Annotated in this window: 70 protein-coding genes, 1 rRNA gene and 1 other annotated feature (1 of these 72 only partly in view); of the genes, 1 reads left to right on the top strand and 70 read right to left on the bottom strand. The window is 47.8% G+C overall.

Annotated elements, in window-relative coordinates:
- From rplQ to AC50X8_RS30930, 60 genes are all read right to left on the bottom strand, one after another.
- Positions 1-8, bottom strand: the 5' end (the start) of a protein-coding gene (rplQ, locus tag AC50X8_RS31225) for a 50S ribosomal protein L17 (protein ID WP_046234252.1). It extends 358 nt beyond the left edge of the window; only the first 8 of its 366 coding nucleotides appear in the window; it begins with the start codon at positions 6-8; its stop codon lies beyond the left edge, outside the window.
- 42 nt (positions 9-50) lie between these two features.
- Positions 51-995 carry a DNA-directed RNA polymerase subunit alpha gene (locus AC50X8_RS31220; RefSeq protein WP_046234251.1) on the bottom strand — a complete coding sequence of 315 codons (945 nt, stop codon included), beginning with the start codon at positions 993-995 and terminating at the stop codon, positions 51-53.
- A 126-nt stretch (positions 996-1121) separates the two neighbouring features.
- Positions 1122-1517, bottom strand: coding sequence for a 30S ribosomal protein S11 (rpsK, locus tag AC50X8_RS31215; protein WP_046234250.1), 396 nt, complete (start codon positions 1515-1517; stop codon positions 1122-1124).
- Positions 1518-1536: 19 nt separating this feature from the next.
- Positions 1537-1905, bottom strand: coding sequence for a 30S ribosomal protein S13 (rpsM, locus tag AC50X8_RS31210; RefSeq protein WP_046234249.1), 369 nt, complete (start codon positions 1903-1905; stop codon positions 1537-1539).
- An 18-nt stretch (positions 1906-1923) separates the two neighbouring features.
- Positions 1924-2037, bottom strand: coding sequence for a 50S ribosomal protein L36 (gene rpmJ / locus AC50X8_RS31205; RefSeq protein WP_003333770.1), 114 nt, complete (start codon positions 2035-2037; stop codon positions 1924-1926).
- Between the two features lie 44 nt (positions 2038-2081).
- Positions 2082-2297 carry a translation initiation factor IF-1 gene (gene infA, locus AC50X8_RS31200; RefSeq protein WP_046234248.1) on the bottom strand — a complete coding sequence of 72 codons (216 nt, stop codon included), beginning with the start codon at positions 2295-2297 and terminating at the stop codon, positions 2082-2084.
- A 3-nt stretch (positions 2298-2300) separates the two neighbouring features.
- A complete protein-coding gene (locus AC50X8_RS31195; RefSeq protein WP_056035813.1) occupies positions 2301-2582 on the bottom strand; it encodes a KOW domain-containing RNA-binding protein in 282 nt (93 codons plus the stop codon).
- A 7-nt stretch (positions 2583-2589) separates the two neighbouring features.
- The gene (map, locus tag AC50X8_RS31190) at positions 2590-3351 is read right to left on the bottom strand and encodes a type I methionyl aminopeptidase (RefSeq protein ID WP_056035809.1); all 762 of its coding nucleotides are present in this window, start codon (positions 3349-3351) and stop codon (positions 2590-2592) included.
- Positions 3351-4001: an adenylate kinase gene (locus tag AC50X8_RS31185; protein ID WP_494883443.1), complete on the bottom strand. Its 651-nt coding sequence runs from the start codon at positions 3999-4001 to the stop codon at positions 3351-3353. Before AC50X8_RS31185 ends, map begins: the two co-directional genes overlap by 1 nt.
- An 86-nt stretch (positions 4002-4087) precedes the next feature.
- Positions 4088-5389, bottom strand: coding sequence for a preprotein translocase subunit SecY (gene secY, locus AC50X8_RS31180; protein WP_056035803.1), 1302 nt, complete (start codon positions 5387-5389; stop codon positions 4088-4090).
- The gene (gene rplO / locus AC50X8_RS31175; protein WP_046234243.1) at positions 5390-5830 is read right to left on the bottom strand and encodes a 50S ribosomal protein L15; all 441 of its coding nucleotides are present in this window, start codon (positions 5828-5830) and stop codon (positions 5390-5392) included.
- A gap of 44 nt (positions 5831-5874) precedes the next feature.
- The gene (rpmD, locus tag AC50X8_RS31170) at positions 5875-6054 is read right to left on the bottom strand and encodes a 50S ribosomal protein L30 (protein WP_046234242.1); all 180 of its coding nucleotides are present in this window, start codon (positions 6052-6054) and stop codon (positions 5875-5877) included.
- A gap of 13 nt (positions 6055-6067) precedes the next feature.
- On the bottom strand, positions 6068-6565 hold the full coding sequence (gene rpsE / locus AC50X8_RS31165; RefSeq protein WP_046234241.1) for a 30S ribosomal protein S5: 498 nt from the start codon (positions 6563-6565) through the stop codon (positions 6068-6070).
- A 30-nt stretch (positions 6566-6595) separates the two neighbouring features.
- Positions 6596-6964 (bottom strand): 50S ribosomal protein L18, encoded by a 369-nt coding sequence (rplR, locus tag AC50X8_RS31160; RefSeq protein WP_046234240.1) that lies wholly within the window; start codon positions 6962-6964, stop codon positions 6596-6598.
- A gap of 60 nt (positions 6965-7024) precedes the next feature.
- Complete coding sequence (gene rplF, locus AC50X8_RS31155; RefSeq protein WP_046234239.1) at positions 7025-7567, bottom strand: 50S ribosomal protein L6; 543 nt, start codon at positions 7565-7567, stop codon at positions 7025-7027.
- A 31-nt stretch (positions 7568-7598) separates the two neighbouring features.
- Positions 7599-7997, bottom strand: coding sequence for a 30S ribosomal protein S8 (gene rpsH / locus AC50X8_RS31150; protein ID WP_046234238.1), 399 nt, complete (start codon positions 7995-7997; stop codon positions 7599-7601).
- Positions 7998-8028: 31 nt separating this feature from the next.
- Positions 8029-8214, bottom strand: a complete 186-nt coding sequence (locus tag AC50X8_RS31145) for a type Z 30S ribosomal protein S14 (RefSeq protein ID WP_013312154.1) — start codon at positions 8212-8214, stop codon at positions 8029-8031.
- Between the two features lie 26 nt (positions 8215-8240).
- Positions 8241-8783 (bottom strand): 50S ribosomal protein L5, encoded by a 543-nt coding sequence (gene rplE, locus AC50X8_RS31140; RefSeq protein WP_046234237.1) that lies wholly within the window; start codon positions 8781-8783, stop codon positions 8241-8243.
- A 29-nt stretch (positions 8784-8812) separates the two neighbouring features.
- A complete protein-coding gene (rplX, locus tag AC50X8_RS31135) occupies positions 8813-9166 on the bottom strand; it encodes a 50S ribosomal protein L24 (RefSeq protein WP_074905002.1) in 354 nt (117 codons plus the stop codon).
- Between the two features lie 58 nt (positions 9167-9224).
- On the bottom strand, positions 9225-9593 hold the full coding sequence (rplN, locus tag AC50X8_RS31130) for a 50S ribosomal protein L14 (RefSeq protein ID WP_046234236.1): 369 nt from the start codon (positions 9591-9593) through the stop codon (positions 9225-9227).
- Positions 9594-9637: 44 nt separating this feature from the next.
- Positions 9638-9901, bottom strand: coding sequence for a 30S ribosomal protein S17 (rpsQ, locus tag AC50X8_RS31125; RefSeq protein WP_056035800.1), 264 nt, complete (start codon positions 9899-9901; stop codon positions 9638-9640).
- A gap of 54 nt (positions 9902-9955) precedes the next feature.
- Positions 9956-10156 (bottom strand): 50S ribosomal protein L29, encoded by a 201-nt coding sequence (rpmC, locus tag AC50X8_RS31120; RefSeq protein WP_046234234.1) that lies wholly within the window; start codon positions 10154-10156, stop codon positions 9956-9958.
- On the bottom strand, positions 10146-10580 hold the full coding sequence (gene rplP, locus AC50X8_RS31115; protein ID WP_046234233.1) for a 50S ribosomal protein L16: 435 nt from the start codon (positions 10578-10580) through the stop codon (positions 10146-10148). The genes rpmC and rplP overlap by 11 nt, the downstream gene beginning before the upstream one ends.
- A gap of 2 nt (positions 10581-10582) precedes the next feature.
- A complete protein-coding gene (gene rpsC, locus AC50X8_RS31110; protein ID WP_046234232.1) occupies positions 10583-11245 on the bottom strand; it encodes a 30S ribosomal protein S3 in 663 nt (220 codons plus the stop codon).
- Between the two features lie 13 nt (positions 11246-11258).
- Entirely contained in the window at positions 11259-11594 is a 336-nt protein-coding gene (gene rplV, locus AC50X8_RS31105; protein WP_046234231.1) for a 50S ribosomal protein L22, read from the bottom strand.
- Between the two features lie 41 nt (positions 11595-11635).
- Entirely contained in the window at positions 11636-11914 is a 279-nt protein-coding gene (gene rpsS / locus AC50X8_RS31100; protein ID WP_046234230.1) for a 30S ribosomal protein S19, read from the bottom strand.
- A 65-nt stretch (positions 11915-11979) separates the two neighbouring features.
- Positions 11980-12810, bottom strand: a complete 831-nt coding sequence (gene rplB / locus AC50X8_RS31095; RefSeq protein ID WP_056035796.1) for a 50S ribosomal protein L2 — start codon at positions 12808-12810, stop codon at positions 11980-11982.
- A 17-nt stretch (positions 12811-12827) separates the two neighbouring features.
- Positions 12828-13121: a 50S ribosomal protein L23 gene (gene rplW, locus AC50X8_RS31090; protein WP_046234228.1), complete on the bottom strand. Its 294-nt coding sequence runs from the start codon at positions 13119-13121 to the stop codon at positions 12828-12830.
- On the bottom strand, positions 13121-13744 hold the full coding sequence (rplD, locus tag AC50X8_RS31085; RefSeq protein WP_056035794.1) for a 50S ribosomal protein L4: 624 nt from the start codon (positions 13742-13744) through the stop codon (positions 13121-13123). The genes rplW and rplD overlap by 1 nt, the downstream gene beginning before the upstream one ends.
- 27 nt (positions 13745-13771) lie before the next feature.
- Positions 13772-14395, bottom strand: a complete 624-nt coding sequence (rplC, locus tag AC50X8_RS31080) for a 50S ribosomal protein L3 (protein ID WP_056035792.1) — start codon at positions 14393-14395, stop codon at positions 13772-13774.
- Positions 14396-14441: 46 nt separating this feature from the next.
- Complete coding sequence (gene rpsJ, locus AC50X8_RS31075) at positions 14442-14750, bottom strand: 30S ribosomal protein S10 (RefSeq protein WP_046234225.1); 309 nt, start codon at positions 14748-14750, stop codon at positions 14442-14444.
- 489 nt (positions 14751-15239) lie between these two features.
- Positions 15240-16034: an ABC transporter ATP-binding protein gene (locus AC50X8_RS31070; protein WP_056035789.1), complete on the bottom strand. Its 795-nt coding sequence runs from the start codon at positions 16032-16034 to the stop codon at positions 15240-15242.
- On the bottom strand, positions 16034-16951 hold the full coding sequence (locus AC50X8_RS31065; protein ID WP_056035785.1) for an ABC transporter permease: 918 nt from the start codon (positions 16949-16951) through the stop codon (positions 16034-16036). The genes AC50X8_RS31070 and AC50X8_RS31065 overlap by 1 nt, the downstream gene beginning before the upstream one ends.
- Before the next feature lie 108 nt (positions 16952-17059).
- Positions 17060-18121, bottom strand: a complete 1062-nt coding sequence (locus AC50X8_RS31060; protein WP_494883440.1) for an ABC transporter substrate-binding protein — start codon at positions 18119-18121, stop codon at positions 17060-17062.
- 198 nt (positions 18122-18319) lie between these two features.
- Complete coding sequence (gene tuf / locus AC50X8_RS31055) at positions 18320-19510, bottom strand: elongation factor Tu (RefSeq protein ID WP_056035781.1); 1191 nt, start codon at positions 19508-19510, stop codon at positions 18320-18322.
- Positions 19511-19626: 116 nt separating this feature from the next.
- A complete protein-coding gene (gene fusA, locus AC50X8_RS31050) occupies positions 19627-21702 on the bottom strand; it encodes an elongation factor G (RefSeq protein WP_056035778.1) in 2076 nt (691 codons plus the stop codon).
- A gap of 56 nt (positions 21703-21758) precedes the next feature.
- Entirely contained in the window at positions 21759-22229 is a 471-nt protein-coding gene (rpsG, locus tag AC50X8_RS31045; RefSeq protein ID WP_046234219.1) for a 30S ribosomal protein S7, read from the bottom strand.
- A 51-nt stretch (positions 22230-22280) separates the two neighbouring features.
- Positions 22281-22700, bottom strand: a complete 420-nt coding sequence (gene rpsL, locus AC50X8_RS31040) for a 30S ribosomal protein S12 (RefSeq protein ID WP_046234218.1) — start codon at positions 22698-22700, stop codon at positions 22281-22283.
- Positions 22701-22857: 157 nt separating this feature from the next.
- The gene (locus tag AC50X8_RS31035) at positions 22858-23088 is read right to left on the bottom strand and encodes a ribosomal L7Ae/L30e/S12e/Gadd45 family protein (RefSeq protein ID WP_056035776.1); all 231 of its coding nucleotides are present in this window, start codon (positions 23086-23088) and stop codon (positions 22858-22860) included.
- A gap of 218 nt (positions 23089-23306) precedes the next feature.
- Positions 23307-26936: a DNA-directed RNA polymerase subunit beta' gene (gene rpoC, locus AC50X8_RS31030; protein WP_046234216.1), complete on the bottom strand. Its 3630-nt coding sequence runs from the start codon at positions 26934-26936 to the stop codon at positions 23307-23309.
- Between the two features lie 90 nt (positions 26937-27026).
- Complete coding sequence (gene rpoB / locus AC50X8_RS31025) at positions 27027-30593, bottom strand: DNA-directed RNA polymerase subunit beta (RefSeq protein WP_056035773.1); 3567 nt, start codon at positions 30591-30593, stop codon at positions 27027-27029.
- Positions 30594-30903: 310 nt separating this feature from the next.
- Positions 30904-31500, bottom strand: coding sequence for a class I SAM-dependent methyltransferase (locus tag AC50X8_RS31020; protein WP_494883438.1), 597 nt, complete (start codon positions 31498-31500; stop codon positions 30904-30906).
- A 215-nt stretch (positions 31501-31715) separates the two neighbouring features.
- The gene (gene rplL, locus AC50X8_RS31015) at positions 31716-32075 is read right to left on the bottom strand and encodes a 50S ribosomal protein L7/L12 (RefSeq protein WP_046234213.1); all 360 of its coding nucleotides are present in this window, start codon (positions 32073-32075) and stop codon (positions 31716-31718) included.
- Positions 32076-32155: 80 nt separating this feature from the next.
- Positions 32156-32659 carry a 50S ribosomal protein L10 gene (rplJ, locus tag AC50X8_RS31010; RefSeq protein ID WP_056035766.1) on the bottom strand — a complete coding sequence of 168 codons (504 nt, stop codon included), beginning with the start codon at positions 32657-32659 and terminating at the stop codon, positions 32156-32158.
- A 60-nt stretch (positions 32660-32719) separates the two neighbouring features.
- Positions 32720-32873 (bottom strand) — a sequence feature (ribosomal protein L10 leader region).
- 16 nt (positions 32874-32889) lie between these two features.
- Positions 32890-33582 (bottom strand): 50S ribosomal protein L1, encoded by a 693-nt coding sequence (gene rplA / locus AC50X8_RS31005; RefSeq protein ID WP_056035763.1) that lies wholly within the window; start codon positions 33580-33582, stop codon positions 32890-32892.
- A gap of 138 nt (positions 33583-33720) precedes the next feature.
- On the bottom strand, positions 33721-34146 hold the full coding sequence (gene rplK / locus AC50X8_RS31000) for a 50S ribosomal protein L11 (protein WP_494883436.1): 426 nt from the start codon (positions 34144-34146) through the stop codon (positions 33721-33723).
- 101 nt (positions 34147-34247) lie between these two features.
- Entirely contained in the window at positions 34248-34781 is a 534-nt protein-coding gene (gene nusG, locus AC50X8_RS30995) for a transcription termination/antitermination protein NusG (RefSeq protein ID WP_046234209.1), read from the bottom strand.
- Between the two features lie 23 nt (positions 34782-34804).
- Positions 34805-35014, bottom strand: a complete 210-nt coding sequence (gene secE / locus AC50X8_RS30990; RefSeq protein ID WP_046234208.1) for a preprotein translocase subunit SecE — start codon at positions 35012-35014, stop codon at positions 34805-34807.
- 18 nt (positions 35015-35032) lie between these two features.
- Positions 35033-35182 carry a 50S ribosomal protein L33 gene (gene rpmG, locus AC50X8_RS30985; RefSeq protein ID WP_015847242.1) on the bottom strand — a complete coding sequence of 50 codons (150 nt, stop codon included), beginning with the start codon at positions 35180-35182 and terminating at the stop codon, positions 35033-35035.
- 328 nt (positions 35183-35510) lie between these two features.
- Entirely contained in the window at positions 35511-36161 is a 651-nt protein-coding gene (sigH, locus tag AC50X8_RS30980; protein ID WP_056035760.1) for an RNA polymerase sporulation sigma factor SigH, read from the bottom strand.
- A gap of 190 nt (positions 36162-36351) precedes the next feature.
- On the bottom strand, positions 36352-36876 hold the full coding sequence (locus AC50X8_RS30975) for an NYN domain-containing protein (protein ID WP_056035757.1): 525 nt from the start codon (positions 36874-36876) through the stop codon (positions 36352-36354).
- Between the two features lie 3 nt (positions 36877-36879).
- Positions 36880-37635 (bottom strand): 23S rRNA (guanosine(2251)-2'-O)-methyltransferase RlmB, encoded by a 756-nt coding sequence (rlmB, locus tag AC50X8_RS30970; protein ID WP_056035755.1) that lies wholly within the window; start codon positions 37633-37635, stop codon positions 36880-36882.
- A complete protein-coding gene (locus AC50X8_RS30965) occupies positions 37635-38141 on the bottom strand; it encodes a Mini-ribonuclease 3 (protein WP_494865576.1) in 507 nt (168 codons plus the stop codon). The genes rlmB and AC50X8_RS30965 overlap by 1 nt, the downstream gene beginning before the upstream one ends.
- Complete coding sequence (gene cysS, locus AC50X8_RS30960; RefSeq protein ID WP_494865578.1) at positions 38138-39553, bottom strand: cysteine--tRNA ligase; 1416 nt, start codon at positions 39551-39553, stop codon at positions 38138-38140. The genes AC50X8_RS30965 and cysS overlap by 4 nt, the downstream gene beginning before the upstream one ends.
- Positions 39550-40212, bottom strand: a complete 663-nt coding sequence (cysE, locus tag AC50X8_RS30955) for a serine O-acetyltransferase (protein ID WP_056035746.1) — start codon at positions 40210-40212, stop codon at positions 39550-39552. Before cysE ends, cysS begins: the two co-directional genes overlap by 4 nt.
- A gap of 86 nt (positions 40213-40298) precedes the next feature.
- A complete protein-coding gene (locus AC50X8_RS30950; RefSeq protein WP_494883434.1) occupies positions 40299-40505 on the bottom strand; it encodes a hypothetical protein in 207 nt (68 codons plus the stop codon).
- Between the two features lie 405 nt (positions 40506-40910).
- On the bottom strand, positions 40911-42377 hold the full coding sequence (gene gltX, locus AC50X8_RS30945; protein WP_494883432.1) for a glutamate--tRNA ligase: 1467 nt from the start codon (positions 42375-42377) through the stop codon (positions 40911-40913).
- Between the two features lie 932 nt (positions 42378-43309).
- Positions 43310-43792: a 2-C-methyl-D-erythritol 2,4-cyclodiphosphate synthase gene (ispF, locus tag AC50X8_RS30940; protein WP_056035738.1), complete on the bottom strand. Its 483-nt coding sequence runs from the start codon at positions 43790-43792 to the stop codon at positions 43310-43312.
- Positions 43793-43794: 2 nt separating this feature from the next.
- On the bottom strand, positions 43795-44499 hold the full coding sequence (gene ispD / locus AC50X8_RS30935) for a 2-C-methyl-D-erythritol 4-phosphate cytidylyltransferase (RefSeq protein ID WP_056035734.1): 705 nt from the start codon (positions 44497-44499) through the stop codon (positions 43795-43797).
- A 56-nt stretch (positions 44500-44555) separates the two neighbouring features.
- On the bottom strand, positions 44556-45653 hold the full coding sequence (locus AC50X8_RS30930; RefSeq protein ID WP_056035730.1) for a PIN/TRAM domain-containing protein: 1098 nt from the start codon (positions 45651-45653) through the stop codon (positions 44556-44558).
- Positions 45654-45802: 149 nt separating this feature from the next.
- On the opposite strand from AC50X8_RS30930, the gene AC50X8_RS30925 reads away from it, so the two are divergent.
- Positions 45803-46198 (top strand): hypothetical protein, encoded by a 396-nt coding sequence (locus AC50X8_RS30925; protein ID WP_056035726.1) that lies wholly within the window; start codon positions 45803-45805, stop codon positions 46196-46198.
- Between the two features lie 288 nt (positions 46199-46486).
- Here AC50X8_RS30925 and pssA read toward each other — a convergent pair whose 3' ends face one another.
- From pssA to rrf, 10 genes are all read right to left on the bottom strand, one after another.
- Positions 46487-47233, bottom strand: a complete 747-nt coding sequence (pssA, locus tag AC50X8_RS30920; protein ID WP_056035722.1) for a CDP-diacylglycerol--serine O-phosphatidyltransferase — start codon at positions 47231-47233, stop codon at positions 46487-46489.
- Between the two features lie 87 nt (positions 47234-47320).
- Complete coding sequence (gene disA, locus AC50X8_RS30915) at positions 47321-48397, bottom strand: DNA integrity scanning diadenylate cyclase DisA (RefSeq protein WP_056035719.1); 1077 nt, start codon at positions 48395-48397, stop codon at positions 47321-47323.
- Between the two features lie 10 nt (positions 48398-48407).
- On the bottom strand, positions 48408-49775 hold the full coding sequence (radA, locus tag AC50X8_RS30910) for a DNA repair protein RadA (RefSeq protein ID WP_046234195.1): 1368 nt from the start codon (positions 49773-49775) through the stop codon (positions 48408-48410).
- 156 nt (positions 49776-49931) lie between these two features.
- On the bottom strand, positions 49932-50282 hold the full coding sequence (locus tag AC50X8_RS30905; RefSeq protein ID WP_056035716.1) for an antibiotic biosynthesis monooxygenase: 351 nt from the start codon (positions 50280-50282) through the stop codon (positions 49932-49934).
- A gap of 16 nt (positions 50283-50298) precedes the next feature.
- Entirely contained in the window at positions 50299-50724 is a 426-nt protein-coding gene (locus AC50X8_RS30900) for a hypothetical protein (RefSeq protein ID WP_099518280.1), read from the bottom strand.
- 280 nt (positions 50725-51004) lie between these two features.
- A complete protein-coding gene (clpC, locus tag AC50X8_RS30895) occupies positions 51005-53476 on the bottom strand; it encodes an ATP-dependent protease ATP-binding subunit ClpC (RefSeq protein WP_056035710.1) in 2472 nt (823 codons plus the stop codon).
- Positions 53477-53478: 2 nt separating this feature from the next.
- Positions 53479-54558: a protein-arginine kinase McsB gene (mcsB, locus tag AC50X8_RS30890; protein ID WP_081418818.1), complete on the bottom strand. Its 1080-nt coding sequence runs from the start codon at positions 54556-54558 to the stop codon at positions 53479-53481.
- Between the two features lie 24 nt (positions 54559-54582).
- Positions 54583-55107: a protein-arginine kinase activator protein McsA gene (gene mcsA, locus AC50X8_RS30885; protein WP_046234191.1), complete on the bottom strand. Its 525-nt coding sequence runs from the start codon at positions 55105-55107 to the stop codon at positions 54583-54585.
- A 39-nt stretch (positions 55108-55146) separates the two neighbouring features.
- Positions 55147-55608 carry a CtsR family transcriptional regulator gene (locus AC50X8_RS30880; RefSeq protein WP_056035708.1) on the bottom strand — a complete coding sequence of 154 codons (462 nt, stop codon included), beginning with the start codon at positions 55606-55608 and terminating at the stop codon, positions 55147-55149.
- A gap of 488 nt (positions 55609-56096) precedes the next feature.
- A 5S ribosomal RNA gene (rrf, locus tag AC50X8_RS30875) occupies positions 56097-56190 on the bottom strand; the annotation flags it as partial.

Raw genomic sequence — 56190 nt, 5'->3', positions numbered from 1 at the left:
TATGCCATCTTGATTTTCCCTCCCTTGCCTGTAGTCTAGACTAATTGATGCTACTCTTCCATGCGCAGGCCAAGACCCAGTTCTTCCAGCTTCTCTTGAACTTCCTCAAGCGACTTGCGGCCCAAGTTGCGAACCTTCATCATGTCCTCTTCGGATTTCGTAATCAGCTCTTGAACAGTGTTGATTCCTGCACGCTTCAAGCAGTTGTATGAACGTACGGAAAGATCCAGTTCTTCGATAGTCATCTCCAGAACTTTCTCTTTTTTGTCTTCTTCCTTCTCCACCATAATCTCGGCATCTTTCGCTTCGTCAGTCAAGCCAACGAACAGATCCAAATGCTCAGTCAAGATTTTAGCGCCGAGGCTTACAGCCTCTTCCGGACGAATACTGCCATCAGTCCAAACTTCCAGCGTAAGTTTATCATAGTTAGTCACTTGACCAACACGAGTATTCTCCACACTGTAATTTACACGTGTAATTGGCGTGTAAATCGAATCAACCGGGATAACTCCAATCGGTTGATCTTCCCTTTTGTTACGGTCCGCTTGCACATATCCGCGTCCCCGATTAGCAAAAACACGCATATGGAGCCGCGCGCCGGAGGCCAAGGTGGCGATGTGAAGATCAGGGTTCAAAATCTCGACATCGCTGTCAGCACGAATATCGCCCGCCGTAACGATTCCTTCGCCTTCAGCGTCGATTTCCAAAACCTTCTCTTCATCGGAGTGGATTTTCAACGAGAGGCCCTTCAGGTTCAGAATGATTTCAGTTACGTCTTCCATCACTCCTGGAACTGTAGAGAACTCGTGAAGCACTCCGTCGATCTGAACGGAAGTAACAGCTGCACCTGGCAAAGACGACAACAAAATTCGGCGAAGCGAATTTCCAAGCGTCGTGCCATAGCCACGCTCGAGCGGCTCAACAATGAACCGTCCGTAAGTCCCATCCTCGTTCAAATCCACGGTCTCGATTTTCGGCTTTTCGATCTCAATCACTAATAGTACCCTCCTTCAAACGTCGCTCCGTTACCATACCGTATCTTAAGTCAAATCTCGTAGTATGCCAAACCTTCACAACCATTATTCACAAGTTGCTGTCATTTGATACCACAGTGGATCCAACTATACGCGACGACGTTTTGGTGGACGGCATCCGTTATGAGGCACTGGAGTAACGTCTTTAATCAGGTTAACTTCTAGACCTGCTGCTTGAAGCGAACGAATAGCTGCTTCACGACCAGCGCCTGGACCTTTAACCATAACCTCAACGGTTTTCATGCCATGTTCCATAGCTGCTTTAGCTGCAGTTTCAGCTGCCATTTGAGCTGCGAAAGGTGTGCTTTTACGCGAACCTCTGAAACCCATGTTACCGGAGCTTGCCCAAGAGATTGCATTGCCGTGAGGGTCCGTAATTGTAACAATCGTGTTATTGAATGTCGAGCGAATGTGAGCGACGCCAGACTCAATATTTTTCCGATCACGACGTTTTGTACGAACGACTTTTTTCGGTTTTGCCATTATCCTATTTCACCTCTTCTTATTTCTTTTTGTTAGCTACAGTCCGACGAGGACCTTTACGCGTACGCGCATTTGTTTTCGTGCGTTGTCCACGAACAGGCAATCCACGACGGTGACGAACACCACGGTAACATCCGATTTCAATCAGACGTTTGATGTTAAGCGAAATTTCACGACGCAAGTCGCCTTCCACTTTAACTGTTTTGTCAATTGCTTCACGAATTTTCGCAAGCTCATCTTCCGTCAAATCACGAACACGAGTGTCCGCGTTAACGCCAGTTGTGCTCAAGATTTTTTGTGAAGTCACTTTGCCAATACCGAAAATGTATGTCAGAGCGATTTCGACGCGCTTATCACGCGGCAAGTCTACACCAGCTATACGTGCCATAGGCCGTTATCCCTCCTTCTATCCTTGTTTTTGTTTGTGTTTCGGATTTTCACAAATCACCATAACGTTGCCTTTGCGACGAATGACTTTGCATTTTTCGCAAATCGGCTTAACCGAAGGTCTAACCTTCATTGTGATTACCTCCCGAATCTTTCGCTCGCAAACCGCAATGCGGTCTACTTACGATAGGTGATGCGCCCTTTTGTTAAATCATAAGGCGATAACTGTATAACCACCTTGTCTCCTGTCAGAATACGAATAAAGTGCATTCTGAGCTTACCGGAAACATGTGCGAGAATTTGATGACCGTTCTCCAGCTCCACCTTGAATGTGGCATTCGGCAACGGTTCAATCACCGTACCTTCGACCTCAATGATGTCTTCCTTAGCCAACCGTCATTCTCCTTTCGCATGTGCAAACTTCTGTATAACATAACGTAACTTGGTATTGGTCACCCTGCCTGATTCAAGCAAGCTGTTTACAACTTCGCTGCTTATCACAGGCTGTAACTCGAGATGCAGAACGTTCTTCTTCTTTGGCGAGTCGAAGCGCCGCTTATCGCCATCTACAATCATAACGAAACGTTCGTCAATGACGGATATGACCACCGCATAGCTGTCTTCATCCTTGCCCCGAAGCACTTTGACAATTTGGCCTACCTGCGGGAACTTATCCATCTCTGGCTCAGTCCGCCTGTGGCTTCGAAAGCGTCAAAATTTCAAAACCATTCTCCGTTACGGCAACCGTATGCTCAAAATGGGCACACATTGAGCCGTCTTCCGTTACGACCGTCCAATTGTCTTCAAGCGTGCGGACATATCGTTCACCGATGTTCACCATAGGTTCGATGCAAAGCACCATTCCTGGCTCTAGCTTCGGTCCGCGACCTGGCATACCATAGTTCGGAATTTGCGGCTCCTCATGAAGCTTCGCTCCAATTCCATGACCAACAAATTCGCGTACAACCGAAAAGCCAGCCGCTTCGACAACTTGTTGAACAGCATGGGATATTGTAAATAGCTTCTCATTCGGACGGATGAGATTCACGGCCGCATAAAGCGACTGCTCCGCTACATCCAGCAGCCTTTGTACTTCAGGCGTTACTGCGCCGACCGGGTAGGTCCAGGCAGAGTCGCCATGATAGCCATTGTACTGCGCTCCGATATCGATACTAATAATATCGCCTTCGTTCAACTTCCGAGGTCCTGGAAAACCATGTACCAGCTCGTCATTTACAGAAGCGCAAATGCTGGCGGGAAAACCATTGTAACCTTTAAAAGAAGGCACGGCTCCTTGACTGCGAATGTAGTCTTCAGCTAGTTGATCAAGCTCCATGGTAGTAATACCCGGCTTCACCGACCTCGCCATCAACTGATGGGCATCCGCAACAATTCTGCCTGCTTCTCTCATATAGCGCAGCTCCGATTCGGATTTGCGTATAATCATTACAATGAACCTCGCAAGATGGAAGTAATGTCGGCCGTTACCGCATCAATTTCCTTCTCGCCATCGACTTCGCGAAGAAGACCTTTATCACTGTAATAGTCAAGAAGTGGAGCAGTTTTGGAAATGTACTCATCCAGACGCGTTCCAACCTTCTCCTCCGTATCATCCGAACGCTGATACAATTCGCCGCCGTCTTTATCACAGACGCCTTCTGTCTTCGGCGGATTGAACAGAATGTGATACGTCGTTCCGCATGTTTTGCAAATGCGTCTTCCAGTTAGGCGTGCCAAGAGAAATCCACGATCAACCTTTAAATTAACGACATGGTGAATGCCTCGGTCAAGTTCCTTGAGCATGCCATCAAGCGCTTCGGCTTGTTGCAATGTCCGAGGAAAACCGTCCAGCAAAAACCCTTTATTGCAATCGTCTAGTGCAAGACGTTCTTTTACGATACCGTTCGTAATCTCATCGGGTACAAGCAGTCCTTTATCGACATACTCTTTCGCTTTGAGACCGAGCGCAGTGCCTTCTTTCATAGCAAGGCGGAATGCATCGCCTGTCGAGATGTGTGGTATACCAAACTCGGAAACGATTCGTTCAGCTTGCGTTCCTTTACCGGCTCCCGGAGGGCCCATGAATAAAATGTTCATTCGTGTTCCTCGCTTTAAACACAATAGGCTCATGCGGGTCCGTACCATCGCAAGCGACGTCACGGAAGCCCGAACAGAACCTATTGTTATTTATTGATAAACCCTTTGTAATGGCGTTTGATCAACTGGGTTTCGATTTGCTTCATCGTATCAAGCGCAACGCCGATAACGATCAGAAGCGAAGTTCCTCCAAGTTGCACCGTACGCGGCAATCCTGCAAGCGTTCCGAAGAGCACTGGCAAAATCGAGATAACCGCTAGGAAAAGCGCGCCCGTCAATGTAATACGTGACATAACGCGAGTCAGATAAGAAGAAGTTGGTTTACCCGGGCGAATACCTGGAATGTAACCACCGTTCTTTTTCATTTGATCCGCCATTTGTACCGGATTTATTTGAACGAAGGTATAGAAGAAAGTGAAACCGATAATCAACAGTACATACAAGACCATACCAAGCGGTTTGTCATAATACATATTATTGATAATCCAGTTTGCCCATGCCGATCCATTCCAGAACTGAGCAATCGTAACTGGGAACATCAGAAGCGATACCGCAAAAATAACCGGAATAACGCCTGCTCCGTTTACTTTCATCGGGATATGAGTCGATTGTCCACCGTACATCTTTCTGCCCACTACGCGTTTAGCGTATTGAACCGGAATTTTACGAATCCCTTGCTGAACAAAGATAACACCGACGATAATGGCAATGATCGCAATAAGGATCAGAACCATTTTACCGATATTCCAGAACAAAGCAGCTTCTTGACCAATAAATTGATCTTGCCAAATTGTACGGATGTGGCCTGGGATACCAGCAGCGATACCTGCGAAAATCAGGATCGAAATACCGTTACCAATACCACGCTCAGTAATTTGCTCGCCAAGCCACATCAAGAAAGCAGTACCTGCAGTCAAGATGATAGCAACAACCAAATAATCAACGAAGGTCGCTCCAGGAATCATCTCATTGCCATATTGGCGGTTGAAGCCGATTGCTGTTGCAAAACCTTGAACCAAACCAAGAATAACCGTGCCGTAACGAGTAATTTGCGCGAGCTTACGTTTGCCGTTCTCGCCTTCCTTCGCCCACTCTGCAAATTTAGGAATAACATCCATCGATAACAGCTGCACGATAATCGAAGCCGTGATATATGGCATAATCCCAATTGCAAAGATAGAGAATTTGAAAAGCGCTCCACCAGAAAACGTGTTAAGCAAGCCGAACAAATCTGCACCTGCGCGATCAACTTGTTTGAACACTTCTTTATTGATGCCCGGTACCGGAATGAAAGAACCAATCCGGTAAATGAGCAGGATGAAAAGCGTAAATAGAATGCGCGAGCGCAAATCCGCTACTTTCCAAATGTTGGACACGGTTTTGAACAATTAGATCACCTCGGTTTTACCGCCGGCAGCCTGGATTTTCTCTACCGCAGATTGAGAGAACTTGCTTGCTTTTACAGTCAGTTGGACGTTGATTTCACCGTTACCCAAAATCTTAATGCCTGCCAGTGGATTTTTAACAATCCCTTGCTCAAGAAGAACTTCTGGAGTGACTTCGGTGCCTGCTGCAAAGCTGTTCAGCTCTTCAATGTTGATTATGGCATACTCTTTACGGAAACGGTTGTTAAATCCGCGTTTCGGTACACGACGGTACAATGGGTTTTGACCACCCTCGAAACCAGGACGAACACCGCCGCCGGAGCGAGCATTTTGACCTTTGTGACCACGTCCAGCTGTTTTACCGTTACCGGTACCAATACCGCGACCTTTACGTTTTGGTGTTTGCTTGGAACCTGGTGCTGGTGCGAGTTCATGCAATTTCATCGTTCTTGCACCTCCTTGTTTATTTCTTTGTAGGAATGACTATCTTATACTTCTTCGACTTTAACCAAGTGGCTAACATGTTTAACCATGCCGCGAATAGCTACAGTATCGTTCAATTCAACGGTTTGACGGATTTTACGAAGTCCCAGCGATGCTACAGTAGCACGCTGTTTCTCGTTACGGCCGATCAAACTGCGAACGAGGGTGATTTGCAATTTTGCCATCGTATGCCCCTCCTTAACCTAACAGCTCTTCGACAGTTTTACCACGAAGCTTCGCAACATCTTCAGCACGTTTCAAACGTGAAAGACCTTCGAGCGTTGCGTTAACCATGTTCATGGAGTTCGAAGAACCGAGGGATTTCGTCAAAATATCGCCAACGCCAGCAAGTTCAAGAACTGCACGAACTGGGCCACCAGCGATAACACCTGTACCTTCGGATGCCGGCTTCAGGAGAACTTCTCCAGCGCCGAAATGTCCTAGCACAAGGTGAGGAATTGTTGTACCAACGATTGGTACATGAATCAGGTTTTTCTTAGCATCTTCGATACCTTTGCGGATTGCATCAGGTACTTCGCCTGCTTTACCGATTCCTGCGCCAACATAGCCGTTGCCGTCGCCTACTACTACCAATGCACTAAAGCTGAAGCGGCGTCCGCCTTTAACAACTTTGGCAACACGGTTGATGTTGACAACTTTTTCAGTAAGTTCTAACGTATTCGGATCTATACGCAAGTCGTTTAACCTCCTTATAAGTAAAGTCGATTAGAATTCCAGACCAGCTTCGCGAGCTGCATCAGCAAGCGCCTGAATTCTTCCGTGATACAAGTAACCACCACGATCAAATACTACTTGGTTTACACCTTTCGCTTGAGCGCGTTTTGCAAGCAATTCGCCGACTTTGCGAGCAGCTTCAACGCTGCCGCCGTTGCCGATAGCTTCAGTCAGCTCTTTGTCTTGAGTAGAAGCAGCAGCAAGTGTTACTCCTTGTACATCGTCGATCAATTGAGCATACATATGCTTAGCGGAACGAAACACAGACAGACGTGGGCGTGCAACCGTTCCATTGATTTTTTTACGAACACGCAAGTGTCTTTTCAGACGTGCCTTGTTTTTATCGCCTTTCGTAATCATTCAAGGTTCACTCCTTTCCAATTCCTCATACCGCTATGTTAAGCAGCCATGTCAGACTGCTTATTTCTTCTTACCAGCTTTACCTTCTTTGCGGATAATGCGCTCGCCTTCGTACTTGATACCTTTACCTTTATACGGCTCAGGCTCACGTACGGAACGGATTTTGGCAGCAAATGCGCCAACGAGTTCTTTATCGATTCCGCGAACAGTAATTTTCGTGTTCGCAGGAACGTCGAATTCGATTCCGCCTTCAGGAGCGATTTCCACTGGGTGAGAGTAACCAACGTTAAGAACGATTTTCTCACCATTTTTGCTTGCACGATAACCTACGCCAACGAGTTCAAGATTTTTCGAGAATCCGTCAGTAACTCCGCTCACCATGTTAGCGATGATGCTGCGAGTAGTACCGTGCAAAGAGCGATGCAATTTATTGTCAGAAGGACGTTCAATGACGATTTCAGTTTCACTCACATTGACTTTCATATCTTTGTGAAATTCACGGGAAAGCGTTCCTTTAGGTCCTTTAACAGTAATAACTGTGTTTTCCAAGTTGATTGTTACGCCGTTAGGCACTTGGATTGGTTTGCGACCAATACGGGACATCGTTACACCTCCAATCTTTGTGACTTGTTAATTACCAAACGTAGCAGACGACTTCGCCGCCAGCTTTGCCTTGACGTGCTTCTTTATCAGTCATAATCCCTTTGGACGTGGAAATAATAGCAATTCCCAGACCGCCCAGTACACGAGGGATCTCATTAGATTTTGTATAAACGCGAAGACCTGGTTTAGAAATACGTTTCAGACCAGTGATTACGCGCTCTTGGCTCGGGCCGTATTTCAAGAAAATACGGATAATCCCTTGCTTGTTATCCTCGATATATTCAGCATCGCGGATGAAACCTTCACGCTTCAGAATTTCAGCGATTTCCTTCTTCACTTTCGAAGCGGGCATTTCAACGGTTTCATGACGAACAACGTTCGCGTTGCGAATGCGTGTCAGCATATCTGCAATCGGATCAGACATAACCATTTGTGTTAACCTCCTTCCCGAACTAGGCTTATTACCAGCTTGCTTTCTTAACGCCAGGGATCTGGCCTTTGTATGCTAACTCACGGAAACAAATCCGGCAAATTTTAAACTTTTGCAAAACAGAGTGCGGACGGCCACAACGTTCACAGCGCGTGTACGCACGCACTTTAAATTTCGGTGTACGTTGTTGCTTCACTTTCATCGAAGTTTTTGCCACTGGGTATTACACCTCCTAAAAGTGGATTACTTCGCAAACGGCATACCCAATTGGGTGAGCAATTCGCGAGATTCTTCGTCCGTTTTTGCCGTCGTCACGATGACGATATCCATACCACGAACTTTATCAACTTTATCGTATTCAATCTCCGGGAAGATCAATTGCTCTTTCAAACCCAGTGTGTAGTTACCGCGACCATCGAATGCTTTCGATGATACGCCACGGAAGTCACGTACACGTGGGAGGGAGATGTTGAACAGCTTATCTAGGAAATAATACATACGCTCGCCGCGCAGTGTTACTTTAACCCCGATTGGCATGTTCTCACGAAGTTTGAAGCCGGCAATGGACTTCTTCGCGCGTGTTACAACCGGTTTTTGACCGGCGATTTGACGAAGCTCATCAACAGCAACATCAAGCACTTTCGAGTTAGCAACCGCTTCGCCGACACCCATATTGATGACGACTTTCTCGATTTTAGGCACTTGCATAACTGTTGTATAGTTAAACTTCTGCATCAGAGCAGGAGTGATCTCGTTAAGAAAACGATCCTTCATTCTTGCAGCCATGATTCATGGTCCTCCTTCCTACAGTAACGTTAGTCGATTACTTCGCCGGAACGTTTTGCGATCCGAACTTTTTTGCCGTTATCAAGCACTTTGTATCCAATGCGAGTTACTTTACCGCTCTTCGGATCAATGTGCATCACGTTCGATACGTGAATCGGCGCTTCTTGCTCGATGATACCGCCCTGCGGGTTAGCCTGCGATGGACGAGTATGCTTTTTAACCATATTGACGCCTTCTACAAGTACGCGGTTTTCACGCGGATATGCAGCGATTACACGGCCTTTTTTGCCTTTATCCTTACCGGAAATGACGATGACCGTATCATCTTTTTTAACGTGCAATTTATTGTTATGCGATTCAAGAATTTTTTTCAATCTTGGCATGAGTTACACCTCCTGCATGCTTGATGATCAAGCTATTGCAATCCCTTGGGGACTTTTATTAGATAACTTCTGGTGCAAGCGATACGATTTTCATGAAATCTTTATCGCGAAGCTCACGGGCAACTGGTCCAAAAATACGAGTACCACGTGGGCTCTTGTCTTCCTTAACGATTACAGCTGCATTTTCGTCAAACGCGATGTAGGAACCGTCTTTACGACGAACCGTACGCTTTGTACGAACGATAACTGCTTTAACAACATCACCTTTTTTGACAACGCCGCCTGGTGTTGCTTGTTTAACGGAACAAACGATCAAATCGCCGATAGCCGCTACGCGACGACCAGTTCCACCAAGTACACGGATACACATCAGTTCTTTTGCACCTGAGTTATCAGCGACACGCAAACGGGAAAATGGTTGAATCATGTCAACGTCCTCCTTTCGGACAAAACTAGATTACATTTTCAAACTTAAAGGACAATCGCTACTTCAACAATCTCCACGAGTCTGAAGCGTTTGTCTTTCGAAAGCGGACGAGTTTCCATAATTTTTACAACATCGCCGATTTTAGCTTCGTTGTTCTCATCATGGGCTTTGAACTTTTTCGTGGATTTAATGCGTTTATGGTACAGGTTGTGTTTTTTATATGTTTCAATAGCCACAACAACTGTTTTATCCATTTTGTCACTCACCACTTTACCGACTAACACTTTGCGGGCATTACGTTCGCTCATGTTCTTCCTCCTTCCTTAAACCTTGGCAATTTTTCCTTAGTTAAGGACTACTATTTAGCTGCTGATTCCGAGTTCTCTTTCACGCAAGATGGTTTTAGCACGAGCAATTTCTCTCCGTACGTCACGAATCCGTGTCGGATTGTCCAGTTGGCCAGTAGCCAATTGGAAACGAAGGTTGAATAGCTCCTCTTTAAAACCATTTACCTTTTGTTCGATCTCAGCAGAGGTTAGGTTACGAAATTCACTAGCCTTCATTTGCTTCACCACCTACTTCTTCGCGTTTCACGAACTTCGTTTTAACAGGCAGTTTGTGTGACGCAAGACGCATTGCTTCGCGAGCAACCTCTTCAGGTACTCCAGCAAGCTCAAACATAATTTTGCCTGGCTTAACTACAGCAACCCATTTCTCAACGTTACCTTTACCGCTACCCATACGAACCTCGAGAGGCTTTTGAGTGATTGGCTTAGCAGGGAAAATCTTGATCCATACTTTACCACCACGTTTGATGTAACGAGTCATAGCAATACGAGCCGATTCGATTTGACGGTTCGTAATCCATGACGGCTCAAGCGCTTGAAGACCGTATTCTCCGAAAGAAACTTCAGTACCGCCTTTAGCGCGACCTTTCATATGTCCGCGTTGTTGCTTGCGGTGTTTGACACGTTTAGGTACCAACATGATTAGTTGCCTCCTTCCTGGGGAGCTTTCTTCTTAACCGGAAGGACTTCGCCACGGTAGATCCAAACTTTTACACCGATACGACCATAAGTCGTATGCGCTTCAGCTGTACCATAATCGATATCAGCACGAAGGGTATGAAGTGGAACTGTACCTTCGCTATAGCCTTCTGAACGAGCAATTTCAGCACCACCGAGACGTCCGCTAACAGCGGTTTTGATCCCTTTAGCGCCAGCACGCATCGAACGTTGGATCGCTTGTTTCAAAGCACGACGGAAAGAAACACGACGCTCCAGCTGTTGTGCGATACTTTCTGCTACAAGAATAGCATCCATATCTGCTTGTTTAATTTCAGAAATATTAATGTGAACTTTTTTGCCTTTAGTGATCTTGCCAAGCTCCGTGCGCAGGTTCTCCACTTCAGAACCGCCTTTACCGATAACCATACCCGGCTTCGCAGTTTGAATCGTCACGTTAACACGGTTAGCCGCGCGCTCGATTTCGATGTGGGATACTGCCGCATCCTTAAGTTTGTTCTTCAGGTATTCACGAATTTTTACGTCTTCAATCAGAAGATCGCCGAAGTCTTTGCCTGCGTACCATTTGGATTCCCAATCACGGATAATCCCAACACGAAGACCGACCGGATTTACCTTTTGACCCACACGTTATCCCTCCTTATTTCTCAGATACCACCAAAGTGATGTGGCTGGTTCTTTTGTTGATTTTGCTTGCACGTCCCATTGCACGTGGGCGGAAACGTTTCATAGTTGGACCTTGGTTAACGAAAGCCTGGGAAATAACCAGCTTGTTAACGTCCAATTGATAGTTATGCTCAGCGTTAGCAATAGCAGAGTTCAGCAGCTTCTCCAAAATCGGGGAAGCAGATTTAGGCGTGTGACGCAGAATCGCGATTGCTTCGCCAACCTTCTTGCCACGAATCAAATCCGCAACGAGTTGAGCTTTACGAGGAGCAATACGTACGAATCTCAAATGCGCTTTAGCTTCAGACATGTGTGAACCTCCTTTCAATCGATAAAGATCTTATAGGCAAATTATCTTCTGCCCGTCTTCTTATCGTCATCATGACCTTTGTACGTACGAGTTGGTGCAAACTCACCAAGCTTGTGTCCAACCATATCTTCCGTTACGTATACTGGCACGTGCTTGCGACCGTCATAAACGCCGAAAGTGTGACCAATGAATTGTGGGAAAATTGTCGAGCGACGGGACCAAGTTTTGACCACGACTTTTTTGTTTGCTTCATTCAAATCCTCGACTTTTTTGAGCAGGTAACCGTCAATAAACGGCCCTTTTTTCAAACTGCGACCCATTTGGAGTCCTCCCTTCGCGGAAACATAGCGTGACTCAAGGTCACGCAGCTTCTATTAAGCAGTTATTACTTCGTACGACGACGAATAATATATTGGCTCGAAGCTTTTTTCTTCTTGCGGGTTTTGTAACCAAGTGTTGGTTTGCCCCAAGGAGACATTGGCGATTTACGACCGATCGGAGCGCGACCTTCACCACCACCGTGTGGGTGATCGTTAGGGTTCATTACTACGCCGCGGACTTCTGGACGTCTGTTCATCCAACGGGAACGGCCGGCTTTACCGATTTTCACGAGTTCGTGATCTTCGTTACCAACAGAACCGATTGTTGCACGACAAGTTTTCAGAATGCGACGAACCTCACCGGAAGAAAGACGGATCGATACGTAAACTTCTTCTTTACCAAGAAGCTGAGCTTCTGTACCAGCAGCACGAACCAATTGTCCGCCTTTGCCTGGTTGCAATTCAATGTTGTGGATAACCGAACCAACAGGAATGTTACCAAGTGGAAGAGTGTTACCTACTTTGATATCAGCAGTAGGGCCGGACATTACTTGATCTCCAACTTTAAGACCTTTAGGAGCGATAATGTAGGCTTTCTCACCGTCAGCGTAGTGGATTAGAGCGATGTTGGAAGTACGGTTCGGATCGTATTCGATCGTTGCCACTTTACCAGCAATTCCATCCTTAAGACGCTTGAAGTCGATAATCCGATATTTACGTTTGTGTCCGCCGCCTTGATGACGAACCGTAATTTTACCTTGGTTGTTACGACCAGCTTTTTTGAAAAGTGGTGCTAGCAACGATTTCTCCGGTGTGTCTGTTGTGATCTCTTCGAAAGTCGAGACCGACATACCACGACGTGCAGGAGAGGTCGGTTTATACTTTTTAATTGGCACTTGAATTTCCTCCTTTTCTAAACAGACGTTTCAAAGAACTCAAGTTCTTTGCTATCATCGCTCAGTTGAACGATTGCTTTTTTCCATTCGGATCTATAACCGCTATATTTACCATAGCGCTTAGGTTTACCAGCAACACGCATTGTGTTAACGCTAGTAACCTTAACTTTGAAAATTTGCTCAATAGCGTTTTTGATTTCTGTTTTGTTAGAGCGAAGATCAACTTCGAACACGTAACGTTTGGAAACCATGTATTCGCTAGTACGTTCTGTAATAACAGGACGTTTAATAATATCGCGAGGGTTTTTCATTACGCAAACACCTCCTGTACTTTCTCTACAGCATCTTTAGTGATGATGAGCTTGTCATATACAAGTACATCCAGAACATTAATGCCGTCAGCTGCGACGAATTTCACACCTGGGATGTTACGAGCAGACAATGCTACATTGTCATCATAGCTAGGCAAAACAACAAGCGCTTTACGAGCCACTTTCAGATTGTTCAGAATCGCTACGAATTCTTTCGTCTTAGGAGTCGAGAACGACAATTGATCAAGAACGATAATTTCGTTAGCGATCACCTTCGAAGATAGAGCCGATTTGATTGCCAAACGGCGAACTTTCTTAGGAAGCTTGAAACCGTAAGAGCGTGGAGTCGGTCCAAATACTGTACCGCCGCCAACCCATTGCGGGGAGCGAATGCTACCTTGACGAGCACGGCCAGTTCCTTTTTGTTTCCAAGGTTTACGACCGCCACCACGTACTTCAGAGCGTCCTTTAGTTTTGTGAGTACCTGCACGCTCAGCAGCTTGCTGAAGCGTAACAGCGCTGTGTAGAACGTGTTTATTAGGCTCGATACCGAAAACGCTATCTGCCAATTCAACCTCGCCTACTTGCGAACCGCTCACATTGTATAATGATACTTTAGGCATTTATTGTTCCTCCTTTCTTCTAAGAATTTATTTCTTAACGGTAAGTTTAACTTTCACAAAACCGTTTTTAGGGCCTGGTACAGAACCTTTAACTAGCAACACGTTACGCTCAGCGTCTACGCGAATAACTTCAAGCTTTTGAATCGTGATAGCGTCAGTACCCATGTGACCTGGAAGGCGTTTGCCTTTCGGTACGCGGTTCGCTTGAATCGAACCCATGGAACCTGGACCGCGGTGGTAACGGGAACCGTGAGACATAGGACCCGTGCTTTGTCCCCAACGTTTAATAACGCCGGCAAAGCCTTTACCTTTAGAAATACCTGTTACGTCAACGAATTCGCCTTCTGCGAAAAGGTCAGCTTTAACCACTTGACCAACTTCGTAGTCACCCAATTGGATGCCGCGAATTTCACGAACGTAGCGCTTAGGAGTAGCTCCCGCTTTTTTAGCGTGGCCAATTTCCGGCTTAATAGTTCTGCTTTCTTTCTTGTCGGCAAAACCGAGTTGAACAGCTTCGTAACCATCAGTTTCCTGGTCTTTCTTCTGCAAAACGACACATGGTCCAGCTTCGATAACAGTAACCGGAATTACATTACCTTCAGCAGTAAACACTTGAGTCATTCCAAGTTTTTTACCTAAGATACCTTTCATGTTGACACCTCATTTCCCTTCTATATCACATATACTGGTGTTGCTTTTACAGTTTGATTTCGATATCTACACCGGATGGTAAATCCAGGCGCATCAACGCATCAACCGTTTGCGGCGTAGGGTTAACAATGTCGATCAAGCGTTTATGTGTACGCATTTCGAATTGCTCCCTCGAATCCTTGTACTTGTGCACCGCACGGAGAATGGTGATGATTTGCTTTTCCGTTGGAAGCGGAATCGGCCCGGAAACACTCGCTCCGGAACGTTTTGCAGTTTCCACAATTTTCTCTGCGGATTGATCAAGAATCCTGTGATCGTACGCTTTCAAGCGAATACGAATCTTTTGCTTTGCCATATAAGTCCCTCCTTCTATCGCCCAATTTATTATCGGACATACTCCATGAGAAAACCCGGCACATGCCCCATGGCAAAGGGGCCGGGTGTGTCGGCAACCTCTCACATCATCGCAACGTCACAGACCAACAGACATTATTATAACGAAATGAATAGGCAAATGCAAGCAGAACTTTGCTTTCATGCTATTTTCAATTAAATTAGTGGTCTTTCATCCTTTTAGGCAAGAATATAGCGCCTTTTAGGTTATTAGCTTCGACACATTGCCCGCTTCATAAACAAAACGATTGCTGTGTCTTCTATATATAATAGAAGAAACTCACCTGAATACCTTCAACTAACGGCTGCAAACCGCTAAAACAGCAGAAGATCGCTCTTCTATCCGTACATCGGCAAGCTTTCACCCATGACCCGATAGAAAAGCGATCTTCTTTGCTTTATGGACAATGTGTTACTACTACTCTACTCACTAAACTTTACTCTAAACTTATTAACCTAGCACAATCCGGTCGTCAGCCAGCTTCTTGCCGCTAATTTGCTCAAACTCGTTAAGCAGCTGCGCTACCGTGAGATCCTTTTTGCGGTGTTCATTTACATCGAGAATAATACGACCCTTGTCCATCATAATAAGACGGTTGCCCAGACGGATCGCCTGCTCCATATTATGCGTCACCATCAGCGTCGTCAGCTTCATCTCGTGTACAAGCGAATCCGTGAGCGCTGTAATCAGCTCTGCACGCGAAGGATCAAGCGCCGCCGTGTGCTCATCAAGCAGCAATATCTGCGGCTTCGTAAAGGTCGCCATCAACAGGCTAAGCGCTTGCCGCTCTCCACCGGACAAAAGACCAACCTTCGCGCCCAAGCGATTCTCAAGCCCAATGCCGAGCCTAGAAAGCTGCTCCTTGAAAAAAGCGCGCTTGGCCGGCGTCACACCTATCAATAGTGTACGCGGCTTGCCTCTTTTATAGGCCATAGCCAGGTTTTCCTCGATCGTCATGCGCGGCGCTGTACCCGCCATAGGATCTTGAAAGACTCTCCCGATCCATTTGCTGCGTTTAAATTCGGGCAGCAGTGTCATTTTATCCCCAGCTATTTCAACATCGCCGGCATCTGGACGCATGACACCCGAGATAATGTTCATTAAAGTAGATTTCCCTGCTCCATTGCTTCCAATGACCGTTACAAAATCGCCCGGCATCAGATGCAGATTAATATTAATCAAAGCTGTCTTTTCATCAACAGTTCCTGGATTAAACAGCTTGGACACTTTTGAAATGTTCAGCATTACTGGCCACCTCCGCGTTGTACAGGATCAGTCAGCAGCTCCGCCGAGCGTTTGCGTGCCATTTTTTTCTGCTTAAACGATTTCTGAATGGTCGGAACGACAAGGGCAACAATAACGATTACCGCTGTAATCAGCTTTAAATCGGAAGCTTTGAGCCACTCAACCCGATAGGCAATCGTAATGATGATCCGATACACAATGGAACCAAGAACAACCGCCAGCGTGGCCCAAAACACCTTCCGGGCTCCGAAAATAGCCTCGCCAATAATAACCGATGCCAAGCCGACGACGATAACGCCGATCCCCATAGAAATATCAGCAGCAGTTGACTGCTGTGCGAATAAGGCTCCAGACAAAGCAACAAGTGCATTGGAGAGGGAGATACCGATAATTTTAGTCGTATCCGTGTTGGAGCCAAAGCTCCGAATCATCCGCTCATTATCTCCTGTTGCACGCAAGCTTAGCCCTAAGTCCGTATGCAGAAACAAATCCAGCAGCAGCTTGGTCACAATAACCACGATTACGACAATAACAAGTACGTTGCTAGTCGTAAAAATCGTATCCATCCCATATACCGACACATTCGGCTTGCCCATAATTCGCAGATTAATAGAATATAGGGCAATCATCATAATAATGCCGGAGAGAAGCCCATTTATTTTGCCTTTCGTATGCAAAAGCCCGGTAATGGCTCCCGCAGCCGCACCTCCGCCAAAAGCAGCAATAGTAGCCACCCAAGGCGACATGCCATTCGTTATCAAAATCATTGCAATACCGCCGCCTGTAGTGAAGCTGCCTTCCACGGTCAAATCGGGAAAATCTAAAATACGATACGTAATGTAGACGCCCAGCGCCATCAACGCATAAATTAAGCCAAGCTCAATTGCACCAGGCATCGATTTCAACAAACTAAGCAATAGGAAACCTCCTCATAAAAAACGGGCCAATTGTAAACGGCTACTGCCGTCTAATGGCGACAATAGCCGTTACGTTACTTTTTTTAAAAAATCCCGTTAAGTTGCGAACTATTCAATAATGTTGGAAGCAGCATCCTTGACTTGATTTTTCATCTCATCGGTCACCGTAATGCCTTGTTCCTTAGCTGCCTTCATGTTCAAAATAAGATCAAGCTTGTCCGGCACTGTTACTTTCATATCGCCCGGCTTCTTGCCGTTTTTCAAAATATCCACAGCCATTTGACCTACTTGGTAACCATGATCATAATATTTGAAACCAATTGTTGCAAAGGCGCCGCGCTCAACCGTATCGCGATCGCTCGCAAAAAACGGAAGATCATTATCATTAGCTACTTTAATCAATGTATCCAGACTGCTCACTACTGAATTATCCAATGTAATATACAGTGCATCTACTTTACCCACAAGGGAAGCAGCTGCCTGCTGTACTTCTGATGTGTTACTCACAGCTGCACGAACGAGCTTAATATCATGTTTAGCGAGCGCTTCTTCTGCAATTTTAGCCATAACCACTGCATTAGGCTCACCTTCGTTAATGACAAGGCCAACATTTTTCACTTTCGAAAAATTAGCAGCTACAAAGTCCATAAGCTCTGTAATTGCTGCTGGATTTGTATCCGACGCTCCTGAAACAAGACCGCCTGGTGCATCAAGATTTGTAACGAGTTTCGAATCAATCGGATCAGTAACAGCTGCGAACAGCACAGGACGATCAGTCACTTCTTTCACAAGCGCTTGTGCTGATGGTGTAGCAATACCTAACGCCAAATCACTTTTATCAGCTGCGATCTTTTGAGCCAACGTTTGGTTGTTTGCTTGATCTGCTTGAGCTGTATTAAAATCAATGGTTAAATTCTGTCCTTCAACCAAGCCCGCATCCTTCAAGGCAGCAATAAATCCTTCTCTTGTTGCATCAAGCGACGGATGCTCTACATATTGCGAGATTGAAATTTTATAATTTTCTTTCGCCCCACTGTCCGTTGCTTCAGCAGAACTGCTTGGTGCAGTTGAAGCCTGTTCCCCTGTATTGCCGTTTCCTTTGCTGCCCCCACATGCCGAAATGACCAAAACGAGGACCAGCATTAATCCTACCCACATATTTTTTCTCATCTTCTGTAAAACCTCCCCTACATAATAAGCTGCTTCTGTCTTACGTTCCCATAAGGTTTCCCTCTATCGCAGCTGTATACATCTTCTCTCATATTAAAGGCGATGCAGCAGCCCCGTCAATGACTTGTCCATGGAAAATAAAAAACCTCTCACCGAGGTGAGAGGTTTGATTCGTGCGCGGCTTAAAGCCGCACGCGATTATTTTTGGATAGTTGCTACAGCGCCAGCGCCTACAGTACGGCCGCCTTCACGGATGGAGAAACGAGTTCCCTCTTCAACCGCGATTGGAGCGATAAGCTCAACAGTAACTGTGATGTTGTCGCCAGGCATAACCATTTCAGTACCTTCTGGCAGGTTGATGATACCAGTAACGTCAGTTGTACGGAAGTAGAACTGTGGACGGTATCCAGTGAAGAAAGGCTTGTGACGGCCACCCTCTTCTTTAGTCAGAACGTAGATTTGTGCAGTGAAGTTAGTGTGTGGTTTAACCGAACCCGGTTTAGCCAATACTTGTCCACGCTCAATATCTTTACGGTCCACACCACGAAGCAATGCGCCAACGTTGTCGCCTGCTTGAGCGGAGTCAAGCAATTTACGGAACATTTCAACGCCTGTTACTACGGATTTGCGGGACTCTTCAGCAAGACCGATAATTTCGATCTCGTCGCCTACTTTGATAACGCCACGCTCAACACGGCCAGTTGCTACTGTACCACGGCCAGTGATTGTGAATACGTCCTCGACAGGCATAAGGAAAGGTTTCGCAACATCGCGCTCAGGAGTTGGGATGTAAGTATCAACTTGCTCGAAGAGCTCGATGATTTTTTCAGCCCAAGGACCGTCAGGGTTTTGCAAAGCTTCACGAGCTGCACCACGGATGATTGGAGTGTCGTCGCCTGGGAACTCATACTCGGAAAGAAGGTCGCGAACTTCCATCTCAACCAGTTCAAGAAGCTCTTCGTCTTCAACCATGTCGCATTTGTTCAGGAATACAACGATGTAAGGAACGCCAACTTGCTTGGACAGCAAGATGTGCTCACGAGTTTGTGGCATAGGGCCATCAGCTGCGGAAACTACTAGGATTGCTCCGTCCATTTGTGCAGCACCAGTGATCATGTTTTTTACATAGTCGGCGTGACCTGGGCAGTCAACGTGAGCGTAGTGACGAGCTGGCGTCTCATACTCAACGTGAGCTGTCGAGATCGTGATACCACGCTCGCGCTCTTCTGGAGCTTTATCGATTTGGTCAAAAGCGATAGCAGCACCGCCGTATTTTTTGGAAAGTACAGTAGTGATTGCTGCAGTCAGAGTCGTTTTACCGTGATCGACGTGACCAATAGTACCGATATTAACGTGCGGTTTGTTACGTTCAAATTTAGCTTTTCCCATTGAACTTAATCCTCCTCAATATTTAAAAGGTTTTATATAGTGGCTGAACACTTGCTTGCTTAGCAAGCTGTAATGCCAACCGGAGTAAAAAAGACTAACCTAGACAAAGGCAAATATTATTCGCCTTTGTTTTTAGCAATAATCTCTTCAGCAATCGATTTAGGAACTTCTTCATAGTGAGAAAGCTCCATCGAGAATACACCGCGTCCTTGTGTACCAGAACGAAGTGTTGTGGAATAACCGAACATCTCGGAGAGAGGCACCTTAGCACGGATGATTTGCGCACCTGCGCGAGTATCCATACCTTCAATGCGACCACGACGGGAGTTCAACATACCCATTACATCGCCCATGTACTCTTCAGGAACAGTAACTTCAACTTTCATGATTGGCTCAAGCAGAACTGGCTTACATTTTTCTTTGGCAGCTTTAAGCGCCATCGAACCTGCAATTTTAAACGCCATCTCCGAGGAGTCAACATCATGATAAGATCCGTCGAAAACAATCGCTTTAACATCAACGAGCGGGAATCCAGCGATAACGCCGTTTTTCATCGACTCTTCGATACCAGCTTGGATTGGAGCGATAAATTCACGAGGAATCGATCCACCCACAACTTTGTTTTCGAACACGAAGCCTTCACCCGGCTCTTGTGGAACGAATTCAACCCAGCAATGGCCATATTGACCTTTACCACCGGATTGACGTACGAATTTACCTTCGACTTTTGCAGCTTGACGGAACGTCTCACGATAAGCAACTTGAGGCTTACCAACGTTTGTCTCAACCTTAAATTCACGAAGCATACGGTCAACTAGAATCTCAAGGTGAAGCTCACCCATACCAGAGATAATCGTTTGGTTTGTTTCTTCATCCGTATGCGCACGGAATGTAGGATCTTCTTCCGCAAGCTTGGAAATCGCGATACCGAGTTTGTCTTGGTCAGCTTTCGTTTTTGGTTCGATAGCAACCGAGATAACTGGCTCAGGGAAATTCATCGACTCAAGAATAATCGGATGTTTTTCATCACAAAGCGTGTCACCTGTAATGGTATCTTTCAAACCAACTGCAGCTGCGATATCTCCGGAGTAAACTTCGGAAATCTCTTGACGGCTGTTCGCATGCATTTGCAGAATCCGACCAATACGCTCACGTTTGTTCTTTGTACCATTCAGAACATACGAACCGGATTTCAGGACGCCAGAATACACACGGAAGAACGTCAATCTACCTACATAAGGATCCGTCATGATTTTGAATGCCAGAGCCGAGAACGGTTCTGAATCCGAAGATTGACGAATTTCCTCACTACCGTCATCAAGCATACCTTTAATAGCTGGTACATCAAGTGGCGATGGAAGATAGTCAACAACAGCATCCAACATCATTTGAACGCCTTTGTTACGGTACGAGGAGCCAACGATAACTGGGAAGATTTTAACTTCACAAACGCCTTTACGAAGCGCTGCTTTAATTTCTGGAATCGTAATTTCTTCGCCTTCCAGATATTTCATTGTTAATTCTTCGTCCAGCTCGGCAACTTTCTCGATCAATTCCGTACGGAGTTCTTCGACTTGGTCGGCGTACTCAGCAGGAATTTCGATTTTCTCAGGGTCTTTTCCGAGATCATCTTTGTATTTGTAAGCTACGCGTTCAACGATATCGATAACGCCTACGAAATCACTTTCAGCGCCAATCGGAATTTGAATCGCAACAGCATTTGCTTGTAGACGCTCGCGCATATCCTTGATAACGTTCAAGAAGTCTGCACCGATAATGTCCATTTTGTTGATATAAGCGATCCGAGGTACACCGTAACGGTCTGCTTGACGCCATACGGTTTCGGACTGAGGCTCAACGCCTTCTTTTGCACTGAAAACGCCAACTGCCCCGTCCAATACGCGGAGGGAACGTTCAACTTCTACTGTGAAGTCAACGTGTCCTGGGGTATCGATGATATTGATGCGGTGACCATCCCATTGAGCAGTCGTCGCGGCAGACGTAATCGTAATACCGCGCTCTTGCTCTTGTTCCATCCAGTCCATCGTAGCGGCGCCTTCATGCACCTCTCCGATTTTGTGAGTACGGCCTGTGTAGAACAAGATACGCTCAGTTGTAGTGGTTTTACCCGCATCGATATGCGCCATAATCCCGATATTCCGTGTATTTTTCAAGGAGAACTCTCTAGCCATGAACTGATCTCCTCTCATTAAATGAGATTATTTGTTGATTCAGCGTTAGCCGAATCCTACCAACGGTAGTGAGCAAACGCTCTGTTTGCTTCTGCCATTTTGTGTGTATCTTCGCGCTTCTTAACGGATGCACCAGTGTTATTGGAAGCATCAGTAATTTCAGCAGCCAAACGCTCTACCATCGTTTTCTCACCGCGGTTACGTGAGTAGTTCACGAGCCAACGGAGACCAAGCGATGTACGGCGCTCAGGTTTAACTTCGATCGGCACTTGATAGTTGGCACCGCCGACACGGCGTGCTTTAACCTCAAGTACTGGCATGATATTTTTCAAAGCTGCTTCGAACACTTCCATCGGATCTTTACCCGTGCGTTCTTGGATCAGTTTGAAGGCATCGTACAACAGCGTTTGAGCTGTTCCGCGTTTACCGTCGATCATAATGCGGTTGATGAGTCTCGTTACCAGTTTGCTATTGTAAACCGGATCCGGAAGCACATCGCGTTTTGTTACAGGACCTTTGCGTGGCATGAGAAAGTCCCCCTTTCTTGAATGATAATTTCATTAGTGGTAAAACCATTTTTATTTCTTAACTTTAGGACGTTTAGCACCGTATTTCGAACGAGCTTGGTTACGGTTGTTAACACCCGCTGTATCCAAAGCGCCGCGAACGATATGATAACGTACACCCGGAAGGTCTTTTACCCGTCCGCCACGGATCAATACGACACTGTGCTCTTGAAGGTTATGTCCGATACCCGGAATGTAAGCTGTAACCTCTACGCGGTTAGTCAAACGTACACGCGCGTATTTACGAAGTGCAGAGTTCGGTTTTTTCGGAGTCATTGTACCTACACGAGTGCACACACCGCGTTTTTGCGGAGCACTGATGTTTGTAGCTTCACGTTTCAAGGCGTTGAAACCTTTTTGCAAAGCTGGCGATTTCGATTTTACGACTTTAGCTTGGCGTCCTTTACGGACTAGCTGGTTAATTGTTGGCATGTTGCCACCCCCTTCCGTTATTCATGTCATTTAATATGGTAGACATTACACCTAATTTTAAAGCCCACAGATCCAGGTGGTTCATAAAAGAACAAATAAAAATTCTTACCAGTCCATCATCAGGTTGAAGTTGCACCAGCAAAAATGCTTTTTTCCTTTATTCATCATCGGTTACGAGCGCTGCCATAGCAGCTCCGACATCAATTCCACAGGTTTTCCCAAGGTCTTGCATCGTTTCTACCCATTTGACCGGGATACTCGACCGCTCACACAAATGAATAACTTTCTCTTTCATTCGCGGATCTGCATCTTGAGCAATGTAGACTTCGACTGCTTTATCTTGCTCAAGCATCTTCGTCGTCTGTTTCGCGCCAACTTTAAACTGCATGGAATCACCTATCCTTTAGCGGTAGAAGATCACACAATTAGGCACACTTCGATATAGTATCACCTGTACACCTAGAGTGTCAAGTAGCTTTATCAGAAAAACCGCAAATGCTAGTCTTTACCTCTTCTGAAAAGCTGCTATAGCCTCGATGTACGCATACGCAGGCAGCTTCCCCTCAATTACTAGGGGAGGCCGCCGCCGCATGCATGCTTCAAGCTTTAGTCAACGGTAACTGCTTCTGATTCCAGTTCGCCTTGGTTTACAACAGTTTCCTGCTCATCCTCAAGCCCTACCAGACGGATATTGCGATAACGCGGCATACCCGTACCAGCTGGAATCAACTTACCGATAATAACATTTTCCTTCAGACCAAGCAATTGATCGACTTTGCCTTTAATAGCAGCGTCAGTCAAGACGCGAGTCGTTTCTTGGAAAGAAGCTGCCGACAAGAACGAATCCGTCTCAAGAGACGCTTTCGTAATACCGAGCAATACCGGTTTGGCTACTGCTGGCTCTTTATCAGCAAAGATCGCTTCGCGGTTGGCAGATTCATATTCATGAATGTCTACGAATGCGCCTGGCAGAAGCTTCGTTTCTCCCGCATCAACGATACGGATTTTGCGGAGCATTTGCTTAACCATGACTTCAATGTGCTTGTCATTGATTTCTACCCCTTGGTTCCGGTAGACGCGCTGTACTTCCTGCAAAATATAGTTTTGAACGCCGCGGATACCTTTAATCCGAAGCATATCTTTAGGGTCAATCGAACCATCTGTCAGCTCGTCGCCGGCTTCAAGATGCTGACCTTTTACAACACGGATACGCGAACCGTAAGTGATCGCATAAGTTTTGGATTCCGCTTCACCTTGAACTTCGATTTCACGGCGATCCTTCGCTTCACGAATTTCTTTGACCACACCATCAAGCTCGGTGATAATCGCTTGACCTTTCGGATTACGCGCCTCGAAAAGCTCCTGGATACGCGGCAAACCTTGCGTAATATCGTCTCCGGCAACACCGCCGGTATGGAATGTACGCATCGTGAGCTGTGTTCCTGGCTCACCGATGGATTGAGCGGCAATGATACCTACTGCTTCACCGATTTCAACATGCTTGCCTGTTGCCAGGTTGCGGCCATAACAAGTTTTACATACGCCATGACGAGCGCGGCAGCTAAGCACGGAACGGATTTGCAGTTTTTCAATACCCGCATCAATAATCGCATCGGCTCTGTTCGAGTCAATCAGATCATTGCGGCTGACGATAACTTCGCCAGTCTTCGGATGACGAACCGTCTCAAAAGCGTAACGGCCTTCAATACGATCGTACAGATCCTCAATAACCTCTTTACCGTCTTGAATTTTGCTCACGGAGAAGCCTTTATCGGTTCCGCAATCTTCTTCACGAACGATAACGTCTTGTGCAACGTCAACGAGCCTACGAGTCAGGTAACCGGAGTCAGCTGTACGAAGAGCTGTATCCGCGAGACCTTTCCGCGCTCCATGCGTCGAGATGAAGTACTCGAGTACCGTCAGACCTTCGCGGAAGTTCGATTTGATTGGCAACTCGATAATCCGGCCCGATGGGTTGGCCATCAGACCACGCATACCGCCCAGCTGGGTGATTTGCGATTTGTTACCCCGTGCCTTCGAATCAACCATGAGCATAATGTTGTTGTAACGATCCATGGACTTCATCAAAATTTCCGTCAGCTCGTCTTTACATTTGCTCCAAATGCTAATAATCCGGTCATAACGCTCTTCGTTCGTAATCAGACCACGACGGTACTGATTCATAACGATAGCAACCTGATCATCCGATTTTTTAAGAAGCTCTGTTTTCTCCGGCGGCACGATAACGTCCGATACGGCGATCGTAATACCTGCACGCGTGGAGTAAGTGAAGCCGAGCTGCTTGATACGGTCAAGGATGACAGCCGTCAGCGTCGTATGGTAGTTTCTGAAGCACTCAGCAATAATATTACCGAGATAATCTTTACCTACACCGCCTGCTATCGGCAATTCTTCAATGATTTTTTTCAAATCACTGCCTTTTTCGTATACAAAATATTTATCCGGCGTACCGTTCAAGAGGTTCGTTTTCGTAGCCTCGTTGATATACGGGAAATCTTCCGGGAAAATTTCGTTAAAAATAACTTTACCAACCGTCGTTGACATCAACGACTGCTGTTGTTTTTCGGTGAACACAGTCTTTTTCAAAACTTTCACCGGAATAAAGATCCGTGCATGCAGCGAAACAATACCGCGTTGGTACGCCGATACCGCTTCATTCACCGTTGCAAACACCGAACCCGTACCATGCGCTTCCTTGTTGTCCATCGTCAGATAGTAACTGCCGAGAACCATATCCTGGGAAGGCGTAACGACTGGCTTGCCGTCTTTAGGGTTCAAAATGTTGCCCGATGCAAGCATGAGCAAGCGAGCTTCCGCTTGTGCTTCTGCAGACAAAGGTACGTGAACGGCCATTTGGTCACCGTCGAAATCCGCGTTATAAGCGGTACATACGAGCGGGTGAAGCTTGATGGCGCGGCCTTCAACCAAAATCGGCTCAAATGCTTGAATACCGAGTCTGTGAAGGGTCGGGGCACGGTTAAGAAGAACCGGGTGCTCCTTAATTACTTCTTCAAGAACATCCCATACTTCAGGGCTTACACGCTCAACTTTGCGCTTCGCGCTCTTAATGTTGTGCGCAAGTCCTTTGTTGACGAGTTCTTTCATAACGAATGGCTTAAACAGCTCAAGCGCCATTTCCTTCGGAAGTCCGCATTGGAACATCTTCAGGTTCGGTCCTACTACGATAACGGAACGGCCAGAGTAATCGACACGTTTACCGAGCAAGTTTTGACGGAAACGTCCTTGCTTACCTTTAAGCATATGGCTGAGCGATTTGAGCGGACGGTTACCCGGTCCAGTCACTGGACGACCACGACGGCCGTTATCAATCAGCGCATCAACTGCTTCTTGAAGCATACGTTTCTCATTTTGCACGATAATGTCAGGAGCACCCAGATCAAGCAGGCGCTTTAGACGGTTGTTACGGTTGATTACACGACGGTACAGGTCATTAAGGTCAGACGTTGCAAAACGTCCGCCATCCAGTTGTACCATCGGGCGAAGCTCAGGAGGGATAACTGGAAGCACATCGAGAATCATCCATTCCGGCTCATTGCCAGAATTGCGGAATGCTTCGATAACTTCAAGACGCTTGATGGCACGGTTACGGCGTTGGCCCTGAGCCGTACGAAGCTCTTCTTTAAGCTGTTCCAGCTCTTTCTCCACTTCAATGTCCTGCAGCAGTTTTTTGACTGCTTCAGCACCCATTCCAGCGTGGAAGCCGTAGCCATATTTCTCACGGTAGCTGCGGTATTCCTTTTCGGACAGCAGCTGTTTTTTCTCCAGCGGCGTATCACCAGGATCAGTTACAACATAAGATGCAAAGTAGATGATCTCCTCAAGCGAACGAGGCGACATATCCAATGCCAAGCCCATGCGGCTAGGAATCCCTTTGAAATACCAGATATGGGATACAGGAGCTGCAAGCTCAATATGTCCCATACGCTCACGGCGAACTTTCGCACGTGTTACTTCAACGCCACAGCGATCACAGACGACGCCTTTATAGCGAACGCGCTTGTACTTGCCGCAGTGACACTCCCAGTCTTTGGTAGGACCAAAAATTTTCTCGCAGAAGAGGCCTTCCTTCTCCGGTTTTAACGTCCTATAGTTGATCGTTTCCGGCTTTTTAACTTCTCCGCGGGACCAGGAACGAATTTTCTCAGGCGAGGCAAGCCCAATTTTCATATACTCGAAGTTGTTCACGTCCAACAAGGAGCAACCCTCCTTCGTCATGTATGGCTATTTCATGCATACTAGCGGCTGCGTATTCGCTAGAAGCGTACACGCAGCTGGGCTAGGTTTTTATTCAAGAGCGCCTACTTCAGCGCCTTCTAAATTAAGATTCAGCTTATCTCCTGCTGCGTCATCATCGTCATCCGACTCTCTCAGCTCGATCTCTTCTTCATTTTCGGTCAGGATTTTGACGTCCATACCCAAACTTTGAAGTTCTTTGATCAATACTTTGAATGACTCTGGTACGCCCGGCTCTGGTACGTTCTCGCCCTTAACAATCGACTCATACGTCTTCACGCGACCAACAACATCATCGGATTTGACTGTAAGAATTTCTTGCAAGGTGTAAGCAGCACCATATGCTTCAAGCGCCCATACTTCCATCTCACCGAAACGCTGTCCGCCGAATTGAGCTTTACCACCCAATGGCTGTTGCGTAACGAGCGAGTAAGGACCTGTGGAACGAGCATGGATTTTATCATCAACCATGTGCGCGAGTTTGATCATGTACATGACGCCAACAGTAACTTCACGTTCGAAGTTTTCACCCGTACGACCATCATAAAGTACAGTCTTACCATTACGCTGCATGCCTGCTTCTTCCATGGCATCAAAAACGTCATTCTCCCGCGCGCCGTCAAATACAGGCGTCGCAGCATGCAAGCCAAGACGTTTACAAGCGAGACCCAAGTGAACTTCCAGCGCTTGGCCGATGTTCATACGGGAAGGTACGCCCAGTGGGTTGAGAACAACTTCAACTGGTGTGCCATCTGGCAGGAACGGCATATCTTCTTCCGGCATAATGCGGGCAATAACCCCTTTATTACCGTGACGTCCGGCCATTTTATCACCCTCGGAAATTTTCCGTTTTTGAGCGATATAAGCACGAACGAGTTGATTTACACCAGGAGGCAGCTCATCGCCGTTCTCGCGGGTAAATACTTTTACGTCCACAACGATTCCGTCAGTACCATGCGGTACGCGAAGCGAAGTGTCTCTTACTTCACGAGCTTTTTCACCGAAAATCGCATGAAGAAGACGCTCTTCAGCTGTCAGCTCTGTTACACCTTTAGGTGTTACTTTACCAACGAGAATATCGCCTGCACTGATTTCTGCACCAACACGGATAATACCGCGCTCGTCGAGATTTTTCAGTGCTTCTTCGCCGACATTCGGAATGTCGCGTGTAATTTCTTCTGGTCCAAGCTTCGTATCACGGGCTTCCGACTCATATTCCTCAATGTGGATCGAGGTATATACGTCTTCTTTAACAAGCTTCTCACTAAGAAGGATAGCATCCTCATAGTTGTAGCCTTCCCATGTCATAAAGGCAACGACCACGTTGCGGCCCAGTGCCAATTCGCCTTGCTCAGTTGACGGTCCATCAGCGAGAATATCGCCTTTTTGGATAACGTCGCCTTTGTGTACAAGCGGACGCTGGTTAATGCATGTTCCTTGGTTGGAACGCGTAAACTTATGAAGCTTATGCTTAACGAGATCGCCAGTTACCGACTTGCCGTCAATTTGCTCTACACGGCGCAGCCAAATCTCATTGGCAGATACTCGTTCAATAATTCCATCATGTTTGGAGACAATACATACACCGGAGTCTTTAGCCGACTTATGCTCCATACCCGTACCGACAAGCGGTGCTTTCGGGATCAAGAGAGGTACGGCTTGCCGCTGCATGTTGGAACCCATTAGCGCACGGTTGGAGTCATCGTTTTCCAGGAACGGAATAAGCGCCGTCGCAACCGATACTACCTGTTTAGGAGAAACGTCCATGTAGTCAACGCGCTCGCTTGGCATCGTAAGGATGTTGTCAGCTTGCTTGTTGTAACGAACGATAACGCTGCTCTCTTCGAATGTTCCTTCTGGAGTCAGCTTCGCATTCGCTTGCGCGATTACATAGTTGTCTTCTTCATCTGCAGTCAAATACGAAATTTGTTCCGTTACAATTCCTGTCTTCGCATCTACCCAACGATAAGGAGCTTCAATGAAGCCATATTCGTTAATGCGGGCAAAGGAGGACAAGGAGTTGATCAGACCGATATTCGGTCCCTCTGGCGTCTCGATCGGACACATCCGCCCATAGTGGGAGTGATGGACGTCACGGACTTCAAAGCCCGCGCGCTCACGCGTCAAACCGCCGGGTCCGAGTGCAGACAGACGACGTTTGTGCGTCAGTTCAGCAAGCGGATTCGTTTGGTCCATAAACTGCGAGAGCTGTGAGGATCCAAAAAACTCTTTAATCGAAGCTATAACGGGACGAATGTTAATCAGCGCCTGCGGCGTAATCGCGTTAGCATCCTGAATCGACATCCGTTCACGCACAACTCTTTCCATACGGGACAAACCGATACGGAATTGGTTTTGCAGAAGCTCCCCTACAGAACGCAGACGACGGTTGCCCAAGTGGTCAATGTCATCCGTGCTTCCTACACCTTGAAGCAGGTTAAGGAAATAGTTAATGGAAGCAATAATATCTGCCGGCGTGACGTGCTTCACTGTTTTATCAATAATTCCGTTCGCAATGACCTTAATCACTTTGGATTCGTCAAGCGGCGAGAATACACTGATTGCTTGCAGTGGAATACTATCTGCATCAAGTACGCCATTGGCGACGTGATACGTTTTGAAGCCGACATTCGTTTCAAGTTTCTCCAAAATGTCATCCAGCAAGCGGCGGTCAATCATTTGACCTGCTTCGGCAATGATTTCACCTGTCGAAGGATCGACAAGCGTTTCAGCCAAGCGCTGGTTGAATAGACGGTTTTTGATATGAAGCTTTTTGTTAATCTTGTAACGTCCTACATTTGCTAGATCATAGCGTTTCGGATCAAAGAAGCGTGCTACGAGCAAGCTCTTCGCGTTATCAAGCGTAGGCGGCTCACCTGGACGAAGGCGCTCATAAATTTCGATCAGCGCTTTCTCGGTAGAATCCGTGTTGTCTTTATCAAGCGTATTGCGAATATACTCGTCATGGCCGAGCAATTCCAATATTTCAGCGTCAGTGCCGAAGCCTAACGAACGCAAAAGTACCGTAACCGGAATTTTCCGAGTGCGGTCGATACGAACGTAGACAATATCTTTAGCATCCGTCTCCAGCTCTAACCAAGCTCCACGATTCGGGATAACGGTCGCTGTGTAGTTTTTCTTCCCGTTTTTATCAACCTTCGTGCTGAAGTACACACTTGGGGAGCGCACCAATTGGCTGACAATAACCCGTTCCGCTCCGTTAATGATAAACGTGCCGGTCTCTGTCATCAGCGGGAAGTCACCCATGAAAACTTCCTGTTCCTTCACTTCGCCCGTCTCTTTATTAAAGAGACGCACTTTCACGCGTAGTGGAGCAGCATACGTCACATCGCGTTCTTTTGATTCATCGACCGAATATTTCGGTTCGCCCAAGCTGTAGTCGATAAACTCAAGCGATAGATTGCCCGTAAAGTCCTGAATCGGCGAAATATCTTGGAATAACTCAATTAAATCTGTTTCCAAGAATTTTTCGTACGATTTTTGTTGGATTTCAATCAGGTTCGGGACTTCCAGCACCTCGTTGATTCGGGCATAACTTCTCCGCGTGCGCCGACCATACTGAACAAGTTGTCCTGCCAACTTAACCTCACCCCTCATGTCTGTCTCACAGCAACGAAACGTACTGCGTAACTGCTTACTTATTCAAATAAAGAAAAGCCCTTATCGAATAGTTCGAAAAAAGAGCATGTTCCACGAGCCAACCATACGCAGCGCAAGCGTATAGAATCCATATCAAGTAATTTTGCCCAAAATGTAAACATTATACGTCAACTACGCATTCTATATGCATTTTGCGCTAAAAATTCGCACTTGACATTTTAGTTGACTAAAGAGATTTAGCCCAATTTAATGCTGACATTTTATAATCTTACCACATATAGAAAGTCAAGTCAAGGAATCAAATGACTCATTTAACAGCTTTGTAAATTCGATAGCCCTTATCTTTCGTCACTTCGATTACTTCACTGAACAACGTCTCAAGCTTCGCTTCCGCTGATGCGGCGCCCTGCTTTTTCTGAATGACGACCCACATCGTTCCGCCAGGAGCCAATAGCCCATAGCCTTCTTCAAAAATACGATGTACAATCTCTTTCCCAGCCCGTATAGGAGGATTAGTGACGATCATATCAAATGTGGACTGCCGAACCGCTTCATACACGTCGCTTTGATAAACCGTTATATTCTTTATGCCGTTGTTGTGCGCGTTTTCTTTGGACAGCTCTACCGCTCTTTCATTCACATCTATCATCGTTACATGGCTTTCCGGAGCAAGCCGAGCAATGGTAAGACCGATCGGCCCGTATCCGCACCCGACATCCAATACGCTGCGTTCGCCCTTCAGCTCCAGTGCATCCAGCAGCACACGCGTGCCGTAATCGACACCCGTTTTCGAAAAAACGCCAGCATCCGTCATAAATTTCAATTCAAAACCGCGCAGCTTTTCTTCGTGAATGCGCCGGTCACTTTTCACGCCGGGGCTTGGCGTATAGTAATGGTCTGACATGCGAATCCCCCCTGACCTGATAAGGTCGAACCTTATACTTTCATAGATTCAAGCGTAAACGGCTGTTGCCGTCCTCTGGTGGCAAAGCTTCCGTTTCGCGATGAAATAAAAACATTTATAAGTGCCTAGCTTATAAATGTTTTTATTTTAAACATAGAACGAACCCCTTGAAACGTAGCGTTTCAAGGGGCCCGCTATCTTCTAAAGAAGAGATATTACTTAACTTCTACAGCTGCGCCAGCTTCTTCAAGCTTAGCTTTAACTGCTTCTGCTTCTTCTTTAGCAACGTTTTCTTTGATTGCTTTAGGAGCGCTATCAACCAGATCTTTCGCTTCTTTCAGGCCAAGACCTGTGATTTCGCGAACGACTTTGATAACGTTGATTTTGGAAGCACCAGCGTTGTTAAGGATAACAGTGAACTCAGTTTGCTCAGCTTCAACAGCTGCGCCGCCGCCAACAGCAGCTACAGGAGCAGCAGCAGTAACGCCGAATTCTTCTTCGATTGCTTTAACAAGATCGTTCAGTTCAAGAACGGTCATAACTTTAATGGCTTCCAAGATTTGATCTTTAGACATGGTTATACCTCCAGAAGTGGGTTTAGTTTTTTTAAGCTGCAAGTTTAAACGAGCAGCAGATTCGATACGTGTGAAAAAAATTAAGCTTGAGCTTCTTTTTGCTCGCCAACTGCTTTAACCGCAAGCGCGAAGTTGCGCACTGGGGCTTGCAATACGCTGAGGAGCATGGAAAGCAATCCATCGCGAGACGGAAGTTCCGCCAGCGCTTTGATTTGATCCATATCAACGATTTTACCTTCAACAACGCCGCCTTTAAGTTTCAGAGCGTCGTTCTTTTTAGCGAAATCATTAAGAATTTTTGCTGGAGCAACTGCATCTTCGTTACCGAAAGCAATAGCTGTCGGTCCAGTTAGAATCTCATTCAACTCAGAAAGACCAGCTGCTTCAGTAGCACGGCGAACTAGCGAGTTTTTCAAAACTTGAAACTCGATGCCAGCCTCACGCAGTTGTTTGCGAAGTTCTGTAACTTGCGCAACGTTCAATCCGCGATAATCGGCAACGACAGTGCTGGAGCTATCACGAAGCTTTGCTGTAATAACTTCAACCGCTTGTTGTTTCTCTTGGATGATTTTTGCGTTTGCCAAACTGTACACCTCCTGTATTATTTGTACATTCCGTTATTTGACGAGTCAGATCTCTTGCCGCGATGCATGAGAAAAGCCTCCGCTATTAAGTAGCGAAGGCCATGATGGTTCGTTAGTACGACCCAAGGCCGCACACAAACGCTTTATCATAACACCTCGGTAGGAAATTAAGCCTTTCGGCACCTACTGTCTACGGTATGCGTGTTCGATTTTAGTTCCGTTCCTTGCTATTAGCGGTAGCTAGCAGCGGAGACGCGAGCGCCAGGGCCCATTGTCGAGGAAACGGCGATGTTTTTCAAGTATACACCTTTAGCTGCAGCTGGTTTAGCACGAACCAAAGCTTCTACAAGAGCGCGAAGGTTAGCATCAAGCTTATCAGCATCAAAGGATACTTTACCGATTGGAGCATGGATTTGACCAGCTTTGTCCAGACGGTATTCAATTTTACCGGCTTTAATCTCTTGCACGGCTTTAGAAACGTCAAACGTTACTGTGCCGGCTTTAGGGTTAGGCATAAGGCCTTTACCACCGAGAATACGACCAAGTTTACCAACTTCAGCCATCATATCCGGCGTTGCTACGCAAACGTCGAAATCGAACCAGCCTTGTTGGATTTTGTTAATCATGTCTGCGTCGCCGACAAAATCAGCGCCAGCAGCTTCTGCTTCCTTCGCTTTATCGCCTTTTGCGAATACGAGGACGCGTTTAGTTTTACCAGTACCGTGCGGAAGTACAACGACGCCGCGCACTGCTTGGTCTTGTTTACGAGGGTCTACACCCAGACGTACAGCAACTTCAACGGATTCGTCGAATTTAGCTGTTGCTGCTTTTTTCACAAGCTCAATCGCTTCTAACGACTCGTAAGTCGCTTCGCTATCGATCAGCTTGGAAGCTTCTACATACTTCTTGCCATGTTTAGCCATTGTAAATATCCTCCTCAAGTGGTTATAGCGGAAAATCCTCCTAGGGAAAATCCTCCCACAGTGAAGCCTAAGCTTCACAGTCCGAGCATCCTTGTAACAGTCAGCCCTTCGTTTGTTATCCTAACGGATCAAACGCAATTATTCAACGATTGTAACGCCCATGCTGCGTGCAGTGCCTTCGATCATAAGCATTGCTGCTTCAACGGAAGCTGCATTCAAGTCGGGCATTTTTTGTTCCGCGATTTCACGGACCTTAGCGCGATTAACGGTAGCTACTTTCTTCTTGTTCGGCTCGCCTGATCCTTTTTCGATACCTGCTGCTACGCGGAGCAATACTGCTGCCGGTGGAGTTTTAGTTTCGAATGTGAATGAACGATCCTCAAATACGGAAATAACAACCGGAATAATCAAACCTGCTTGATCTGCTGTACGAGCGTTAAACTCTTTACAGAACGCCATAATGTTAACGCCTGCTTGACCGAGCGCCGGACCGATAGGTGGAGCTGGATTCGCTTTACCTGCAGGAACTTGCAGTTTGACCATCTTGATGACTTTCTTAGCCATGACTATACACCTCCTTACCCTGGTAATCCACAACATACAACTAACGAGTTTGGTGCTTCTGCATCCCCCCAGCAAGCTGGCGTTCTACAGAAATACCGGAACTAGATCTTTTCCACTTGAGTATAATCCAACTCAACTGGCGTTTCTCTGCCAAACATGTTGACATGAACCTTGAGCTTCGCTTTGTCCAGCAAAATTTCTTCTACTGTACCAACGAAATCCGCGAACGGACCTTCCTTGACCCGTACAGTTTCCTTCAGATCGAATTCGATCTTCGGCTTCGGTTCCTCCATACCCATATGCTTCAAAATCTGTTCGACTTCGTCTGGCATAAGAGCGATCGGCTTCGAGCCTGATCCTGTCGATCCTACGAATCCTGTAACACCCGGCGTATTGCGAACAACATACCAAGAATCGTCAGTTTGAACCATTTCTACGAGAACGTAGCCTGGATAAACTTTACGTTGAACGGTTTTTTTCTTGCCGTCCTTCTCGACCACTTCTTCTTCCATCGGAACTAGTACGCGGAAGATCTTGTCTTCCATGCCCATCGATTCCAAACGGCGTTCCAAATTGGCTTTTACTTTGTTCTCATAACCGGCGTAAGTGTGTACGACATACCATCTTTTTTCCATTTCAATTCACCTTTGGACCCTTCTTAAACAATCAGTTCAACTAGAGACGAGATCCCGATGTCAAGAAGCCAAAAGTAAATCGTCACAGCCGTAATCGTCAAAACGACAACGATAGAATAGCTTGTCAACTCTTTACGGTTTGGCCAACGAACCTTTTTCAGTTCTGCCCAGCTGTCAGCAAAGAAACCAAACGTTGTTCCGAAGCTTTGCTTCACTTTAGCCAAAAATGCCACGGTCACACCTCCATTTGACTATCTCGTCTCGCGATGAGGAGTCTGCTCGTTACAAAACTTGCAAAACTTCTTCAACTCGATGCGGTCGGGGTGATTGCGTTTGTTCTTGCTGCTCGCATAGTTTCTCTGTTTGCAGTTTGTGCATGCCAACGTGATAATAACCCGCATTGAATTACACCTCCCGAACTGCTACTAAATACCTGTTCACCCTGAAACATGCAGTACCTCAAGATGAAATGAAGGCCAACACGAAAAAAAACCTCATATTTAGGCCTACCCGAACACTTTATCACACGACATACTGGATGTCAATGTAAAAGATAGAATGCGAGCTTGTACAAAAGCTGGAAACAAGGCGGCATCGGGTCCGCCCTGTTTCTACAAGTATAGGCAGCATTTTCCGATTTAAAACGGAAATGAAGCCATCCTCTTCTACAATTACAGAGAAAAGGACAGCTTCTGCATTCTCACTTAAGCTATAAGTATGATGACACTGTTACCCGCTTATGTCCCGGACTTCCAAATAACGTTCAAGCTTCCGCTTCACGCGCTGTAGTGCATTATCAATAGACTTCACATGACGATCCAGATCAACTGCTATTTCCTGATAGGACCTTCCATCCAAATAAAGCATGAGCACCTTGCGTTCAAGATCACTCAAAATTTCGGACATTTTGTCTTCCAGACCGCTAAACTCTTCCTGGTTAATGATCAACTCTTCCGGATCTGATACCCGGGTCCCGCATATGACATCAAGCAAAGTACGATCGGAGTCTTCATCGTAAATGGGCTTATCGAGCGAGACATAGGAATTGAGCGGGATATGCTTCTGCCTGGTGGCCGTCTTAATCGCCGTTATAATCTGCCGCGTAATGCACAGCTCTGCAAATGCTTTAAAGCTTGCGAGCTTGTCCCCTTTAAAGTCGCGAATAGACTTATACAGTCCGATCATGCCTTCCTGCACAATATCTTCCCGGTCCGCACCGATAAGAAAATAAGAGCGTGCTTTAGCTCGAACGAAATTCTTATATTTGTTAATCAAATATTCGAGCGCCAGACTGTCGCCATTGCGAACCGCTTCTACGATTTCCTCGTCCGTACTGCAGTCATATTCGAGCGTACTCCATTCTTTGAGGTCGATGCTCACAAACTATCCCTCCGGCCTGCAAGGCGTACGCCGCTAGATTCATAGCCAGCAAATATAGAGCCAGTATACATTATGTAACCTGACAACGTCAACCGATTTAGACCCCGAATCGATAACAAAACCTATTCAAAGTGTCGAAAATTTTACAGATACATCCAGAAATAATTCACCGCAGCCTTAGGGCGCACTGTTATTTCTTGCCTCGCCTAAGCCTTTCCAGCTGCATGCGAATTTCAAGGCTAAGACTGTTGTCCACCGTATTGCGGCGGCTCTTCGTTTCTTCCCTCAGCGTAAGCTCAATTTGCTTGCGGTTCTGCTCAATTTCAATTAACAGCTCTCGTGCCGAGAGGCGAAGCGCCCCATGGGCGAAAGCGACATGCTGTTCTACGAGATCAGAAGTAGCGACATACAAATGGCGTCTTTTTTGAAACAGCTCAACTACCATGCGCTCAATGCATTCATCCGCTGTTTCCTTTTCCTTCGTATACACAATTGTCAGCTTGTGGTGCTTGAAGGTCGCTCCAAGCCCAGGCACCTGATGCGCATCGAAAATGACATAGACCGCCATGCCGGTAAACCCCTGATAATCCGCGAGCATATCAAGCAGCTTGTCCCTTGCTTCCTCGAGATCGATGGCTTTCAGCTTTTCCAGCACGGGCCAGGCCCCAATCATGTTGTAGCCATCCACTAGCAAAATATCGTCACGCCGTTTCATGCTTTAAACGCTCCGGCGCTGTCTAACCACTTCGTACATGAACACGCCCGCAGCAACGGAGGCATTCAGCGAATTAAGCTGGCCCTGCATCGGAAGCTTCACCAGAAAATCGCATTTTTCTTTGATGAGGCGGCCAATCCCTTTGCCTTCATTGCCGATGACGACAGCAAGCGGCATGTCGAATTTCATCGAATAAATTTCCTGCTTGGCACTGACATCCGTACCTGCTATCCATATGCCTTCTTCCTTGAGCCGATCGATCGTTTGCGCCAGGTTTGTCACGCGGGCAACGGGCACATATTCCGCCGCTCCCGCCGACGTTTTGGAGACGGTAGCCGTTAATCCGACCGCGCGGCGCTTCGGAATAATAACGCCATGAACGCCGGTGCATTCCGCGGTCCGCAGAATTGAGCCCAAATTATGAGGGTCCTCAATTTCATCCAGCAGCAAAATAAAAGGCGTCTCATTGCGGCTGCGCGCCGCTTCTAATATTTCTTCAATCTCGGCGTAGCGAAAAGCAGCCGCCTGCGCAATAACGCCTTGATGCTGAACGCCCTCGGCCATGCCATCAAGCTTCCTTTTATCGACAAATTGCACGATAATTCCGCTTTTTTTCGCCTCTGCCGTAATCGGCTGTGTCATGCTCTTCTGGGCGCCTTCGGCGATCCAAATTTTATTGATTTCACGCCCGGAACGAAGCGCCTCCAGTACGGGATGCTTGCCAGCAATAATTTCATCTTGCGGGGTAGTCTCAGTCATTATTCGCCCTCCTTTGTTTTCTTGGCTGCGGTGGAAGGGGCGGCTGGCTGTGCCAGCCGTTCCTCTCCGTCTTCTCTTGCTGCAATCGCACAGGCGAATAACTCATGCAAGCGCTGAATGCGGCCTTCATAATATAAATACCCAACGAGACATTCAAGCGCGGTTGCTTGACGATAATCGGCGGGGTCAGCATTTTTAGGCGGCGCACCTGACTTCGTATTGCGTCCGCGCCGCACCACATCTGCCTCTTCCTCCGTCAGCAGCGGCTGCCAGTGCTCCAGCAAAATCCGCCGCTGCGCCTTGGCCGAGACGATGCCCGTCGCTTCGCGGTGCAGGTGATGCGGCTTATGATTCGGGAGCGACACCAAGTATTGGCGGACCAGCAGCTCGAACACACTGTCGCCCACATAGGCGAGCACGACGGGATTCAGCAGATTTGTTTTTTTCGAAGGCGAGTAAAACAATAAATCGTTCGCTAGCGCCTCGCTGTTATGCGGTTCACTCATAGGCGGCGCCAACGGATGCCTTGCGGCGTATCCTCAAGAGCGATGCCTTTCTCTGTCAGCAAATCGCGAATTTCGTCCGCTCTAGCCCAATTTTTCGACTGGCGCGCTTCCGTTCTTTCGACAATCAGCTGTTCGATTTCCTCATCAAGCAGATCCGCTTCGGCAGATTGTGGCGGGATTAGGCCAAGCACCTCGTCCATTTGCTCCAGCACATCCAGGAAAGCCTGCACGCCCTCGATGCCCACATCTGTGCGGTTCAAATATTGATTCGCCTCGCCAACCAGATCAAAGACAGCGGTAATCGCATCCGGCGTATTGAAATCATCTTCCATTTTCGCCTCAAACACGCTCATAATTTCCGCCAAGCGAGCATCAAGCTCGAACGCCGCAGCTCCCGTCTGCCCCTCGCTCTCCAGCACTTGCAGACGATGGCGCAAATTGGACACGCTGTTCGCGATGCGCTCCACGCTGTTTGCCGCTTGCTTTAGCGCTTCTTCGTTGAAGTTAAGCGGACTGCGATAATGTCCAGACAAAATAAAATAACGAATCGCTTGCGGCTTCACCTGCTTCACCAGCTCATGCACCGCAATACCATTGCCTAGCGATTTGGAAATTTTCACATTATCAATGTTAATATAGCCGTTATGCATCCAATAATTCGCCAGCGGTTTGCCCGTCAATGCTTCCGACTGTGCGACCTCGCACTCATGATGCGGGAACTGCAGGTCCTGTCCGCCGCCATGAATATCGAGCGTGTCCCCGAGATGCTTGCGCGCCATTGCCGAGCATTCGATATGCCAGCCTGGACGGCCCGGTCCCCACGGCGTTTCCCAGAAAATCTCGCCCGGCTTTGCGCCTTTCCACAGCACAAAATCCTTAGGACTCTCCTTGCGATCGCCTACTTCAATCCGGATGCCGAATTGCAGCTCCTCCAGATTTTGATGAGACAGCTTGCCGTATTCCTCGAACCTCGCGGTGCGGAAATAAATATCGCCTTCGCTCTCATAAGCAATGTCCTTGTCCAGCAGGCCTTGAATAAAATCGACGATTTCCGTAATATGCTCCGTTACGCGTGGGTTCAGTGTTGCCTTATGCACGGCAAGCGCTTCGAGATCCGCATTGAATGCCGCGATAAATGTCTCCGCCACTTCTGGAACCGTAGATCCCAGCTCCTCCGCTTTGCGGATCATCTTATCATCCACGTCCGTAAAGTTGACGACATAATTCACCTCATAGCCTGTGCTCTCCAAATACCGCCGAACGACATCGAAGAAAATAAACGGCCTTGCATTTCCAACGTGAATATAATCGTATACCGTCGGCCCGCATACGTACATTTTAACTTTCCCTGGCTCCTGCGATTCAAAAGCTTCCTTCGTGCGGGTCAATGTATTATACAGATGTAGCGTCATTTTCGTAAATCCCCTCCAGTTACAGGCTCCCTGAGCTCTTTCAACTCTGTTTTCAAACGATCAATTTCTTTTTGCATATCACGCAGCATTTCGATAACCGGGTCAGGCAGCTGGTTGTGCTCCAGTCTGTCCTTCACCCGTTCGCCATTTCGTTTCACCACTCTGCCGGGGTTGCCTACAACGGTACAATTAGGCGGCACCTCGCGCAGCACAACCGCATTCGAGCCTACATTTGAATTATCGCCAATTTTGAACGATCCCAGCACCTTCGAGCCCGAACCAATGACGACATTGTTGCCAATGGTCGGATGGCGCTTACCCTTCTCCTTGCCCGTTCCGCCAAGCGTAACCCCCTGATAAATGACGACATCATTGCCAATTTCGCATGTTTCGCCGATGACAATGCCCATACCGTGGTCAATAAACAGCCGCTCGCCGATCGTGGCCCCTGGATGAATTTCAATGCCCGTCATAAAACGACTGAATTGGGATATGATACGCGCAACCGTAAACCATTTGTGACGAAAAAAATAATGCGCCGCCCGATGCGCCCAAATCGCATGCAGGCCGGAATAAGTGAAGACGACCTCAAAGCGACTTCTGGCGGCCGGATCATTTTCAAATACCGCTTCAATATCTGAACGAATATGGCGAAACATCAGCTTATCTCCTCTCAAGCCAGCAGGCCGCTGCCCCTCTTAGAGACTGCGACGAAATGAAGTACCGCTAATTTCCTCGCAGCTCCTTAGTCCTGTCTAGCTGGCCGCCGCATATCCATATAAAAAAGCCCCCACAGCATTTGCATGCTGCAGAGGCGTGTGTTCAATCGCGGTCCCACTCTGCTTGAATAGCCTGACAACATATCTGCGCCGCTCGCAGCAAGCTTCGGCATGTCTGCCTTCGCCCACTTCAACCTATGGCTGCCAGATAGCTCAGCTGCTATCCATCTCAAAGCCTTTAACGCAGGCTTACGTTGCCGCCTACCCCACAAGCGCCGCCGACGCAGCATGCGAACGAAACTTCTCTCGTTCCATGACAGCTGTTCGGGCCTCTGGCTCGGAACAAAGCTCCCAGGTGCAATTTTCCGCCCGCCGAATTAGACAACTTGCAGCTACATTGTCCAATAGCCGCGGGTAACCCGGCCTGGATGCAATGACGGTTGTCCTCTCTGCAAATCCAGCAAAACGTACTTTTCCTGTTCATAGCTTGTTAATTGTAAACTTCCTAATAGTAGCCCTAGTATACCCAATCCACCCTTATGTGACAAGAGGCATTGTGTCCGGGCGTAATCGTACGGTGAAAAAGAGCACGCCCAGCGCGAATACTCGCGCCACGGCCCTCTCCCCGTGCAGCAAGCCTAGCGGCCCAACCGCTCGTTCAGTCTCGCGATGACTTTCGCTTGGCCAAGCAGCACGATGGATTGGTTCAAGTCCGGTCCATGCGTCTGTCCGGTCAACGCGGCACGGATAGGCATAAACAGCTGTTTGCCTTTGAAGCCGGTATCCTTTTGCACTGTTTTAATGGAAGCCTTCACGCTACCTTCATCAAATGCCTCGGCTGGTGTTGCTTCTACTTGTGCGAGGAAAGCCGCAAGCACGACAGGCACCTGCTCTTCTGCAAGCACAGTTGTCGCTTCTTCTTCATCTTGGGCAGCCTCTTGGAAGAAAATCTCGGTATGCGGTACGATTTCCGCTGCATAACGCAGCTTGTCCTGGTACAACGCCACGAGACTGCTCACCCATGCGCGGCCAGCTTCATCCAATGGCTCAGATACGCGGCCAGCTTTAACCAAATGCGGCAGGCACATCTCGACGACGCGCGCCAGATCTGTTTTTTTCAAATATTCATTGTTCATCCAGCTCAGCTTCTGCGTATCGAATACGGCCGGGCTTTTGCTGAGGCGCTCAGCATTGAATACTTCAATCAATTGCTCACGGGTGAAAATCTCCTGCTCGCCTTCCGGCGACCAGCCGAGCAGCGTAATAAAGTTGAACATCGCCTCTGGCAAATAGCCTAGCGAATCGTATTGCTCAATGAATTGGATAATCGACTCATCGCGCTTGCTGAGCTTTTTGCGAGTTTCGTTAACGATCAGCGTCATATGACCAAAGCGAGGCGGCTCCCAGCCAAATGCTTCATAAATCATCAATTGGCGCGGCGTGTTGGAAATATGGTCTTCGCCCCGCAGCACGTGGCTAATTTTCATCAGGTGGTCATCCAGCGCAACGGCAAAATTGTACGTCGGGATGCCATCTTTTTTCACAATGACAAAATCGCCTGTTTCCGCCGTATCAAAGCTGATTTCACCTTTTACGACATCGTCAAATTTGTAGGTGCGGCCTTCCGGCACGCGGAAACGAATGCTTGGCACGCGGCCTTCTGCCTCAAATGCCGTACGCTGCTCTTCCGTCAGATTGCGATGCAGTCCGGAATAACGCGGCGTTTCACCCCGGGCTGTCTGCTCCTCGCGCTCGCGCTCCAGCTCCTCTTCGGTGCAGTAGCAGCGGTAAGCTAGGCCGCGATCCAGCAAATCCTGCCAATATTTTTCGTAAATATCAAGACGCTCCGTCTGACGGTAAGGACCGTAGTCGCCGCCAACGTCGATGCTTTCATCCCAGTCAATGCCGAGCCATTTCAAATAAGTGAGCTGGCTTTCTTCTCCGCCGGCAATATTGCGCTTCACATCCGTATCCTCGATGCGGATAATAAACTTTCCGCCCAAATTGCGGGCATACAAATAATTAAATAAGGCCGTTCTTGCATTGCCAATATGCAGATGCCCCGTCGGCGACGGTGCGTATCGTACGCGAATTTCTTGTGTCATTGGTAAATCGCCCCTCCCTAGTCGCTTGCAGCCTTGCGCTTTTAGTACTGCCAAACTCGTAAGATAAGTAAGGTGAAAAAGAGTCTGCGCTGCGCGAAAAGAGCTTGCTTCCGATCGCCATTACCCCTGAGTTTCCTTGAATTAACCGGCTAGGCGGTTGAAACTTAAGGGTAAAAGCATAAGCTTACGATGCTGCTTTCCTACGGAAAGCTTTAAACGAACGCTATCGCTTCTCCAGCAACCCCTTTTCTCTCCACTACGACTTTTTCACCCTACTTCTTACATCCTTGCAGTAAATCAGCTATTACTAAGCTTTCCTTAAAAAAACCTGCTGCGTTTCCTAAATATAACCTTCGCCTTGCCTTGAACAAAATGCTTTTGCTATATCTTTAGCAAAATACTTTAGGACATGTATGCCAACGTAAGCAAGCCACATAATAATCTTGATTGATTATAGCATCTAACATGAACAGGAGCCTGCGTATCGAAAGTCAGCTTCATGCCATAGGCATTAGGCGGACACAGCAGCCGCTATTACAGCCGAAACACGGGTTATGGCAGGACGCGGACTCAGAAGACGCTAATGTGCTCCCGATCGTTATTTTGACAGGAAAATCAAGGGCATAACGGATTTCCTGTCCGCTTAAGACCTCAAATCCTCTCAAAAGCCAGAATAGCGCAACCTCAGTCCTCAAGGTGAAACGGCTTTCGCTGTCATTTGGCGGCGTGGCGCGTTTCATTCCGAGAAATAGAGAGAAAGTATGGCAAAATCATATACTTTCCTATATTTCAAGCGTAACGGCTGTCGCCAGCCTCTGGCGGCAAAGCTACCTATGCATGAGTATCCGGATTCTGGTTTGCATACACACCCTAGATAAACCAATAGCGTGAAGAAGTCTTTTTCCCATCCCAGCGCTCAAAAATTATTGCGATTATATCACATCTTTAATCAGGCAAACAACGGATTGTGCCGCAATTCCTTCGCCACGTCCAGTGAAGCCGAGCTGCTCCGTCGTCGTTGCCTTCACATTCACCTGGGACACATCTGCCTCCAAGGCGCCTGCGATAATTTCCGCCATTTGCGGAATAAAGGGCAGCATCTTGGGACGCTGTGCAATAATGGTCGAGTCAATGTTTCCCAGCTTATAGCCGCGCTCCTTGACGAGTCCCCAAATATGTACAAGCAGCTTCAAGCTGTCCGCATCCTTGAACTCAGGGTCCGTATCGGGAAAATGCTTCCCGATATCGCCCAGCGCCAATGCGCCCAAAATCGCATCGGTAATCGCATGCAGCAGCACGTCGGCATCGGAATGCCCTAGCAGCCCTTTTTCATATGGAATGGTTACACCGCCGATAATGCACGGCCTTCCTTCTACCAATTGATGAACGTCAAAGCCTTGTCCTACACGAATCATAGTCAGCGTTCCCCTCTCTCCCGCTTTGCGAGCAAAAACTCCGCCCATGGCAAGTCCTCAGGCGTCGTAATTTTTATATTTGTATAATCGCCTTCCGCAACGGCAACCGGTGCGCCCATTCGCTCGACAACCATCGCGTCGTCCGTCCCCAGAAAACCCTCTGCATGGGCCTGCTCATGCGCACGCACAAGCAGTTCACGACGAAAAGCCTGCGGCGTTTGAATCGCCCACAAGCTTCGGCGGTCAGGCGTCGATACGATCAAGCCGTTATCGCCCACCTGTTTAATCGTATCCTTCACTGGTACTGCCAGCACAGCCGCGCCTTCACGCTCCGCCACAGAGCAGCAGGCGCCGACCGCAGCTGCCGTCACAAGCGGCCGCACGCCATCATGCACCATGACCCACTCTATAGCAGGTGAAAGCGCCTGAATGCCGCTATACACCGAATGCTGCCTTTCGCTGCCGCCTGCAACAACTGCCTTCACCTTGGCAATGCCAAAGCGGTTGACCAGCTCTTCCACGCGCCCCACATCATCAGCGCCGACAACGACGATAATTTCAGCAAGGTTATCAAGCGAAGCAAACAGCTCAAGCGTATGTACAACAATCGGCTTGCCCTGCATTTCCAGGTACTGCTTGCTTTCTTTTGTCCCCATTCGCGAACCGCGTCCGGCCGCGACGACGACAACTCCCCATTTTGCCCCCATGTCGTATTCCCCTCAAATCTGTGTGCCGGTATTGTATCCCCTCTATCATACCTTTTTTACTGTGCTTTTTCCAACAGCTTCGGCTTGGCGAAAATCATCCGTCCCGCAGATGTTTGCAGCACGCTCGTTACAAGCACTTCCATCGTTGTGCCGATATATTCGCGTCCGCCTTCTACTACGATCATCGTGCCATCGTCGAGATAAGCGACACCCTGTCCATGCTCCTTGCCGTCCTTAATGACCTGCACAATAATTTCTTCACCCGGCAGCACAACTGGCTTCACCGCATTCGCCAAATCGTTAATGTTGAGTACAGATACGCCTTGCAGCTCGCACACCTTATTCAGGTTAAAATCATTCGTTACCACTTTGCCATGCAGCGCCTTGGCCAGCTTCACCAGCTTGCTGTCCACCTCGCTGATTTCCTCGAAATCTCCTTCATAGATAAGCACGCGCACATCAAGCTCTTTCTGGATTTTGTTCAAAATATCCAGCCCCCGGCGGCCGCGGTTGCGCTTGAGTAAGTCCGAAGAATCGGCAATATGCTGCAGCTCCTCCAGCACAAATTCAGGAATAACCAGCGTTCCCTCAATAAAGCCGGTTTTGCAAATGTCGGCGATCCGCCCATCAATAATAACGCTCGTATCCAAAATCTTATGCTCCTCGAACCCGCTAGTCTCATCGATAGCAGGGGCCGCTTTGCGCTGGTTCCACAGCTCAATCAGCTTTTCCGTCAGCTCATCCCGCTTGTTCCAAGCAATGCGCACGCCCAGATAGCCGAAGAACAGCGCCATAATGGCCGGCAGCATAACACCTACGCCTCCAATGTCCGACACCGCCGGGTACAACAGCACCGACAGCAGCAGCCCTACGAACAATCCTGCTGCACTAGCAAGCAAATCCTTGACCGGCATAGCCGAAGTCTGCTCCGCTCCACGCTGCATTAAACGAATGAGCGGATTTGCTGCCAAGGTCGCGAGAATGACCCCGCACAATGCGCCGATTCCGACATTCATGTAATAAGTGCCGGAATGCTCAAGCATCCCAATAGATGGCTCAGCCCATAATCCCGATAAACTGGTCATGCTGTGAAGCTCGCGTCCTGCCATTGCACCTAACATTATTCCAATTAATTGAATGATACGTCTTACCATATTCATCCACCTCCATTACAATTATGTTCCAATTGGGAACACTCTAACCGTCAAAGGTGAATGATTTTTCATTTTGAAATGCGGACCAAGTAAGCTTATAATGGAAACAAGATCAGAAGTTGCTAAAGTTGATGAAAGAGGTGTAACCGATGAGCGCACCAACATTGGATCAATTTCAACAGCAAGTATCCGAGTTACTGCTAAGGCATCGGAGCCTGCTAGATGTGATGTCAAAGTTTGGGCAGGCTGGAACGTCCGTCAATCGTGCGGTAACGAAAGCCGTGACCGACTGCGGCTGCATTGAGCTTGCTGCCCGCAAGCAGCATTATTCCGATGAGCCGAATCTTACCAACGCGAAAGAAACGCTGCAAAGCCACCTTTCTGGCGAGCTGTGCGAGAACTGCCGCGATGTGCTTAAGGCCGACCTCGGACGCAATCTGTTCTACATGACCGCGATGTGCAATCTGCTGGATATCCAGCTGGACGAAGTCATCGCCGATGAGTATGACAAATGCTCAACGCTCGGCCTATTTAATTTAACGTAAAGCGAATGCCTGCAAAGCCATTGCTACCTCAACATAATGATGCAAGATGCACAAGGTGAAATGGCTGTCGCCATCCTTTGGCGGCGCGGCGCATTTCAGTCCGAGAAATATAGAGAAAGTACGGGGAAATCATATACTTTCCTATATTTCAAGCGTAAACGGCTGTAGCCACCCTCTGGCGGCAAAGCCATTTCAACAAAAAAAAGCTGCAAACCACGTTTACATGGTTTACAGCTTTTTTGATGTTTCCTGTTTACTTATGAAAAATGCTTCTGAGCTAGCTGCATACTAGGCAATCGTCTCCGACTGCACCTGCTCTTCACTCAGCTCTACATGCTTGTTTTTACGTCTGCGCGGCTTAATGCGCCGATCAACGTTTTTTTTTAAGCCCCACAGCGCATATAGCAAAAGCGGGATGAAAATCAGCTTCGACAAATATTGATTGAACCAAATACCGATTACGAGCGAGAATACGACGATAATCGGCACGACCCAAATCGCACTCTTCGGAATGCCAATTTTCTTGAAGTTCGGGTAACGAACCGTGCTCACCATAAGAATGGAAAGAACGAGCGTGCTGATTAACAGCACAATAACCGAAATATCATTTTTGAAAAGAGCTAGCGTTGCCAAAACACCACCAGCTGCTGGAATCGGCAGCCCGATGAAATAACCGCTCGGCGTCTTCGTTACGACATTAAATCTCGCCAGGCGCAAAGCTCCGCAAATCGGAAATAACGCGGTAATAATCCAAGCCACTGCTGTATTTAAATCCTGAAAAGCGACGACATACATAATGAACGCTGGAGCGACTCCGAAGGAAATGACGTCGGATAACGAATCGAGCTCCTTGCCGAATTCGCTCTGTGCATTAAGCGCACGTGCCACTCTGCCATCTACGCCATCAAGCAGCATTGCGATAATAACCATCATCGCTGCAATTTCAGGTTTCTCATTAAACACCATAATAATGGCGATTACGCCAAGAAACAAATTCCCCACCGTGAAAAGGCTCGGTATTGACTTTATAATCATCTGTTCCACCTCTTCTCTACTATGCCCTAAGACCAAATACTAATGTATGATGATCGGGCCGTTCACATTCCATCAATTGTATGGGATTTAGATTTGCCTGTCAATGAACATTTGATCCTGAATCCGTTTCAAACCTTCCTTGATCGCCCTCGCCCGAACTTCCCCAATTCCGTCAACATCATCCAATTCGCCGATGGTCGCCATCATAATATGCGGCAGTCTGGCGAAGCGCTCAATCAAATTATTCATAATAATGAGCGGCAAACGCGGGATTTTGTTCAACAAGCGGAAGCCGCGAGGCGAAATAGCTTCTTCCGCCATAGATCCGGTATGCGGGTAGCCAAGAAGCCGGATAATCGGCGAAGCGTCCAGCAGCTCATCCGAGCTTAGTTTTTTCATCGCGAGCCGGATTTCCCGGATTTTCTCATCTGAATTATCTTTCGCATAATCCTTAAGCAAATACCAAGCATCCTCATCTACACCGTCGACCAGCTCTTCCAGCTGCATCGCAATGAGGCGTCCTTCCGTTCCTAGCTCGGTTACATAACGCTTGATTTCCATTTTGACACGCAGCACCATCTCTACCCGCTGCACGACATGGGCAACCTCTTGCAAGGTGACCAGCTCTTCGAACTCAAGCACAGACAAATTTTTGAACGATTGGCCCAGCACCGCCTTATATTTTTCCAGCGTCTGAATCGCCTGATTCGCTTTTGTCAAAATGTTGCCCATTTCCTTGAGCGCATACCGCAAATTGCCTTGATACAGCGTAATAATATTGCGGCGCTGCGATATGGATACGACGAGCTTGCCCGTCTGCTTGCCGACCCGCTCCGCGGTACGGTGGCGGATTCCCGTCTCAATCGACGGAATGGAGCTGTTCGGAATAAGCTGCGTGTTGGCATACAAAATCCGCCGCATATCCTCGCTCAAAATAATTGCGCCATCCATCTTTGCAAGCTCATACAAATAGTTGGGCGAGAAATCGCAATTGATGGAAAAACCTCCATCTACAACTTCCATTACCTCAGGACTGTATCCGACAACGATTAATGCTCCAGTCTTCGCCCGCAGCACGTTCTCTAAGCCGTCACGGAACGGGGTACCGGGCGCGACTAGCTGCAAAAGCTGGTTCATCGTTTCTAGCTGGCTCTGTTCCTTCATCATCTTCCCCCTATCCTAGTGCTGCCGAGAGCGCTTCCGCTACGGTGTTTACACCAATAATCTCAATGGATGCCGGAGGCTTCCAGCCCTTCAGGCTTTTCTCCGGCATAATAACACGTTTGAAGCCCAGCTTCTCGGCTTCCTTTACCCGCTGCTCAGCCCGCGAGACAGCACGTACCTCGCCCGTCAATCCAACTTCCCCGAACACAACATCGTAAGGTCTCGTTGGCGCATCCCGAAAGCTCGAAGCGAGACATACCGCTGCTGCTAAATCAACGGCTGGCTCATCGAGCTTAATGCCGCCTGCGACATTCAAATAAGCATCCTGCGTCTGGAGAAACATGCCGTTGCGCTTCTCAAGCACTGCAATGATCAGCGCCATGCGATGATGGTCAAGCCCGGCCGTCATACGGCGCGGCGAAGGGAAATTAGTCGTCGCCACCAGCGCCTGCAATTCCACCAATACAGGACGGGTTCCCTCCATGCTTGCTACAACAATAGAACCTGCTACGCCAAGCGGGCGCTCTGATAAAAACAGCTCAGAAGGATTCAGCACCTCACGCAAGCCTTCCTCGCCCATTTCAAAAATTCCGATCTCATTCGTCGACCCAAACCGGTTTTTAACCGCGCGCAGCAGCCTGTAGGTATGATGGCGCTCACCTTCAAAATACAATACGCAATCGACCATATGCTCCAGCATCCGCGGTCCGGCGATGGCGCCTTCCTTCGTCACATGCCCGACCAGCACCGTTGCAATCCCTTTGATTTTGGCGACTCGCATGAAATGCGCGGTGCATTCCCGAACCTGAGATACGCTGCCCGGCGCTGATTGCACACCCGGATCATAAACCGTCTGGATGGAGTCAATAACGAGAAAATCGGGGTCCACCGATTCAATCGCCTCGTTAATATGATCCATGTTTGTTTCGCAAAGCACATACAAGGACTCCGTCAGCGCACCAAGCCGATCCGCTCTTAATCTTGTCTGCCGCACCGATTCCTCACCTGAAATATAGAGAACCTTCAATCCCTTCGTTGCCAGTGCATGCGAGGTTTGCAGCAGCAGCGTGGATTTTCCGATACCGGGGTCGCCCCCTACCAGCAAAAGGGAGCCCGGCACAACGCCCCCGCCAAGTACGCGGTTCAGCTCCTTCAAGCTCGTTTCAATGCGCGGTTCCTTCCCGCTCTCTATATGTATGATCGACTGTGGCTTTTCTTTCGTTTGCGCAACACGCAAACCGACTCCCTGCGTCTTGACAACGGTTTCCTTCTCTTCAATCATGGAATTCCATGACTGGCACCCTGGGCATTTGCCCATCCACTTAGGCGACTCTGTTCCACATTCATTGCATACGAATTTCGTTTTTATTTTTGCCATGTCCGGCTCCTTTTACTAAAAACACTATCATTAAAAGTTTACCATTTAATGTGGATTGTATAAACCCCTACTTCCTTATACAGCAAGAAAGTTCCCTGTCATCCACAAGAGGAAGAAGGGAACTTTCTGAAAAAGACAACCTATACACGCTATCGTTTAAGCTTGGATAGCCGCTTGCCGCGCCACAATAACCCGGTGCGTTGAAAGCTGGGAGCCCAGCATAATGACTTCATTTTGCTGACTTTTGCAGCCTTCTCCTGCTTTCGTTTGACGATGCGCATGTGCCTGACGGAAGGAGTCGCTGTTGACCCAGCCTTCAAACGACGCTTTATTTTCCCATGTTGTGCCGACTCTCAGCTCATCATAGTCCACCAAGTTTTCCATAAGCAGCACTTCCATCCGGATAAAGCCGGGAGAAAGCTCAATTCCCTTCGTATGCTGGAACCGTTCGGCTACGGCTTCCCCGTGCCCTTTTTTCACTTTAATGGTGTTCGTGACCACGATCATGATGTTACTCCTCCTATCAAGCCTGAAGGCTTTCCAAATAAGCATAAACCAAGCGCGATTCCTCGCCACCCATCTTGGCGTGAACGATGAGTGGAATTCCATGCGGGCCAATGGCATCTTTCGCTGCGGGGTCGTCACTTAAAATTGCATGAACCACTTCCAGCTTGCCTAACATCGCAGCAGCAAAAAGATCCAGCCTTGCTCCACGCTCCAACAAATACAGCGCAATATCCCTGCGCCCGACATGGGCGGCTGCGCCTAGCGCATTTTCCCAATCGCCATCGCCCCAATCACAGGAAGCGTGCAGCAGCTCGGGCTCTTCACTCAGCATTTGCTTTACCTTGTCAAAATCCATGTGCGCAGCTCTAACGAACTGCTTAATATATTCATTTGATAAATATGACGCCTCTTCAGCCGTTATTCTGGCAGCATGCAAACCCATCCTTATTACCGCCTTCCGTCATCTGTTCCGGTCTTCGCCATTGTATATGAAAGAGTGTATGTTCAAAGTAATATCTACTCTTATAAGATACACGATAATGATTCTCATTGTCAAATAAAAATGAATGAAGATTGTCTGTTTAAGGCATAAAAAAAGCTTCCAGAATCCGTCAAGTTCACGGGTTCTGGAAGCTTTCTATTTTTGTGCCTAGCTGCATAAAGCTAGCTCGCCGGATGCGCGGATAAGCTGTAATCAGCTGTGCAGCATCCTCACTTTTTGATTATGATTTAGCTGCCGGCTCTTCGGACGCTTTCTCCAAATCAAGAGGCTCCGATTTGGTTACCGTCAACGCGCCATCCTTCTCATCAATCGTGAAGCGGTCGCCTTTTTGAATGTTGCCAACGAGCAATTCCTCGGACAAACGGTCTTCGATATGCTTCTGAATCGCACGGCGCAATGGACGAGCACCATACTGCGGATCGAAGCCTTCTTTCGCGAGGAACGCCTTCGCCGTATCGGTCAGCAAGAAGTCTACATCTTGCTCACGCAGACGTTTGCGCAAATCGTCGGACATCAAAGTGACGATTTCGGCGATATGCTCTTGCTCCAGCGAGTGGAACACGATCGTTTCGTCGATCCGGTTCAGAAACTCCGGACGGAAGCTCTTTTTGAGCTCAGCCATTACTTTATCCTTCATTTGAATGAAGTCACGGCCAGCGTCGTGAACCGCTGTGAAGCCCAGCGAAGAATTCCGTTTAATTTGATCCGCGCCCACGTTCGACGTCATAATGATCAGCGTATTGCGGAAATCGACTACACGTCCTTTAGAATCAGTCAGACGGCCATCTTCCAGCACTTGCAGCAAAATGTTGAATACTTCTGGATGGGCTTTCTCAATCTCATCGAGCAATACTACCGAATACGGCTTACGGCGTACTTTCTCGGTCAATTGACCGCCTTCCTCATAACCAACATATCCCGGAGGCGCCCCAACGAGACGGGAAGTCGAATGCTTCTCCATATATTCCGACATATCGATGCGGATAATCGCATTTTCATCGCCGAACATCGCTTCTGCAAGCGCACGTGCAAGCTCGGTTTTACCTACACCAGTTGGACCGAGGAAAATGAATGAACCCATCGGACGCTTCGGATCCTTCAGGCCAGCACGAGCACGGCGCATAGCGCGCGATACCGCTTTGACTGCTTCTTCCTGTCCGATGACACGGCCGTGAAGAATGGATTCCATTTTCAGCAGACGCTCGGTTTCTTCCTCTGCCAGCTTGCTTACCGGAATGCCGGTCCAGCTCGCTACTACCTGTGCAATATCCTCAGGTGTCACTTCGGAATCGGTACGTCCTTGTTTTTCTTTCCATTGGTTTTTCGTGATATCGAGCTCTTCGCGCATCTTCTGCTCGGTATCGCGAAGCGCAGCCGCTTTCTCAAACTCCTGGCTTTGAACAGCGGAGTCTTTCTCCTTGCGGATATCCTCTAGACGGTTTTCCAGCTGCTTGAGGTTCGGCGGAATCGTATACGAGTTGAGGCGAACTTTCGAGCCCGCTTCATCAATTAGGTCGATCGCTTTATCCGGCAGGAAACGATCCGTAATGTAGCGGTCGGACAGCTTTACAGCTTGAACAATCGCTTCATCCGTAATTTTCACCCGGTGATGGGCTTCATAACGATCGCGCAGACCGTACAAAATTTGTACCGCTTCTTCCGGCGAAGGCTGATCTACCGTAATCGGTTGGAAACGGCGCTCCAGCGCAGCATCCTTCTCGATGTATTTGCGGTATTCATCCAGCGTAGTCGCACCGATACATTGCAGCTCTCCCCGTGCTAGTGCCGGCTTCAAAATATTCGAAGCATCAATCGCGCCCTCAGCTCCACCTGCACCGATCAGCGTATGCAGCTCATCGATGAAGAGGATGATATTGCCGGCCTGGCGGATTTCATCCATAATTTTTTTCAAGCGGTCCTCAAACTCACCGCGGTATTTCGTACCAGCTACGACAGAGCCCATATCGAGCGTCATTACGCGTTTGTCGCGCAGCGTTTCTGGAATTTCGTTTGCAATAATTTTTTGCGCCAGTCCTTCGGCTATCGCCGTTTTACCAACGCCGGGTTCCCCGATGAGAACCGGATTGTTTTTCGTCCGGCGGCTAAGCACCTGAATAACGCGCTCGATTTCTTTACTGCGGCCAATAACCGGATCGAGATTGCCTTCTTTAGCGAAGGAGGTCAAATCGCGGGCAAGTCCGTCCAGCGTTGGCGTGCTCACATTTGATGGAGCGCCATGGTTGCTGGAGATGGCTTCGCTACTGCCAAGCAATTGCAGCACTTGTTGACGCGCTTTATTCAAGCTGATGCCGAGATTGTTCAGCACGCGGGCTGCAACCCCTTCGCCTTCACGAATGAGTCCGAGCAAAATATGCTCCGTACCCACATACGTATGGCCCAGCTTTCTCGCTTCATCCATAGAGAGCTCAATGACCTTTTTCGCACGTGGCGTATAGGCAATATTCGTCGGCTGCTCCTGACCTCTTCCGATCAAAGCTTCAACCTCATCCTGGATTTTCTCTAGGCCCAGGCCAAGTCCAATCAGCGCTTTCGCGGCGATGCCTTCCCCTTCACGAATCAATCCAAGTAAAATATGCTCTGTACCAATATTGTTATGTCCAAGACGAACTGCTTCTTCCTGCGCCAATGCAAGCACCTTCTGTGCCCGTTCCGTAAATCTTCCGAACATCATCGTTACGCACCCCCATGTTCCATTTGACTTCGCAACTGCTTGCGAATAAGTTCTGCCCGGCGATAATCCCGCTGCTCCGCATTCATCGTTTCCTTAAATACTTGCTGCAAGAAGCCAGGCTGCGTCATAATCATTAATTCATTCATGACTTGAGGCGTTATATTATCCAGCAATCCCAAATCAACGCCCAACCTTACATCTGAAAGCCGCTGTGCTGCTTCCTTCGTATCCATAATAGCCGCATAGGATAAAATCCCATAAGACCGCTTTACTCTATCTTCAATGCGCAGCTTAGACTCAGCTAGGAGCCTTATTCGAGCTGCTTTCTCATGCTCAATAATTTGTTTAGCTACGCTGTACAAGTTCTCAATAATCTCCGGTTCAGATTGACCGAGTGTAATTTGGTTCGAGATTTGAAACACATTGCCTAGCGCTTCGCTGCCTTCCCCATACAATCCGCGAACCGCGAGCCCTACCTGCGTGACCGCCTGCAAAATCCGATTGATTTGCGATGATAGCACGAGTGCCGGCAAATGCACCATAATGGATACGCGAATGCCTGTTCCAACGTTGGTCGGGCATGTCGTTAAATAACCGCGTTTCTCATCAAAAGCATATTCGGTCTCCGCCTCAAAAATATCATCGATCCGATTCGCCAGCGTCCAAGCTTCCTGAATTTGAAAACCCGGATACAGACATTGAATTCGCAGATGGTCTTCTTCATTAATCATAATGCTCACCGATTCATTATCGCTGAGGATGAAGGCTCCGCCTCGAGATTCATTAGCCAGATTAGGGCTGATCAAATGCTTTTCAACCAATACACGCTTCTCCAGCTCCGTAAGATCGGATAACACGATCGTATCAAAATGACCGATAGGCTCAAGCTTTCCAGATGCCCCGATAGCAGCCAGCTGCTCCATAACCTCAAGCGACTGCTCCTTCGTAGCCAGCAACGGAAACGGATGATGGTTTAAATTTCTGGCAATGCGTATTCGGCTGCTGATGACGATATCTGACTCGGGACCATCCCCTTTCATCCAATCGCTTAACGCTTGCTCAGAAAAACGACGACTCTTCAAGAGGTATCCTCCTTACTTCACGACTTACAGCTCTGCTATTTTACGCTCAAGCTCACGAATACGATCCCTGATTTGAGCCGCACTTTCAAATTCTTCTTGCTCAATACGATCATACAGCTCGCGTCTGAGCTGATCAAGTTCTCGTTTATTTTGCAATTGCCCTCCGGAGCGTTTCGGAATTTTCCCCGTATGCACCGTACTACCATGTACCCTTTTGAGCAGCGGATCTAACTTATCTGAAAAATGTTTGTAGCAGGCGCTGCAGCCAAAGCGTCCGATCTTGCTGAACTGTGCATAAGTGAATCCGCATTCGTCACAGCGTATGACCGGGCAAGGCTTCGTCCCTGCTGAACCCGATGTTCCAGATGGATCAAAATCAAGCAGACCCGACAGCAAGCTGTGGATAGAGAAGCCATTCGCCGTTCCCGGAATGCCTTCACCCCGTTCACGCGCACAAGCTTCACAAATGTGAAACTCTGTCTTCTCTCCACCGACAATCTTCGTAAAATGAAGCGTTGCCGGCTTCTTGCCGCATTCCTGACAAATCAAGACAAATCACCCCTTTCCATGCACTTACGCACGGTAAAGTTATTTAACCAGAAGCGATATAAGCATCGCTCTTAGCAAACGGGCCCTTACCTCATCACGCAGCGGGAGCTTGACCGCAATCGTTTCCCGATCAATCGCTGCCCGCAGCAGCTGTGCTTCGCGCTTCGTCACCAACAGCGCTTCTTCAAGCTGATAAATCAGCCCTTCCGCCACGCTCTGCTCCACGCAATCTCCAATCGTCTGCCGAATATGAAATTGAATCGTCTGCAAGGCTGGCAGCTCTACCCGTTGAATCCGGACATAACCTCCGCCTCCACGCTTCGATTCAACCATGTAACCCTTCTCCAGCGTAAAACGTGTACTTATAACGTAATTAATCTGGGAAGGGACGCACGAGAACTTCTCAGCCAGCTCATTGCGCTGTATTTCCACCGAGCCTTCCGTGCTTTCCTGCAGCATATTCTTTAAATACTGTTCAATGAGATCGGAAATGTTTCGCATATCACCAACCTCCCTGGTACTGCATGGAGCACAAGCTTACGCTTATTCATATGCAGTTCCAACTGACTTTGACTTTCTTTGACTTTAACTTTATTATACGCAAAATTTAAGAAAGGTCAAGAGATGGAATCTTAATTTTCTGACTATTCATCCACAAGCATTTATACACAAGGCTACTACCTAGCATGATGCGAAAAAGCACTATTTATACCCGACCAGCGTAGATCGGACCTATTTATAAACAGGCTGTGCATAAAAAGTGAACGAATGTGCATAACTCGTGTTTACATTATGTTCATATAAGGCTAATTAAACTTACGCACATGTGAACAACCTTGCGAATAGGTACTTATTCTTTCCACAAAAAAATACTATGCCCCTCATCCACGGCTGTAGATAAGTTGTGCACAGCATTTTCGCTATATGATTATGTATCAGTTTATAGGACAACAAAAAACCTGCCGCAATGATTGCGGCAGGCTTCTCGTGCTTGGCGACGTCCTACTCTCCCAGGACCCTGCGGTCCAAGTACCATCGGCGCTGGAGGGCTTAACGGTCGTGTTCGGGATGGGAACGCGTGGT

It is taken from the genome of Paenibacillus sp. JT22N15, assembly GCF_059383755.1.
Note: the sequence above shows the minus strand (reverse complement) of the source record. Positions and strands in the feature narration are given on the sequence as shown.

Bases quoted from the DNA above. Each gene is read 5' to 3' on its own strand.
- rpsK (WP_046234250.1), bottom strand. From the start codon at position 1,517: ATGGCAAAACCGAAAAAAGTCGTTCGTACAAAACGTCGTGATCGGAAA.
- rpsM (WP_046234249.1), bottom strand. From the start codon at position 1,905: ATGGCACGTATAGCTGGTGTAGACTTGCCGCGTGATAAGCGCGTCGAA.
- rpmJ (WP_003333770.1), bottom strand. From the start codon at position 2,037: ATGAAGGTTAGACCTTCGGTTAAGCCGATTTGCGAAAAATGCAAAGTC.
- AC50X8_RS31195 (WP_056035813.1), bottom strand. From the start codon at position 2,582: ATGGATAAGTTCCCGCAGGTAGGCCAAATTGTCAAAGTGCTTCGGGGC.
- map (WP_056035809.1), bottom strand. From the start codon at position 3,351: ATGATTATACGCAAATCCGAATCGGAGCTGCGCTATATGAGAGAAGCA.
- AC50X8_RS31185 (WP_494883443.1), bottom strand. From the start codon at position 4,001: ATGAACATTTTATTCATGGGCCCTCCGGGAGCCGGTAAAGGAACGCAA.
- rplO (WP_046234243.1), bottom strand. From the start codon at position 5,830: ATGAAATTGCATGAACTCGCACCAGCACCAGGTTCCAAGCAAACACCA.
- rpmD (WP_046234242.1), bottom strand. From the start codon at position 6,054: ATGGCAAAATTGCAAATCACCCTCGTTCGCAGTTTGATCGGCCGTAAC.
- rplR (WP_046234240.1), bottom strand. From the start codon at position 6,964: ATGATTACGAAAGGCGATAAAAACAAGGCACGTCTGAAAAGACACTTG.
- rplF (WP_046234239.1), bottom strand. From the start codon at position 7,567: ATGTCCCGTATTGGTCGCAAACCAATCCAAGTGCCTAACGGCGTAACA.
- rpsH (WP_046234238.1), bottom strand. From the start codon at position 7,997: ATGGTTATGTCTGATCCGATTGCAGATATGCTGACACGCATTCGCAAC.
- rplE (WP_046234237.1), bottom strand. From the start codon at position 8,783: ATGGCTGCAAGAATGAAGGATCGTTTTCTTAACGAGATCACTCCTGCT.
- rplX (WP_074905002.1), bottom strand. From the start codon at position 9,166: ATGCCAAGATTGAAAAAAATTCTTGAATCGCATAACAATAAATTGCAC.
- rplN (WP_046234236.1), bottom strand. From the start codon at position 9,593: ATGATTCAACCATTTTCCCGTTTGCGTGTCGCTGATAACTCAGGTGCA.
- rpsQ (WP_056035800.1), bottom strand. From the start codon at position 9,901: ATGAGCGAACGTAATGCCCGCAAAGTGTTAGTCGGTAAAGTGGTGAGT.
- rpmC (WP_046234234.1), bottom strand. From the start codon at position 10,156: ATGAAGGCTAGTGAATTTCGTAACCTAACCTCTGCTGAGATCGAACAA.
- rplP (WP_046234233.1), bottom strand. From the start codon at position 10,580: ATGTTGGTACCTAAACGTGTCAAACACCGCAAGCAACAACGCGGACAT.
- rplV (WP_046234231.1), bottom strand. From the start codon at position 11,594: ATGTCTGAAGCTAAAGCGCATTTGAGATTCGTACGTATTGCTCCTCGT.
- rpsS (WP_046234230.1), bottom strand. From the start codon at position 11,914: ATGGGTCGCAGTTTGAAAAAAGGGCCGTTTATTGACGGTTACCTGCTC.
- rplW (WP_046234228.1), bottom strand. From the start codon at position 13,121: ATGAAAAACCCTCGCGATATTATTAAACGTCCTGTTATTACAGAACGT.
- rplD (WP_056035794.1), bottom strand. From the start codon at position 13,744: ATGCCTAAAGTATCATTATACAATGTGAGCGGTTCGCAAGTAGGCGAG.
- rplC (WP_056035792.1), bottom strand. From the start codon at position 14,395: ATGAAAGGTATCTTAGGTAAAAAACTTGGAATGACTCAAGTGTTTACT.
- rpsJ (WP_046234225.1), bottom strand. From the start codon at position 14,750: ATGGCAAAGCAAAAGATTCGTATTCGCTTGAAAGCGTACGATCACAGG.
- AC50X8_RS31070 (WP_056035789.1), bottom strand. From the start codon at position 16,034: ATGCTGAACATTTCAAAAGTGTCCAAGCTGTTTAATCCAGGAACTGTT.
- AC50X8_RS31060 (WP_494883440.1), bottom strand. From the start codon at position 18,121: ATGAGAAAAAATATGTGGGTAGGATTAATGCTGGTCCTCGTTTTGGTC.
- tuf (WP_056035781.1), bottom strand. From the start codon at position 19,510: ATGGGAAAAGCTAAATTTGAACGTAACAAACCGCACGTTAATATCGGT.
- fusA (WP_056035778.1), bottom strand. From the start codon at position 21,702: ATGGCTAGAGAGTTCTCCTTGAAAAATACACGGAATATCGGGATTATG.
- rpsG (WP_046234219.1), bottom strand. From the start codon at position 22,229: ATGCCACGCAAAGGTCCTGTAACAAAACGCGATGTGCTTCCGGATCCG.
- rpsL (WP_046234218.1), bottom strand. From the start codon at position 22,700: ATGCCAACAATTAACCAGCTAGTCCGTAAAGGACGCCAAGCTAAAGTC.
- AC50X8_RS31035 (WP_056035776.1), bottom strand. From the start codon at position 23,088: ATGCAGTTTAAAGTTGGCGCGAAACAGACGACGAAGATGCTTGAGCAA.
- rpoB (WP_056035773.1), bottom strand. From the start codon at position 30,593: ATGAGGGGTGAGGTTAAGTTGGCAGGACAACTTGTTCAGTATGGTCGG.
- AC50X8_RS31020 (WP_494883438.1), bottom strand. From the start codon at position 31,500: ATGTCAGACCATTACTATACGCCAAGCCCCGGCGTGAAAAGTGACCGG.
- rplL (WP_046234213.1), bottom strand. From the start codon at position 32,075: ATGTCTAAAGATCAAATCTTGGAAGCCATTAAAGTTATGACCGTTCTT.
- rplA (WP_056035763.1), bottom strand. From the start codon at position 33,582: ATGGCTAAACATGGCAAGAAGTATGTAGAAGCTTCCAAGCTGATCGAT.
- rplK (WP_494883436.1), bottom strand. From the start codon at position 34,146: ATGGCTAAGAAAGTCATCAAGATGGTCAAACTGCAAGTTCCTGCAGGT.
- nusG (WP_046234209.1), bottom strand. From the start codon at position 34,781: ATGGAAAAAAGATGGTATGTCGTACACACTTACGCCGGTTATGAGAAC.
- rpmG (WP_015847242.1), bottom strand. From the start codon at position 35,182: ATGCGGGTTATTATCACGTTGGCATGCACAAACTGCAAACAGAGAAAC.
- AC50X8_RS30975 (WP_056035757.1), bottom strand. From the start codon at position 36,876: ATGAAACGGCGTGACGATATTTTGCTAGTGGATGGCTACAACATGATT.
- rlmB (WP_056035755.1), bottom strand. From the start codon at position 37,635: ATGACTGAGACTACCCCGCAAGATGAAATTATTGCTGGCAAGCATCCC.
- AC50X8_RS30965 (WP_494865576.1), bottom strand. From the start codon at position 38,141: ATGAGTGAACCGCATAACAGCGAGGCGCTAGCGAACGATTTATTGTTT.
- cysS (WP_494865578.1), bottom strand. From the start codon at position 39,553: ATGACGCTACATCTGTATAATACATTGACCCGCACGAAGGAAGCTTTT.
- cysE (WP_056035746.1), bottom strand. From the start codon at position 40,212: ATGTTTCGCCATATTCGTTCAGATATTGAAGCGGTATTTGAAAATGAT.
- gltX (WP_494883432.1), bottom strand. From the start codon at position 42,377: ATGACACAAGAAATTCGCGTACGATACGCACCGTCGCCGACGGGGCAT.
- ispF (WP_056035738.1), bottom strand. From the start codon at position 43,792: ATGATTCGTGTAGGACAAGGCTTTGACGTTCATCAATTGGTAGAAGGA.
- ispD (WP_056035734.1), bottom strand. From the start codon at position 44,499: ATGGGGGCAAAATGGGGAGTTGTCGTCGTCGCGGCCGGACGCGGTTCG.
- AC50X8_RS30930 (WP_056035730.1), bottom strand. From the start codon at position 45,653: ATGGTAAGACGTATCATTCAATTAATTGGAATAATGTTAGGTGCAATG.
- AC50X8_RS30925 (WP_056035726.1), top strand. From the start codon at position 45,803: ATGAGCGCACCAACATTGGATCAATTTCAACAGCAAGTATCCGAGTTA.
- pssA (WP_056035722.1), bottom strand. From the start codon at position 47,233: ATGATTATAAAGTCAATACCGAGCCTTTTCACGGTGGGGAATTTGTTT.
- disA (WP_056035719.1), bottom strand. From the start codon at position 48,397: ATGAAGGAACAGAGCCAGCTAGAAACGATGAACCAGCTTTTGCAGCTA.
- radA (WP_046234195.1), bottom strand. From the start codon at position 49,775: ATGGCAAAAATAAAAACGAAATTCGTATGCAATGAATGTGGAACAGAG.
- AC50X8_RS30905 (WP_056035716.1), bottom strand. From the start codon at position 50,282: ATGATCGTGGTCACGAACACCATTAAAGTGAAAAAAGGGCACGGGGAA.
- AC50X8_RS30900 (WP_099518280.1), bottom strand. From the start codon at position 50,724: ATGGGTTTGCATGCTGCCAGAATAACGGCTGAAGAGGCGTCATATTTA.
- clpC (WP_056035710.1), bottom strand. From the start codon at position 53,476: ATGATGTTCGGAAGATTTACGGAACGGGCACAGAAGGTGCTTGCATTG.
- AC50X8_RS30880 (WP_056035708.1), bottom strand. From the start codon at position 55,608: ATGCGAAACATTTCCGATCTCATTGAACAGTATTTAAAGAATATGCTG.